Origin of the sequence: Paenimyroides ummariense, assembly GCF_900115115.1 — a bacterium.
Taxonomy (GTDB): domain Bacteria; phylum Bacteroidota; class Bacteroidia; order Flavobacteriales; family Flavobacteriaceae; genus Flavobacterium; species Flavobacterium ummariense.
Genome location: NZ_FOVI01000012.1, coordinates 57,672 through 99,507 on the forward strand (window position 1 = coordinate 57,672; position 41,836 = coordinate 99,507).

Below are 41,836 nucleotides of genomic sequence, written 5' to 3' on the forward strand. Positions count from 1 at the left end.
ACGTTTTAACGCGTCACCCACATTGGCATCTGGAAAACGCCCAACCTGATCACTTGATATAATATTGGTAATATTGGCATTGTTACGCTGTTGGTTTAACGCCTTTGCCTGCCCACGAAGAAAATCTCCTATAATTACAAGCTCTTCTAATTCTTCGGATCCTGTAAAAAGCTGAAAGTTTGCGGTTGTTGTTGCATTTGATGTAACTACTACTTCTTGCGCTGCAGTTACATAACCAATATATTCTACATATACGGTGTAAGTACCTTCTGGAAGGCTTAAAAATTCGTAACCTCCGTTTTGGTCTGATACGGTGTAGCGATTAGAATTTTCGATTTTAATTGTAGCTCCGGGTAAAGAAAACTTGTTGTCTCCATCTGTAACTTTTCCGGCAATTACCCCATTTTGAGCAAATGTCAATGCACTTACTAAAGATGCGGCTAAAATGTAAAAATTTTTCATTTTTATAGTTTTGGCTTCAAAAAATTATTTGCACAAAACTACTTATCGAACAAAATTTAAAGGTTAACTCAAGTTTATTGAAATATTAAGTAAAACCTTGTCTATATGAATGAATTGTTAAGAGATGTATAAAAAGAAACGTTACTTTAATTTGAAACCGCGCATTACTGCTGATTTTCATTGATATTCAAAAGCAAACGGTATTCTTCAAAACGATGTTCTCTAACAGGTTTTACAAAAGGTTCGGTACTAAAATACAGCAGCAAGCACGGACTAATGTTTTTGTATTTCTCTACAAATTCAAAACTTGTTAGTTCGCCATTTTTAATTCGCTGCTTTATTTTATTGTGATACGGATACATGCTTATTTTATTACAAAGGTAAATTTACGTTTATATTTTATTTTTTTAAAGAAAATGCTTTTATGATCTGTGATTATAATTTGCTGTTACATACTAAAATCTGCTTTTTTATAGTTATATTTACTAATCACTTTACTTTTTCTTTACATAAAAAGTTTATTGCAGAAAGTGATATGTTAAATGACAAGCAAAATAATTGGAGTTGGAAACTATATTCCTACACAAACCATTACTAATTTATTTTTTGACGAACATCAATTTTTAGATGAAAGTGGAAAAACATTACTACAAGACAACGCAACTATTGCCGATAAATTAAAAGAGATTACCGGTATTGAAGAACGGCGCTATGCGCAGAATAATCAGGTTACATCTGATTTAGGATTTATCGCAGCACAGGCAGCCATTGAAAATGCGGGTATCGATCCTGAAACTTTAGACTATATTATATTCGCACATAATTTTGGCGATGTTCGCTACGGAACGGTTCAGTCTGATATGGTTCCAAGCTTGGCATCGCGCGTAAAACATCTTCTACAAATAAAAAACAACTTTTGCGTTGCGTACGATATGCTATTTGGTTGTCCGGGATGGATTGAAGCCATGATTCAGGCAAATGCTTTTATTAAATCGGGTATTGCGAAACGTTGCTTGGTTATTGGCGCCGAAACGCTTTCACGTGTTGTTGATATTCACGACCGCGACAGTATGATTTATGCCGATGGTTCGGGTGCGGCGATTCTGGAAATAAGTACAGACGGTTCGGGTATAAAATCGCATCTTTCAGCATCATTCACAATGAAAGAGAAAGATTATCTGTATTTTGGAAAATCGTACAACAACCAAAGCTGCCCCGATATTAAGTTTATTAAAATGAACGGCAGAAAGATTTATGAGTTTGCACTTTTGAATGTTCCAAATGCCATGAAAAAATGCTTCGATGATAGCGGATATTCTATCGATCAATTAAAAAAGATCATTATTCATCAGGCAAACGAAAAAATGGATGAGGCAATCGTTACTCGATTTTATCAGCTTTACAACCAAACTGTTCCTAAAAACATCATGCCCATGGTTATTCATAAATTGGGAAACAGCAGCGTGGCTACTATTCCTTCACTACTCACCATGATTTTAAACAACGAATTACCTAACCACCAAATTAATAAAGACGATGTTGTTTTGTTTGCATCGGTTGGTGCAGGTATGAATATTAATGCGTTTGTGTATAAATTTTAGGTTGATCTTAAAATAAATCAATAAAAAACGGGGTATGTAATTGCTTACACACCCCGTTAAATTTTAATAAAACAGCTGTTATTTTCTTTTAACATTTACTGCCATTAATCCTTTTTGTCCGCGTTCAATATCGAATACTACTGCGTCGTTCTCACGTACATTGTCTAACAAACCTGAATTGTGTACAAAAACGTCTTCGTTACCGTTTGTTTGTGAAATAAAACCAAAACCTTTGGTTTCATTGAAAAATTTTACTGTGCCTTCGTGCATCTTTTTTATTTAAATTAATTGTTATTTTCTTATATCAATGGCTCTGTATCCTTTCGGAGTCATTTCTTTTTTATACGTTACCTTGTTGTGTTTTTCTACTGTTTGAGTAGTTTGTCCAACATGGAAAAATATGTTTTCGCCCGTTTTTTCTTCGGTAATAAAACCGTAACCCTTATCGCTTAAATAGGTTACAATTCCGGTAAAATCTGCATCCGGATCAATCGTTGTATCTTCTTGTGCCTTTTTAGCTTTTGCTAAATCGGCTTCTCTGTTTTGTAAATGCGGTGGAACTTCGGTAAAATGTCCGTTCACATCCACATAAACAATCATATCATCAAGCGTTTTTCCTTTATTGTTGTTGTCTTTACGCTCTTCGCGTCTTAACTGTTTGTCTTGTAATTTTTTACTTTTTTTCTTGTTATTTTCTTTTTTTGAAAAAGAATCTGCCATAATTTATTTTTTAATTAGATATTTTGCGAAGCTACAGGCATTGTAAAGCCTATAAGTTTCTGAATGTTTTTTAAATCTTTTTTCTCGTCTGTATCGCAGAACGAAATTGCAACACCTTCGTAACCTGCGCGCCCGGTTCTACCAATTCTGTGCACATAAGTTTCGGGCACATTGGGCAATTCGTAATTAATTACGTGTGGTAATTCGTCAATATCAATGCCTCTTGCAGCAATATCCGTAGCAATTAACACGCGGATTTTAGAACTTTTAAAATCTTCCAATGCTTTTTGTCGGGCATTTTGCGATTTATTTCCATGTATTGCCGCTGCATGAATACCCGATTTTATCAGCTTTTTAGCCAATTTATCTGCTCCGTGTTTTGTTCGTGCAAAAATCAGTGAACGATTTATGGTTTGATCGTCTAAAATGTTTATCAGCAAATTTAGTTTCTCTGCCTTTTCAACAAAATAAACCGACTGTTTTACGGTTTGTGCGGTTGATGAAACCGGTGTTACGTTTATTTCTTTTGGTTTGTTTAAGATTGATTGGGCAAACTTGCGGATTTCTTGGGGCATTGTTGCCGAAAAGAACAGGGTTTGTCTTTTTGCCGGAACTTTTGTAAGAATCTTTTTTACATCGTTCACAAATCCCATATCCAACATACGGTCGGCTTCATCAAGCACCAATATTTCAATCTGCGATAATTTAATACAACCTTGCGCAATCAAATCTAAAAGTCTACCCGGAGTTGCAATTAAAATATCAGCCCCTTTATTTAAAGCAGCTACTTGTTTTCCTTGCGGTACTCCACCAAAAATTGCCAAATGCTTTAGTTGAAGAAACGTTCCGTAGGTTTCAAAATTTTCGCTGATCTGTATTGCCAGTTCTCTTGTGGGTGTTAATATTAAGGTACGGATACCCTTTTTTTCCGCCTGATTTTGATTTAACAATTGCAATACAGGTATAGCAAATGACGCTGTTTTACCCGTTCCTGTTTGCGCACAACCAATAACGTCGTTGCCGTTTAAAATATGAGGAATTGTTTGGTATTGAATATCGGTAGCCTTAGTGTAACCGGCTTGTTCTACAGCCTTCATGATAGGCGGTATAATATTTAAATCTTTAAAATTCATGTTTTTTACCGGAATACCGGCATCTTTAATCTCTTAATATTAAGTATCAAGATGCTTTTCAAGATACATTCAACAACAAATCATCCGTTGTTAAAACGCTACTTTAAAGCTGTTACTAATTCTTTTTTGCTTTATTTACAATCCATTATAATAATGAGGTAATTTAGTTCAGTCAATTAATATTATTTGTTTAGATCTTTCTAAAAACAGAATATTTTTTGATATCAATCGATAAAAATCAAGATGATTAAATGCTGATCTGCCAACTAAATGTTCTTAAAATTAAAATGTGGCAACTGAAAAAAGCAAAACTGAGAGAGAAAAAATGGATGTTTTAGACTGTTTCAGAAGAGGCAAATACAAAAGCCTGTTAAATAATTCGTTACAAAGATACGAAAAAGTTTTGATAAATTGGTTTTTTAAGAAAAGTACTTGATTTACTAGAAAAGAATACAACCATCTAACTTGGTTTGTGTTGATTCTGCAAGGTAGTAATAATCAACTTTAACTCTAAATTCATTTAATTCGGATCCTTTTTTAAGAACCCCATTACTATCGAAGAAATTATCCACACCCGCTTTGTTGATAAATTCAATAAATATATTGGTATCTAAATTGAACTTTATCTGCTGTAATTTATTAAAAAAAACTTCACAATTAATACCTACCTCTTTCAATCGTAAAATGGTATCTGAACCATTATTTACTTTTGTAACCTGCAACATATAATCTAACTTCATGGTATTGTTATTTTTGTGAAGGTACAACATAAATACCAATAAAAGCCTATTTAAAAATAAAAGCGGGTTTTTACACCCGCCTGAATTACGATAACCGCACTCATTTTTTAAGTCAACACCTAATTTATTAACAAGAAAATCTCTATATATTATAAAGATTACGGTTCATTCTCGGCAATATATCTAGCAAAATTTATGCCAATTAATGAGTTTTATTGATAGAGATTAATTATCAAAAAAATTACACCAAAACCAAATTTATTAATCTACATTAAGTTTTTTAAAGCAAAGAGTTTCTACATTTGTGACTTCATAAGTGTTTTTTTTGGTTAATAAAAGAGGTTGCTGGTTTTTACCGCAACCTCTTTTTTTTTTAAATTAAAACGACACATTTTTAACTTTATTGCGTTTTATAAATTGATAATTTTGTAAAATGTATGCTTTAGTTGATTGTAATAATTTTTATGTAAGTTGCGAACGAATTTTTAAGCCCAACTTACGCCACCAGCCCATTGTTGTTTTAAGTAATAACGACGGCTGTGTTATTTCGCGATCTAACGAAGCTAAAAAACTCGGTATTCCTATGGCTGCGGCTGCGTTTGAATACAAAAGCAAGTTTAAGGAATTAGGTATTCACGTGTTTTCATCAAATTATGCACTATATGGAGATATGAGCAACAGAGTATATCGTATCCTTCAAAATTACACGCCCGAAGTTGAAGTATATTCTATTGATGAATGTTTTCTGCATTTCAATAATTTTTCCAATCATGCACTTGATGAATGTTGTAGAAAATTACGTGGGGAAATTCTACAAAAAACACTTCTTCCTACCTGTATCGGCATCGCTCCAACCAAGGCGTTGGCAAAAGCGGCCAATCATATCGCAAAGAAATTCCCGCAGTTAGAAGGTGTTCATTTGATCGATACCGATGAAAAACGGCTAAAAGCACTGCAATGGTTGAATATTGAAGATGTTTGGGGAATTGGCAGACGCATGTCTAAAAAACTAAAAAGCAAAGGTGTTCACAAAGCCATTCAGTTTACAGAACTTCCCGATGAATATGTAAGAAGGCAGTTTTCGGTAGTAGGACTTCGATTGAAAAAAGAATTAGAAGGAATTTCGGTTTTAGAAATGGAAGAATTGCAATCGAAAAAACATATTGCCACCACCCGATCTTTTGATACCACTTATACCGATAAGGAATATCTTACAGAACGCAATTACCACTTTTGCCGTAACCTGTGCTGCCAAACTGCGCAAACAAAAGGCAACCTGCCAGTTGGTAACTATTTTTGTTTATACCAATAGGTTTAACGAGCAACAGGAACAATATTCAAGGTCAATCAATGTGAGTATTCCCTACCCGACCAATTCTGATATTGAAATCGCCAAGTATGCCAAAAAAGGATTGGATATCATTTTTAAAGCGGGTTTCCATTACAAAAAAGCCGGCGTAATTGTGGGTGGAATTGCTCCGGAAAACGAAAAGCAGTTTAATTTGTTCGAAGAAGAACCTTTTAAACACCGCGAAATAATGGATACCATGGATAAACTGAATTCCAAATACGGAACACAGAAATTAAAATTGGGGTCGCAGGCATTAGACAAAACTTGGCAAATGCGTCAGGATCATTTAAGTCCGAATTACACCACCAAATGGAATGATATTTTAGAAGTACAATGATACAGTTTATAAAATTTGGCAGCGAATTAGAATATTTACCCATTAATACCAATGGCAAAAAATATTATGTGCAATTACGTGAAGGTGTGAATGCCGGATTTCCATCACCTGCAGAAGATTTTTTGAACGACCGTATAAGTTTAGACGAGCTGTATCTTTCTAAAATTGAATCAACTTTTGTAAACCGCGTAAAAGGCTTATCGATGTATCCTGATTATCTGGAAAATGACATTTTAATTTTACGATCAGATTACGAACCTCAGCACGGCGATGATGTAGTGGTATCAATCAATTCATCGGAATACACCTTAAAACGCTACGATAAAATAAATTCTAAATTAGTCGCATTAAACCCAGAATACACTAATTCTGTAATAATCAATGAAGATGACGAAGTAGTTATTTTAGGTGTGGTTGATGCTTTGGTTAGAAATATTAAAAAAAGGAGGTAACTTTCTACATAATTTTAATAGTTACACATCATTATTTCCAGATTACAATTTAAAAGACTGTTATTTAATTAAAAAAATTCACTATCTTTAATGATTAATCAAAGAAATTATGAAAAAAACTACTTTTTTAGCCATTATAGCACTTTTGCTTTTTAACAGTGTAAATGCACAGGTATTGTACGATGAAGATTTTGACAATTTTCAACTAGGTAATTTAAGTACTGACCTTACGGGTGCTGCACCTGGACAAGGAGGTTGGTATGTAACATCGCAAACAAATAATATAAAAGCAGAAATTATAAACGAAGCTGGACGAGGCAAAGTTATAGGCTTTGGATGGTCTAATAGTCAGCCTAGTTTTATCTCTGTAAAAATATCTCTAAAAGATATATCTTCTCTTTGGAATAGTCGACTACCCTCTAATAATATTTTTAAGATGGAATACGAGTTATATATTAAAAAAAATGATCTTCAATCTGCAGATTTTTTGTTTGGAGTAAGCACATTTGATATGTCGGGCAAATACTTGAGTCAAACTTACAGCAAAATAATAAATAAAATTTTAGTACTGGGAGGTAGCGGTTTACTTAATGGATTTAATGTTCCATACAATTATACTTGGGTAAAGGTTGAAGTATTTCATGATTATAATACATTCCAAACTTATTATCATATACCGGCTCTAAAGTTTTTATTAACGCAAAGCATGTTAAATAAAACGTTACCAGAATCAACAATAGATACTATTACGATGGGGCTTTCACTTCATAATTTTACTTATTCAAACTCCCTGGTTAAGATTGACAATTTAAAACTATCAGCCATTTCAACACTGCCAAATTTTTTAAATACAAATAGTTATATTTCTAGAAAATTCAATCTGTATCCCAACCCTGCAACAAACATTGTAAACATTACCAATAGTGAGAACATTGTTGTTAAACAAGTTGAAATTTATGATTTAGCAGGTAAATTAATCAACACCCAAAACTTTAATAACGAAGCAGAGATACAACTAAATATTGAAACATTAACAAGCGGAACTTACTTGCTGCATTTACATACAAATGAGGGTATGGCAGTTAAGAAATTAATTAAAAAATAAGACTAACCATTTTATTATAATAAATAATTAAACCAAAGAAATTATGAAAAAAACTACTTTTTTAGCTTTTACAGCACTTTTACTTTTTAATAGTATAAATGCACAAGTATTATTAAATGATAATTTTGATAATTACACATTAGGTAATTTAGGAACCGATCCTAACGGCATTATACCAGGACAAGGTGGGTGGTTAACATCGACCAATAACACTGCAATACCCAACAATAATTCTACTACTATTACAAACGAACCTTTTAGAGGCAAAGCACTTACATTAACCAATACAAAAGATAAATATATAAGTGTAAAAAAAGAGTTGAATTCACTGATAGACCAACATACAAACGGAAATAATGTGATTAAATTTGAAATTGATTATTATACTGGATCACAGTACTACACAGCTTCTGCACCTAACACTACCCCCCATACTTTCATAACTTTTACAACCAATCATAAAAGTTTATTTACACTAGCTCACCACGTAAGATCTCAAGAAGCTTATATTTATGCACTTTACCCAGAAAGTGATTCAAAACATAATGAGATTAAATTAGGCAATGGCACTTTAGGAGATCAGTTACCAGTTAACACATGGGTTACTTTTATAGTTTATTTAGATTATAACAATAAAAAGATATATTTTGAAACACCTTACTTCAATAAAGTTACTGTTGGCGATTTTTTAAGCAAAAGTACATCAACCAACTTAATAGATGATTTCAAACCTACTTCTGTTCATTTAAGCTCTACCGCAAACATAATTAACGCCTCGCAAATGGATCATAAATACGATAATATTAAAATAACGAGACTAAAAACAGTTCCTACAAATATTATCGCTTTAAGTATTAACGAACAGTTAGCACAAAGTTTTAATTTATACCCCAACCCAGCAACAAATGTGATTAACATAACTAACAGCGAAAACATCTCTGTAAAACAAGTTGAAATTTATGATATAACTGGCAAGTTAATCAACTCACAAAACTTTAATAACGAAACAGAAATACAGCTAAATATTGAAAACCTAACAAGTGGAACTTACTTATTGCATTTGCATACGAATGAAGGTGTAGCTGTAAAAAAAATGATTAAAAAGTAATCAATCTATTAAAAGGAACGTTTCTAAATTAAATGAGGTAAGAAAAAATCACCAACATTATTGCTAGTTTTGTGGTAAACTAATAACACATACAACTATGTCAACAACAAAACTTACCATTAATGACAACGGATCGGTAAAAATTGAAGGAGATTTCGAAATTGTAGATAAAAACGGAAACGCTTACGGATTGCAAGGTAGAACGGTACTATCTATCTGTCGATGCGGTTTGTCTAAAAACAAGCCTTTTTGCGACGGCGCACACAAAGGACATTTTGAACACAATGCCGTTGCATTTGACCTTCCGCCTAAAAAAGTATAAATAAACAAAAGCCTTACATTTCTGTAAGGTTTTTATTTTACTACCGTCTTTGTAGACTAACCTAAAGCCCTATAATTTTTAAGCAGTATGCTCGAACCTAAAAAGAAGCATATGCTACAAACAAAAAAGCCTTACATTTCTGTAAGGCTTTATGAATTTTGCTCCCCCTCTTGGGCTCGAACCAAGGACCCTCTGATTAACAGTCAGATGCTCTAACCAACTGAGCTAAGGAGGAAACTTAAAATATTAAAATTGTTCACTGCTTTCGCAATTTGCTCCCCCTCTTGGGCTCGAACCAAGGACCCTCTGATTAACAGTCAGATGCTCTAACCAACTGAGCTAAGGAGGAAACTTAAATTTTAAGTTTTCTATTTTGCAATAAAATTAAGGTGTTGCTTTGGCAACTTTGCTCCCCCTCTTGGGCTCGAACCAAGGACCCTCTGATTAACAGTCAGATGCTCTAACCAACTGAGCTAAGGAGGAAGGTGTGTTACCTTTATTGCGATGCAAATATAGAACGATTTTTCCTTTTTGCAAACACCTTTTTTAAAAAATCGTTATTTTTTTTACTTGCCTGTTAAGGCTTTGAATATATCGTTTCCGTTGGCGAACAACAATAAAGCAATAAGTATAACAAAACCAACTGTTTGTGCATATTCTAAGAACTTATCGCTCGGTTTTCTGCCCGAAATCATTTCGTATAATAAAAACAATACGTGACCACCGTCTAACGCAGGTATCGGCAATAAATTCATTACCCCTAACATAATCGATAAAAATGCGGTGATGCTCCAAAACATTTCCCAACTCCAAGTATTCGGAAAAACATCAAATATCGCTTTAAATCCGCCTACGCCTTTGTAAGCTCCCGTATCAGGATTTACAATCATTTTTAATTGTTTCCCGTATCCCACTAACTGATCAACACCTGTTTGTAAACCAATTGGTATCGACTCTATAAAGCTATGATGATTGGTGGTTAAAGCAAACAAACCTAATTTTTCGGCATCTTTGTTCGATATCATGGCAGGTGCCACACCAATTTTTCCGTTTTTATCAACTTTTAATGTTACGTTCTGCGCAACATCGTCTCTTTTAATTACAGCTGGTAACGTTTGATTAGCAAAAGGTTTTAAAAAGCCTTCCATTTGATCGTAATAAGTAATAGTAGTTCCGTTTATCGATACTATAAAATCACGTTCTTTTAACATCTCTTTGTTAAGCGAAGCATCATCGAATCCGGCTACAATAAAAGGCATACGCGGTACAATTAGTTTGCCGCCTTTGTCTTCTATAATTCCTTGTACAAAATCAACAGGCAGTTTAATTTCTTGCTCCACACCGTTGCGGTTCACCACCAATTCTTTAGCGGTTAGCATTTTTGCCTGTGCTTTATCAAAACGTACTAATTTTTCGCCATCAATAGATACAATTTTATCTCCCGATTGCATTCCTGCTTTTTTTAAATCATCAGATAGTACCCAAACACCGTCTTTTAAACTTTCATTTGCTACGAATCGATCACCATAATACCACGTCATGCCTATGTAAATAACAAACGCCAGTATAAAGTTTACGGTTACACCACCCAACATAATAATTAAACGCTGCCATGCCGGTTTTGAACGGAATTCCCACGGTTGCGGTTCTTGCTTCAATTGGTCGGTATCCATGCTTTCATCGATCATTCCGGCAATTTTCACATAACCGCCCAATGGCAACCAACCGATTCCGTAAACGGTTTCGCCGATCTTCTTTTTGAATAATGAGAATTTTATATCGAAGAAAAGGTAGAACTTTTCTACTCGGGTTTTAAATAATTTTGCCGGGATAAAGTGCCCCAACTCGTGCAATACAATTAATAAAGATAAACTTAATAAAAACTGCGATAACTTAACTAATACGTCCATTAATTACAATACTTTCATTTTGTGTTGCACAAATGTACTATTTTAAGGTTACTATTTGGCAAACAACAGGTTCATTTTAATTTTTTATAATTTTTTTATGATAGGTTTTCTCAGCTGTTTTAATTTCCAGCACGTACATACCACTTGCCAATTGTTCTGACGGGTACGGATTGCTGATATTTTGCGCTACCAGTTTTCCGCTTACGTTGTAAAGATTCATGGCATCGACTTTGATTTTTTGAGGAATTTCTACCTGAAAAGTTGTTTCTGTCGGGTTTGGAAACACTTTTAATTCTTCTGCCACAGGGTTTGAAACTTCTTTAAAAGTTACCTGATTGTCTTTACTAACAATATCGTTAAAAGGATTTATTTCGATACCGCTTACCGTTCCCACATTGGTATCAACAACAAACTGCTGATTGTTCTGTGTGTGCTGCAAAACTACATTTTCTGTTTGTCCGTTCTCACCTGTCAAGCGTAAAGTAACAGGCATTTCAAAAAACGATACACCTGCATGAGATGAAGTTTGAGACAATGTGATTTTTGTCTGTTTTGCCGACACAACTTCTGCATTTACCTGATACGAAGGATATCCTTCGCCATAAATCCAATCGTTAAAAAATTCGGTAAGATCTTTGCCTGATGCGGCTTCCAAATGTTGTTTTACTTGAGTAGTAACGGCATAATTATAAGCAATTGCCGGATCGTTCAAGAAATTGCGCATTCCTTGGTAAAAATCCTCATCGCCTAAAACATAGCGCAACATGTGCACCACCATAGAACCTTTATTGTAGGTTAATCGGCTGCTGAAAATTCGGTTAGAATCCAACGCTTGGGCATCGGTTAAATATACATTTCCTGCCGGTGCCGATGTAATACTGTTGATTTTTCCACCTTTCCAATTCACAAATTGATTTTGTCCATCTAAATGTTCCACAACCAAACCTGCCATGTATTCAGCAAAACCTTCGTTAATCCAGATATCTTTCCAGCTTCCGCAGGTAACCTTGTTTCCAAACCAATGATGAGCCAATTCGTGAGCGATCAATCCGCGGGAAAATCCACCCATAAAAGAAACGGTGGTATGTTCCATTCCTCCACCCCAGCCAAATTCGGCATGACCGTATTTTTCGGTATGAAAAGGATACGTTCCAAACAATTCTTCAAAAACATCCATTATTGGCAGCGTTACCCCCAACTGACTTACGCTTGAATTATAATTTTCGGGATACAGATAATTAACCACCGGAAACGTATTCGGTGTTGTGCCCGCCGTTTGATTATAAATTTGATAATCGGTAACTGCAATGGCTACTAAATACGCCGGAATTGGGAAATTGTGTTTAAAATGTGTCGTTTTTGTACCGTCGGGATTCGTAACCTGTGACTGTTCTACTCCGTTAGCAACCGAAACCATTGCCGTTGGTGCAGTAAGGTAAATATCAATAGCATCAACCTTATCGTTTAATGATTGTTTACAAGGCCACCAGTCTTTTGCTCCGAAAGGCTCAGACAATGTCCAAATTATTGGAGTGTTGTTATGGTAACTCTGTGTAAAAGCTTCATTATCGTTTGGCGGTGTACCTGCATAGGTTATCTTTACTTCGCCCTGCGTACCAGATGCTACTGCTTGCGGAAGTTGTATTACCAATTCGTTATTTGCCTGCGTAAACGTAGCCGACTGTGAACCTTGTGTTACCGCGCTAACGGTAAGTTCATGGCTTAAATCGAAAACAATGGTTTGCAAATTCTGGTTAGGAATAAACTGCGTGGTAACCGTACCGCTTATATAATATTGAGATGGATCTACATTCAGTTCCAGTTTCTGATGTTTTACATCGTAGTTAAACGTGTTAGGATTCTGTTTAAATGCCAAACGTTTTTCTGCCGCCTGTTTTTCATACAAACGGTATTCGTCTTGTGTATTAGCCGAGATCTGTGCCACCGAAGACAACGTGAACAAACCGCAAGCCAGAACAAAAAATGCTCTTTTCATAAAGATACTAATTTGCGTAAAAATACTATTATTTCTTTGAAGTTCAACCACATTGAAACCAAAGAATTATTAACGTAATAGTTACTTATTCACAAAGAATTTATGTAAATTTGCCGTTTAACAATTATTTATTTATGTTACAGATAGCTTACATTAGAGAAAATCAGGAACAAGTGGTAAAAGCCCTTGCAAAAAGAAATCTTGATGCTACTGAAATGATTCAAAAAGTTATAGACTTGGATGAACAACGCAGAGCAACACAGGTTGAATTAGACAACATCTTGGCAGAATCGAACAAGCTATCCAAAGAAATTGGTGATTTAATGCGTAACGGCGAAAAATCTAAAGCCGAAATCTTAAAAGAAAAAACAGCTAAGCTTAAAGATAAAACCGCCGATTTAAAAGAGCGTTTAAATACTTTTACAGACGAGCTTACCAACCAATTGTACCAGATACCAAATACACCTGCAGCTATTGTTCCGGAAGGAAAAACTCCTGAAGATAACCTAACGGTTTTTGAACAAGGCGAAATTCCTGTTTTGGCAGAAGGATCTTTACCTCATTGGGAACTGGCAAAAAAATACGATATCATTGATTTTGAATTAGGTGCAAAAATTACAGGTGCAGGTTTCCCAGTTTATAAAGGTAAAGGTGCCAAATTGCAACGTGCCCTAATCAGTTATTTTTTAGATAAAAACACCAATGCAGGTTACAACGAAGTTCAGGTACCACATTTAATTAACGAAGCATCTGGTTACGGTACGGGACAACTTCCTGATAAAGAAGGACAGATGTATCATGCCGTTGCAGACGATTTGTATTTGATACCAACTGCCGAAGTTCCTGTTACAAACCTTTATCGCGATGTTATTTTAAACGAAAGCGAACTACCAATTTGCAACACCGCTTACACGCCTTGTTTCCGCAGAGAAGCAGGATCATACGGCGCACATGTTCGCGGTTTAAACCGTTTACACCAGTTTGATAAGGTGGAGATTGTACGTATTGAACATCCTGAAAAATCGTACGAGGCTTTAGACGGAATGGTAGAACACGTAAAAGAAATTTTGAACGAACTAAAACTACCATACCGCATTTTGCGTTTATGTGGTGGCGATATGGGCTTTACATCTGCATTAACGTATGATTTCGAAGTATTTTCAACAGCACAAGATCGTTGGTTGGAAATTTCATCGGTTTCTTGTTTTGAAACATTTCAGGCAAACCGCTTAAAATTGCGCTTTAAAGGTAAAGACGGAAAAACGCAGTTGGCGCATACCTTAAACGGCTCATCATTAGCTTTACCCCGCGTACTGGCAGGTATTTTAGAAAATTACCAAACACCCGAAGGTATCGTGATACCCGATGTGTTAAAACCTTACTGCGGATTCGATATCATTAATTAATTTTAAATAGAAATAACAACTTTAATGTCATTTCGAATGTAGCAGAGCGAAAAGAAAATCTTTAAGATTTCAGAACAATCACTTTGCTTCACTTGAAATGACATTGGTTTTTAAATAAATCACAACAAACTATGATTATTTACAATGTTACCATAAATATAGACGAGTCTGTTCACGAACAATGGCTTAACTGGATGCAGACCAAACACATTAAAGACATGCTGAATACCGGTTGTTTTAAATCGGCACGTTTGGTAAAGGTTTTGGTTGATGAAGATATGGGCGGCGTTACCTATTCGGTGCAGTATTTTGCGGAAAATCAGGCAGCTTTAGAAGATTACAAAGAAAATCACGCACCATTATTACGCAGCGAAGGTTTGGAATTATTTGCAGATAAAATGCTTACGTTTCGTACCGATCTTGAAATCATAAGCGAGCATGAGTAATCAAGACAAAGTAAAGGCAAAAAAGCATTTGGGTCAGCACTTTTTAAACGATGAAAGTGTAGCAAAGAATATTGCCGATACACTTACCCTGAACGGTTATGATAAGGTGTTGGAAATTGGTCCGGGCATGGGCGTGCTAACAAAGTATATTTTAGAAAAACCGGTAGAAACTTTTGTGGTTGAAATTGATACCGAATCGGTTGCCTATCTGGAAAAACACTACCCAAAGTTGCACAACCACATTATTGGCGAAGATTTTTTAAAATACAATTTAAAGAAGATTTTTAATGAAGAGCCGTTTGCCATTATAGGAAACTTTCCGTACAACATTTCAACGCAGATTGTTTTCAGGGTTTTAGAAATGCGCGATCAGATACCGGAATTCTCGGGAATGTTTCAGAAAGAAGTTGCCGAACGCATTTGTGAGAAAAAAGGCAGTAAAACCTACGGAATATTGTCGGTTTTAGCACAGGCTTTTTATGATACCGAATATCTGTTTACTGTATCAGAACACGTTTTTACACCGCCGCCAAAAGTAAAATCGGGTGTAATGCGTATGATCCGCAAAGAAAATTACACTCTGCCGTGCAGCGAAAAGCTGTTTTTTACCGTAGTAAAATCGGCATTTAACCAGCGTAGAAAAACAATGCGCAACAGTTTAAAAAGTTTTATATCAGAAGAAATTAAAGACGATGCGGTTTTTAACCTTCGTCCCGAACAATTAAGTGTAGAAGAATTTATCGCACTCACTCAAAAAATAGAAGCGTATGGAATTTAAAATCAGTAAAGAATTTATCCAAGAGATCGAAGGCTTAATTGCCGAAAAAAACGAACGCGAAATACTCCGCAGGCTCGAGGATATTCACTTTGCTGATATTGCAGAACTGATGAACGAATTAGACGGCGAAGATGCAGGTTATCTTTTCCGCATCATTGAATCAGAGATCAGTTCTGAAATTCTATTGGAATTAGACGAAGAAGTTCGTGAAAAAATCTTAAACAACCTTTCTGCTAAAGAAATTGCCGAAGAGTTAGACGAAATGGATACCGATGATGCGGTGGATATTATCGCCGAACTGTCGGAAGAAATGAAAGACGAGGTAATCTCTGAATTAGAAGATTTTGAGCACGCCAAAGACATTGTGGAACTTTTGCGTTACGACGAAGATACTGCCGGCGGTTTAATGGCAAAAGAATACATTCAGGTAAACGAAAACTGGAATGTATTAACGTGTATTCAGGAAATTCGCAAACAGGCAGAAAACGTATCGCGTGTACATTCTATTTATGTGGTTGATGATGAAGACCGCTTAAAAGGTCGATTGTCGTTAAAAGATCTTATTACCTCATCTACCACCACACAAGTCAAAGAAATCTACATACCAAAGGTTGATTTTGTAAAGGTTGATACCGAAGATACCGAAGTTGCCCGCATTATGCAGAAGTACGATTTAGAGGCAATTCCCGTTGTTGATGAAACCGGACGTTTGGTTGGTAGAATTACCATTGACGATATCGTTGACGTTATTAAAGATGAAGCCGATCGTGATTACCAAATGGCTGCGGGTATCTCTTTAGACGTTGAAGCCGATGACAGCATCTGGGAACTTACAAAAGCACGTTTGCCTTGGCTTCTTTTGGCATTAATCGGGAGTTTTATTGCCGTAAATATTTCCGAAGGTTTTAGCGATGCCATGGACAAATACCAAACATTATTCTTTTTTACACCTTTGGTTGCCGCAATGGCTGGAAATGTTGGGGTACAATCATCGGCAATCGTAGTACAAGGTTTGGCAAACAACAGTTTGTCGGGCTCACTTTGGAAACGTTTGGGTAAAGAAATGTTGCTGGCACTTTTAAACAGTACCGTTTTAGCGGTTTTACTTTTATTGGCAACGCATTTTATCATGGGAACATCTTACGAAATATCGTCAACCATTGTATTGGCGTTGGTTACCGTAATGATTCTTGCCAGCTTAATTGGAACTTTTATTCCGATAATGCTTGATAAAAACGGTATAGATCCCGCTATTGCAACCGGTCCGTTCATTACCACGAGTAACGATATTTTTGGTATTTTGATCTACTTTACCATTGCTAAAATGATTTTAGGGTTTTAGCTTACAATAAAACCTCACAGGTTTTAAAAACCTGTGAGGTTTAGAATCAAAAATTATATTTACGAATTGTTTTTTGTTTATTATTGAACAACTTGTGCCTGACTTGCTTTACGTTTCCCTCTAAAAAAGAAATACAGGTTTATAAAAAGCATCAATCCTAAATAAATAGAAAATGCCCCGATTTTGTAACTCAATTTTTCAATCAACAGTTGATAACTATCGTTATACAGATTCATCTGTAAAATCATTAATGCAAATCCTATATTCAGCAGATAAAATCCTGTTTCAAACAATTTATTGGTAGCAAAGGCAATTTCTTCCCTTCCTTTAAAAATATCCAACATATAAACTTTACTGTTTTTAAAAAGCGTTTTAGATACATAGTAGGTTAAAAACAACGCTATTGGCAGATATACTGCGTAACCGATTAAAATTTTGGTAGTTTCCATAATTTACAGTTTTTAAATTAATTTTTTGATATAGTTTGTAAGTAATAAAATATTCAGGTAATGCATAAGTGCGATAATCAGGACAATAAGAGAAGTTTTTAGACTGATGATTTCAACCAGTTGAGTAAAACTCCCTATTTTTTCCCACGAAATAATGGTCATGGTGCAATAACCAATGTTCAGCAAATAATAGCCTATTAACAGCAAATGATTGATCTTTTTACACAAGTCTTCATGGTTTGGAATTAATTGCGATACAAATACATTTCCGTTCTGATAACATATCCGTCCGACTTTCACGATGATTAAAAAAGTGATCGCGAAATACAAGAAATAGGCAACAATGTTATAGTTCATGATAAAAGATTTTTAAATGCTTTTTCCAGATCATGATATTCAAACGTAAAGCCGTTTTCGGTTAAGCGTTTAGGAATTACGTTTCTACTTTTTAAGACCAGTTCCGATTCGGTTTGAATGATTTTCGCTCCGATCTTCAACATAGTTTTCGAGATAGGAATTCCAAAAGGAATACGGACAGCCTGTCTAAGCTTCCTCATAAAATCAACATTTCGTTCCGGTTTAGACGAAACAACATTAATGTTTCCTGTCAGTTTTTTATCGATTATAAAATCTATTGCCTTGGCAAAATCTAATTCATGAATCCAACTAACAAATTGTTTTCCGTTTCCGACCTTCCCTCCCAATCCTAATTGAGTCAATCTTTTTAAAGGGATAAATGCGCCGCCGTTTTTACCTAAAACAATTGAAGTTCTAACAGCCGTTTTTAGCGCTTTATCGGTTTCAACATCGTAAAAAGCCTTTTCCCAAGACTTGGCAACATTCATAGAAAAATCATCTCCAATTTCACCTGAATATTCATTCATCTGTTTGTCTTCTGAATGTCGGTAAATTGTCGCTGTAGATGAGTTGATAAAATGTTTTGGAGGATTTTTACATTTTAAAACCGCCTCGTTCAAAACTCGGGTACTATCAATACGCGAAGCAAGTATCGCAGCTTTATTTTCTGGAGTATATCTGCAATCAACCGATTTTCCTGCCAAATTTATCAGCACATCGGCGTTTTCCAATACACTTTCCCAACCCGTAAGCGAGTTCGCGTTCCAATGAACATATTGTATATTATTTTTCCGTTCTGATTTTCCACGCGTAAGCACTATAAGTTCTTGATATGATTCTTTGAAAAAATCTATTAAGACGGTTCCTAAAAAACCGGTTCCTGCTGCAATAACCATTTTTTTCATATCAAAAGTTTTTATTGTGATAGTTCATTATTTGGATGACTATAAATTAGTATAGATAAATACACTGCCAAACAAGGTGGTATGATGTAAAAAATGTATATAAAACCATCATTATTAGAATCAGAAAAGACAACCATAAGCCCTACTAAGAAGTATAAAACAACTGCTATTATATATGATTTATAGTGGATATTCTTTGGAAATCGTATCATAAGAAAGAGTCCTAATATCACTTGTACAAAACCAGTAAACATGGTTGAAAGTAATGCAAAAATTGAGAATCCACCTTGAACTACAAGATCTATCAAAAAAAGTGCAAACGGAGTTCCAATCGCTATGGTATTTATTATTTTTATCGCTTTCATAATTTATATTATTTTAAAATTTCAGAAATATTTGAAAGTTTTATTTAAAAAATTTGATTGATCTTACTTCATTATTTTAACCACCAGCTTTGCCAGCCAATTGTCTTTATATTCGGTTACCTTGTCCAACACGTTATCAGCCTTCAATACAAAATCGTATAATTTGCCGGTTTGCTCCACAAAGTGCTTTTCTTCTTCTGATTTATTCGTTTTAATGGTAGAAACTTCTTTCAATACCTTTAAAGCCGGTTTAATTTCACGTTTGCTACGCTCTTTCGCAATTTTGACTGCCAATTCGTCTAAATCTTTCTCTGCAATAAAAAACTCTTTTCGTTCACCCGGTTTGTGTTCTTTGTAAACAATTCCCCAATCCATTAAAGCTCTTAAATTCATAGAAGCATTTCCGCGTGAAATCTGTAATTCTTCCATAATTTCTTCCATAGAAACTGCTTCGGTAGAAATCATTAACAACGCATGAATCTGTGCCATGGTTTTATTAATGCCCCATTGCGAACCTAAAGCTCCCCACGATTGTACAAATTTATTTTTTGCTTCTTTGAATTCCATAGATCAAATATAAAACAAAGTTTTTAAACTTTCAAAAAAAAATGAAAGTTTATTTAAAAATATTTTAAATCGATCTAATGAAAATTTTTATCTAATTTAGTTTGATAAAATAAAGGATTGAATACTTAATGAAAATATTACACCTTGATAAAAATCATCCGTTGCTAATTGAACAGTTAACAGTTGCGGGATTTGAAAACGATGAAAACTACTACGCTCCAAAAGACGCCATTGAACAAATAATCCATCAGTATGACGGTATTGTTTTACGCAGCCGGTTTAAGATTGATCGTGCTTTTTTAGATGCCGCTACAAACCTAAAATTCATAGGTAGAGTTGGTGCCGGTTTGGAAAATATCGATTGCGAATATGCCGAACAAAAAGGCATTAAACTGATTGCTGCTCCCGAAGGAAATAAAACCGCCGTTGCCGAGCATGCTTTGGGAATGCTTTTAAATCTTATGAATAAATTATCGTATGCGGACAAGGAAGTTCGCAGCGGCATTTGGAAGCGCGAAGAAAACCGAGGCATTGAGATTGAAGGAAAAACCATCGGAATTATTGGTTATGGCAATATGGGAAAAGCGTTTGCACAACGTTTGAAAGGCTTTAACTGCAAGGTAATTTGTTACGATATTAAACCACACATGGGCGATGCAAACGCACAACAAGTTTCGTTAGATTATTTGCAACTGCACAGCGACATTGTGAGTTTACACACGCCTGAAACTCCCGAAACGCATCATTATGTAAACAAGAATTTGATCAATGGTTTTGCAAAATCGTTTTGGTTGATCAATACCGCACGTGGTAAATCGGTTTGTACAGATGATTTGGTAGATGCTTTAAAATCGGGCAAAATTAAAGGTGCCGGTTTGGATGTATTGGAATACGAAAAATCATCGTTCGAAAATATGTTTTCTGACAATGAACTTCCCGATGCCTTTAGATACCTGATTACTGCCGAAAACGTTCTGCTATCACCACACATTGCCGGCTGGACCATTGAAAGTAAAGAAAAACTGGCACAGGTTATTGTTGATAAAATTATTGCTATATTTAACAAAAATAATAACCTAATTGTAATGGAAAATCAAAATTCAGAAGAAAGAAAAGAAGAACAATGGCATACAGGTCGTACGCAATCTAATTTTAATCAACAGCAAAATCAGTATAACGACCAGCAAAACTATTATCAGCAACAAAATCAGTACCAGCAATCGCCTCCTTACTTACAAGAGGCGAATAGCAAGAAAATATTAGCCGGAATTTTAGCTATTATTTTAGGACATTTAGGTATTCACAAGTTTGTTTTAGGATACAATACCGAAGGTATTATTCTACTTGTGTTAGGATTAGTTGGATATGTTACAGCGTGTTTTCTCATTGGATATTTTATTTTGGCTGCAACTACGATCATTGGTTTGGTTGAAGGAATTATCTACCTGACCAAATCTGATATTGATTTTTACAATACGTATATCAGAAACAGAAAACCTTGGTTTTAATAAACAGAAAAGCGAGCAAATGCTCGCTTTTTTTATTCTCTTCTTCCCATATAAATCATTAAATAGTACAACAGTGTTCCTATTGATGATAAAGCTGCTACAACATACGTGCGAGCTGCCCATTTTAATGAATCTGACGCTCCGGCATACTCTTCTCTTGTAACCATGTTTTTGGTTTCCAACCATTTTAATGCGCGGTTACTTGCATCGTACTCTACCGGTAAGGTAACAATTGAAAACACCGTAGTTAATGCAAACAATACAATCCCGATAAGTAATAACTGCGGAAAAGTGTTTAGCAATAAAATACCACCAATTAATGTGATCGAAATAAAGCGTGATGCAATGTTAACAACAGGCACCAATTTAGAACGCATAGTTAACCAACTGTAAGCGGTTGCATGCTGTACGGCGTGACCAACTTCATGTGCAGCTACCGCGGCAGCGGCCGCATTACGCTGATTGTACACTGCTTCACTTAAATTCACCGTTTTATCTGCCGGGTTGTAATGATCGGTTAATCTACCCGGAGTAGAAATTACTTTTACATCGTAAATTCCGTGGTCGTGCAGCATTTTAGTTGCAATTTCTGCACCGCTCATTCCGTTTCTTAAATGAATTTTTGAATACTTTTCGAATTTATTTTTTAGCTGCCAACCCACTAACCAGCTGGCAAGCATAATGATTCCCATTAATAATAATCCCATAATTCTATTTTTTAATGTATGCGTATTGTTTTATATTAAGACTCAATCAAACTTTAAGCCAAACAATTACATCGCTTCAAAATCTGTCAAAATGACAAAAGGAGCCTTCCGACTCCTTTTTATCTATCAATATAAACTGTATTATTTCAAAGTTTTCTTAACCTCAACTTCTTGGAATCCTTCAATAATATCGTATTCCTTAATATCGTTGTAGTTTTTAATCTGGATACCACAATCGTATCCTTTAGAAACCTCTTTTACATCATCTTTAAAACGTTTTAACGCATCAAGAACACCTGTGTAAATTACAACGCCTTCACGAATTAAGCGGATTTTAGAGTTACGGAAGATTTTACCATCGGTAACCATACATCCTGCAATTGTTCCCACTTTAGATATTTTGAATGTTTGACGAATTTCTGCTGTTCCGGTGATTTCTTCTTTCAATTCCGGTGACAACATTCCTTCCATTGCATCTTTAATATCATCGATTGCGTCGTAAATGATCGAGTATGTTTTGATATCGATTTCTTCTTTATCTGCAATTGTTTTGGCATTACCCATTGGACGTACGTTGAAACCGATAATGATCGCATCAGAAGCCGAAGCTAACAATACATCAGATTCGGTAATTGCACCTACCCCTTTGTGGATAATGTTGATTTGAATTTCGTCTGTTGATAATTTAGAGAACGAGTCTGATAACGCTTCTACCGATCCATCTACGTCTCCTTTTAAAATGATATTTAACTCTTTAAATTCCCCTAAAGCAATACGGCGACCAATTTCTGCCAATGTGATGTGACGTTGCGCACGTACCGATTGCTCACGGATTAACTGTGTACGTTTAGCTGCGATTGCTTTTGCTTCACGCTCGTCTTCGAATACATTGAACTTGTCACCTGCTGTTGGCGCGCCGTCTAATCCTAAGATTGAAATAGGACGAGAAGGACCTGCTTCTTTAACAGCTTTTCCGCGTTCATCGTGCATTGCTTTAATTTTACCATGGTTTTTACCTGCTAACAAGTAATCGCCAATTTTCAATGTTCCGCTTTGAACCAAGATTGTTGATACATATCCGCGACCTTTATCCAAGAACGCTTCTACAACAGTACCTACCGCCGGTTTGTTAGGGTTTGCTTTCAACTCTAACATCTCTGCTTCTAACAATACTTTTTCTAACAATTCCGGTACACCTTGACCAAATTTTGCCGAAATATCTTGTGACTGATACGTTCCACCCCATTCTTCAACAAGGAAGTTCATAGCTGCCAGTTTCTCTTTAATTTTTTCAGGATTTGCCGTTGGCTTATCTACCTTATTAATTGCGAAAATAATTGGTACTCCCGCTGCTTGCGCGTGCGAAATTGCCTCTTTTGTTTGTGGCATAATGTCGTCATCGGCAGCAACTACGATAATTGCAATATCGGTAACCTGAGCTCCACGTGCACGCATTGCGGTAAACGCCTCGTGACCCGGTGTATCTAAAAACGTAATTTTCTGACCACTTTCTAAAGTTACTCCGTAAGCACCAATGTGCTGCGTGATTCCACCCGATTCACCTGCAATTACGTTTGCTTTACGAACATAATCTAATAACGATGTTTTACCGTGATCTACGTGACCCATTACCGTTACAATTGGCGCGCGAGGTTGTAAATCTTCCGGTGCATCAACTTCTTCTACCATCGATTCTTCGATATCGGCAGTTGTAAATTGTACTTCGTAACCAAATTCGTCTGCAACAATTGTTAATGTTTCAGCATCTAAACGCTGGTTCATGGTTACCATGATACCTAACGACATACATGTTCCGATTACTTGCGTAATTGGCACGTTCATCATAGTAGCAACCTCACCAACTGTTACGAATTCGGTAACTTTTAATATTTTTAAATCATCGTCTGCACGTGCTTCTTCTTCTTTTTTACGGTGAAGTTCACGTTTGTCTTTACGATATTTTGCAGCTTTTGATTTGTTTTGTTTTCCTTGTAAACGCTCTAACGTTTCTTTGATTTGGTTTTTTACTTCCTCATCTGTAGGCTCAACTTTTACAACCGGTTGGTTTCTGTTTCCAAAATTTTTGTTACCACCTGCATTGTTGCGGTTGTTAGGGAATTTAGAATTTCCGCCTTGACCACCACGGTTTCCACCTTGCTGACCCGGACGGTTTTGACCACCTTGACCTGGCGTACCTGGTTTATTGGCGTTATTACCTTGTTGCCCTGCTGCACCCGGTGTACCTGGTTTTTCTATACGCTTGCGTTTGTTTTTGTTGTTCGCCGCGTTATTTGCACCACCCGGTTTTGCACCGTCTTTTTTAGGATCTTCTTTTTTCTTTTTAGGTTTGTTGAATTGAGATAAATCAATTTTTTGACCTGTAAAAGTAGTTCCAGAAAGTTTTTGGTACTGCGTTTTTATGATTTCAGATTCTTGACCTTCTTCTGTAGAAGTTCCTTCAGCTTTTGCTTCGGTTGATTCAGCAGCCTTTTGAACCGGTTTTTCTGTTTCTGCCGGCTTTTCAGCCGGTGCTTCTTTAGCTACGCGCTGTTCCGGTTTTTCAACCTGTGGTTTTTCTTCTGTTTTTTCTACTTTTTCAGCCTTAGCCGGTTCTGTATTTTTGTTTGATACATTAACAGGATCTTTTGTATCGTCTGAAGAATTTTTAGAATCGGCAGCCGGTGCTTTTTTAGAATTTGCATCTAAATCAATCTTACCAACTGTTTTTATAGAAGACACTTTAGCCGCTTTAGCTTTTATAACTTCTTGCTCGCGTTTTGCTTCTTCTTCTTTTTTGCGTTGCTCTTCCTCTTCTTTCTTACGTTTTTCCTCTTCTCTTTTACGCTTGTCTTCTTCTTCTTTTTTGCGTTTTTCTTCCTGCTCACGTTCTAAACGTAATTCTTCTTTTTCTTTCTTTTTTTCTTCGCTCACTTCTTTCGAAGCTTCTTTCTTCCCTTTATCCGCCGAAAACTGTTTATTTAACGCAGCATATTCTGCGTCGGAAATTTTTGCGTTCGGAGAGGCTTCAATTTCAAACCCCTTGGTCTTCAAAAATTCCACGGCTCTATCGAGAGAAATATTTAATTCTCTTAAAACTTTGTTTATTCTTATTATTCTATTTTCAGACATACGATCCTTTTAGTATATTTTTGTGCGTTGTGTTGTTGTTGTAGTGTTTAATTAGTCTTCAAATTCAGCATTTAAAATGTTTAAAACATCTTCTACCGTTTCTTCTTCTAAATCTGTTCTTCGAACCAATTCGCTTACACTGTGTTTTAATACGCTTTTTGCAGTATCTAAACCAATTTTTACAAATTCATCGATTACCCACGCATCGATTTCATCTGAGAACTCGCGCAACTCAACGTCGTCTTCTTCTAAAACCTGTGTTCCTTCTCTTATCACGTCTATTTCGTAACCAGTTAGCAAGCTTGCCAATTTAATGTTTTGACCACCTTTACCAATTGCTTTTGAAACTTCGCTGATATCTAACAAAACATTTGCACGCTTTGTTGTTTCGTTTATTGATATATTGTTTATTCTCGCTGGGCTTAATGCACGTTGAATGTATAATTCTGCATTGTTTGTGTAGCTGATCACGTCGATGTTTTCATTTCCTAATTCGCGAACAATTCCGTGTATACGAGATCCTTTTACACCTACACATGCACCAACTGCATCGATATTTTCGTTGTAACTATCAACAGCTACTTTTGCTTTTTCGCCAGGAATGCGCACTACTTTGTGAATGGTAATGATGCCGTCTGCGATTTCCGGAATTTCTTGTTCGAATAATTTCTCTAAGAACAATTCCGATGTTCTGCTCATGATGATTTGCGGCTTGTTACCTTTCAATTCAACACTTTCGATAATTCCTTTAACCGTTTCGCCTTTTTTGAAATAATCTGATGGGATTTGTTTCTCTTTAGGTAAAATGATTTCTTTATTGTTTTCATCGATCAATATAACCGCTTTCGGGCGCACGTGGCTAACTTCGGCAGCATACACTTCGTTCACCATATCTTTAAACTGCTTGTAAAGATTGGTACTGTCGTGCTCTTGAATTTTTGTGATTAGGTTTTGACGTAATGCCAATATTGCACGACGACCCAATTGGAACAATTTAACTTCTTCAGAAACTTCTTCGCCTACTTCAAAATCTGGTTCAATTTTTTGTGCTTCTTTTAATGATATTTCAGAATTTTCGTCTTCTACCTCACCATCGGCAACAACAATTCTGTTTCTCCAGATCTCCATATCTCCTTTATCAGGATTAATGATGATGTCGAAATTATCGTCTGACCCAAATCTTTTTTTCAATGCATTTCTAAAAACATCTTCTAAAATTGCCATAAGGGTAACTCTGTCAATATGTTTAAAATCTTTAAATTCAGAGAACGAATCAATTAATGCAATATTATCCATGAAATTATCTGTATTTTTTTAAAATGATATAACTACAACTGCTTTTTTGATGCTAATGTACGGAATTTCAGCGTTTTTAACAACGGTTTCTTTGCCTTTGCCTATTTTTTTAGGCTCGCGTGCTTTCCATTCTAATTTTATAGCTTCTTCGTTGGCATCAATCAACTTGGCTTCTATTTTATTGTCGTCATCGGTTGTAACTTCAATAGTTCTACCAATGTTTTTTCTATACTGGCGTGGAAATTTTAAAGGTGCTGTTGCCCCTGCCGAAGCTACTTCTAACGAAAAATCTTGCTCTTCACGATCTAAATTATGTTCAATACTGCGACTTACATCGATACAATCCTGCAAATTCACACCGTTATCGCCATCAATAACCACAGAAATTTTATAATCGGCCGAAATAGAAAAATCTATCAAAAAAAGTTCCGGATGTTCTGCCAAACCTTCTTCTAATAAATCTTTAACTTTACTTTTAAAATCCATCTTTTGTATAAAAAGAGGGGACAATTATGTCCCCTCATTATTTAGTTTAACAATAAATAACTTTGCAAATATACAAATTTTATTTAAGTAATTGATTTTTTTGGTTATTTATGAATATTATAAGTATATTTATAAAATTAACACAAACATTTACTAACCTAATAAACTATACAAGATGAAAAAGATTTTAGTACCTACTGATTTCTCTGAACAAGCAAACATTGCCTTAAAAGCTGCTGCTGGTATTGCAAGAAAATCGAGCGCTGAAATTATTTTATTACATATAATTGATTTGCCGCATGAAGCTATGGATATGATTCAGCCTGGTTACGATGTGCCTGAAATTATGTTTTTTAAAGAACATGCCGAAGCTAAATTAACGCAAACATCGTTGTCTGAAGAACTAAGCGGCTTAAATGTTTCGCAAATTTTAAAGTTGGGACGTACTTTTGACGAGGTTACCGAAGTGGCAAAAGCCAACAATATCGATTTGATTGTAATGGGATCGCACGGCGCCAGCGGTTTTAAAGAATTGTTTATAGGATCGAACACCGAAAAAGTAATCCGTACATCGAATATTCCGGTATTGGCAATTAAAGGAAACGAAACCGAAGTAAACTTTGACAAGGTTGTTTTTGCAAACGATTTTACCGAAGAAACCGCACAAGGTTTCCAAAAAATTGTTGATTTCTTAAAGTTGAACGGTTCTACTCCGCACTTTTTAATGGTAAATACGCCGAACAATTTTAAGCCAACGCATGTTGCCGAAGAATTGGCGCACGCATTTTTAAAGCAATTTAATTTAGATGATTACGAATTTTCTATCTACAACGATTTAGATATTGAAAAAGGAATTTTAAATTTTGCAGAACGTGTGAACGCCGATTTAATTGCAATGGGAACCCACGGTAGAAAAGGCTTTGCCCGATTATTGAACGGAAGTATCAGCGAAGATTTAATGAACCATTCGCCAAGATCTATTATTACTTTTAAGTTATAGCATAAAAAATCGCCTTTAGGGCGATTTTTTATTTCTTGATTATCTTTTCTATTTTCTGAACTATTCCCTTATCATTCAAAATAGTTAAGAAATAAACTCCGTTTAGTAAATCATTTGTATCGATTGAAATTACTTTTGCCGATAAATGTTCTACTGCCTTAACTTGTTTTCCAGTTATATCGTAAAAGATAAATTTACAATTCATCTCCGGAACCGATTCTAAATTAATATTTAAACTATTTTCAACCGGATTTGGAAACAGTGTTACCTTACTAAACTGTTTGGTTGTTACAGAAAGTTTTGAACTGTAAAAGTATGCTTCATCGCCGTCTTCATTGATTATCTTTAATTGTTTGGTTGATGAATTTACAGTAGTTACTTCGTACTGAAATACTGTATTAGGTTGATTTACTTGAAAAACATCGTAAAACTTCAATAAGTAATCAGAATTATCATTACCTAATTGACGATTACAATCGTTCATTGCCAAACAAACCATATCGTCAACCTTAAATTCATTGTTAGGTAGGAAATTAATACCCTGCAAAGTGCAACTTGTACAAAAATACAGATAAATAGCCCCTGCATTGAACAAAAACTCACTGCTATTAACCTGCCAATTTGCACGTTCTTGATTTATAGGTGCTAAATGTTCAACACCACTTAACACCACTTTGTGAACGTACCATTCATTGTTCATTAAATCAACTTGTTGAGTTTGTGCGAAACTGCTAACAAACATCGCAACACTTAAAATTAAAGGATAAAGTAACTTTTTTATCATGGTATATTTTTTTTTGAATTATGATAAATGTACAAAAAAAGGCTGAACTTTCGTTCAACCTTTTAAATCCCAATATTTTATATTATTTCATTTTCTGCAACCAATTGCGCATTGAAACGTCTTCATTAATGATATTTCTTAATTCAGTAATAGAAACACGATCTTGCTGCATGGTATCGCGGTGACGAATGGTTACGGTTTTATCTTCTAATGTTTGGTGGTCAACCGTGATACAAAACGGCGTTCCCAATGCATCTTGGCGGCGGTAACGGCGACCAACTGCATCTTTTTCATCGTAAGCTACATTAAAATCCCATTTCAACTCTTCAATAATTTCGCGGGCAACTTCCGGTAATCCGTCTTTTTTAACCAATGGTAAAACCGCTGCTTTTGTTGGCGCTAAAACACTTGGTAATTTTAAAACGGTACGTGTTGATCCATCTTCCAAGGTTTCTTCTTGCAATGCTTTTGAGAAAACCGATAAAAACATACGATCCAACCCTACCGACGTTTCTACAACATACGGCACGTAAGATGAATTTGTTTCGTTATCGAAAAACTGCAGTTTTTTACCTGAATGTTGTTCGTGTGCTTTTAAATCGAAATCGGTACGCGAGTGAATTCCTTCTAATTCTTTAAATCCGAACGGAAAATTAAATTCAATATCTGCTGCTGCGTTAGCATAATGCGCTAATTTTTCGTGGTCGTGAAAACGATAATTTTCTTTTCCTAAACCTAACGACAAATGCCATTTTAAACGCGTTTCTTTCCAATATTCGTAATAGGTCATTTCTTCGCCCGGTTTTACAAAAAACTGCATTTCCATTTGTTCGAACTCGCGCATACGGAAAATAAACTGACGTGCAACAATCTCGTTACGGAACGCTTTACCAGTTTGTGCAATACCAAACGGAATTTTCATACGTCCGGTTTTTTGAACGTTTAAAAAGTTTACGAAAATTCCTTGTGCAGTTTCCGGTCGTAAATAAAGATCCATCGCCGTATCTGCAGATGCTCCTAATTTTGTTCCGAACATTAAATTGAACTGGCGAACATCGGTCCAGTTTTTAGAACCTGTTTCCGGATCGGCAATGCCCAATTCTTCAATCAAGGCTTTTACATCTTCTAAATTACCCGAATCTAAACCGGATGCCATTCGTTCTAAAATCTCTTTCTTTTTTGAAAGATATTCTACAACGCGCGGATTGGTTGTGATAAATTCTTCTTCGTTAAAAGCATCGCCAAAACGACCTTTTGCTTTTTCGATTTCTTTTTGAGCCTTTTGCCATAATTTCTCGCAGTAATCTTCGATCAAAACATCGGCTCTATATCTTTTTTTAGAATCTTTATTGTCAATTAACGGATCATTAAAAGCATCAACGTGCCCCGAAGCCTTCCATGTGGTTGGATGCATAAAGATCGCCGCATCGATCCCTACAATATTCTCGTGCATTTGTACCATTGATTTCCACCAGTACTCACGAATATTCTTTTTTAATTCTACTCCGTTTTGCGCATAATCGTAAACAGCGCTTAAACCATCGTAAATTTCGCTCGATGGAAAAATATATCCATACTCTTTTGCATGCGAAATTACATTTTTAAAAATGTCGTCTTGTTTTGCCATAGTGCAAAAATACTAAAATTGCAGTTTGTTAAAATTTGTAAAACAAATAGTTGAACAATATTGTTTTTTATTGTATATTAACGCAAAGGTACATAAAACTTGTTGGTAATGTGGGCAATTATCGATGTTTTTGATTTATTTTATCCGCACCTTTGTTATGGTTGCGATGAAGTTTTGCACGGGAGAAATGATATGCTGTGCAGCAATTGTTTGATTGGTTTGGATTTTATTCCACCAGCTGTAGATAACGATACCGAAATGAAACGGCGTTTTTACGGCAAGCTTTTGGTGGAACATTGTTTGGCAACTTTGTATTTTTCTGAAGAAAGTATCGTTCAGAAATTACTCCACGAACTTAAGTATAAAAATCAGCAGCAGATTTCTACCTTTTTTGCTACGCTTACTTTACAACATTTAAAAAATCATGCTGTTTTTAGCTGGGTTGATTTCATTGTTTGTATCCCGTTGCATAAGTCAAAAGAGAAAAAACGTGGTTACAATCAGTTAGATGGTTTTGGGAACGAATTAAGCAAACATCTGAACATTCCGTTTTATAAAGATTATCTTATTAAAACATCGAAAACCAAAACACAAACCAAGAAAAGTATGTGGCAACGCGCCGAAAGTAAAACTGAGTTTATTGTGAACGAAAAATATCAACATCTAAAAAACAAAAACATTTTGCTGATTGATGATGTTATGACTACGGGTTCTACTTTAGAAATTGCGGGTAAGTGTATCTTAAAAAATTCCACCCACAAAATAAGCATATTAACTATGGCATATACACGCTGAAAAAATCAAATAAAAATAGTTACTTTGCAAGGTAAATTTAAGTTGATGAGATTTTTAAGATATTTTAGTTTTTTCTTGATACTGACTTTGGTGCTTTTTACCAATTGTGCGAAACGCGGAACCATTACCGGGGGATTGAAAGATACTTTGGCTCCCGTGATTTTATCGACCAATCCGGAAAATTTCAGTACGCATTTCAACGAAAAAACCATTCAGATAAATTTTGATGAATATGTTAAGCTGAACAAGGTAAACCAGCAACTGATTATTTCGCCGCCAATGGATACGCAGCCCGAGATTACACCAATGGGCTATCCGAGTAAATTTATAAAAATCAAGATTTTTGATACGCTTAAAGCGAATACGACCTACAGTTTTAATTTTGGAGAAAGTATTCAGGATAATAATGAGGGAAATCCGTACACGAACTACAAATATGTTTTTTCTACGGGAGATTACATCGATTCATTAAAACTGACCACAAATTTTGAAGATGCTTACAGTAAAAAATCAAGCGGTACGGTAAATTTACTTTTGTATGAAACCGCAGGATTTAACGATTCTACCATTTACAAGAAAAAACCGTTGTATGTAGCAAGTGCAAAAGACAGCGTTTCTAATGCCGATCTGGAAAATTTGAAAAGCGGCACTTATTACCTTGTTGCCTTGCAAGAAAAGAACAGTAATTATAAGTTCGATCCAAAATCAGATAAAATAGGTTTTCACCCAACACCAATCACCTTACCAACCGACAGTGTTTTTCGTCTGAAATTATTTAGCGAAACCAAACAGACCACAGCTTACCGACCATCAATGGTGAGCCAAAACAAATGGCTGGCAGCTTACGAAGGCGATACCAAAAATTTAAAAGTAACTGCGTTGGGGAACAATAAATCAATTGCATCGCGCATTCAGAAAGTTCCCGGAAAAGATTCTATTTATATTTTTACTCCAACGGATAAGTACGATTCGCTTCAGTTTAAATTTAAAACCCCAGATTACGAGAAAATTCATACTGTAAACCAACGAACTTTAAAACAAATTGATACATTACAGGTTAAATTTACCAAAAGCGGATCTATTCAGTTTAGAGATACCATTTCGTTCAGTACAAACACGCCTTTTAAAACAATTTCTAACGATCTAATTCAGGTAATTGGGAAAGATTCGCTTCAAATTCCGTTCACTATTAAAACCGATTCGTTAAACAATTTGGTAAAAATTTTGTTTGATAAGGTGGAAGATGAAAAATACACCGTGTTTTTAAAACCCAACAGCGTAACCGATTTTTATGATAACGCCTTAAAAACCGAAATGATACAACGTTTTCAAACAGGTAAATTAACGGATTACGGAAACATTTCGTTTACACTTTCGGGAACGGTAAACTATCCTATCATCTTTGAGCTGTTGACTAAAGATGAAAAACTGTACGATTACTTATACATAACCGAAGAAAGTTCTATAGAATTCCGAGCCATTGAACCCGATAAATATTTCATTAGGATTATTGAAGATGCCAACGGCAATAAAAAATGGGACACCGGAAGTTATCTGGAAAAACGCCAACCCGAAAAGGTGGTTAACTTTTTAAAAGAATTTGACATAAGAGCCAACTGGGAATTAAACGAAACATTGGTTATGCCATAAAAAAACACCGCAGTTGCGGTGTTTTTTGTTCTATTAAAATTAGTTTAATACCTTGTCATGGCAGCAAAACCGTTAAATTTAGTCAAGCTTTCTTTTGGAAGAAAAACCACATCGCCACCAAAATCCATATTTAAATCAATGAGTTCGTCATAAATATCATCGATCATTTCGGTAGAATTGTTTGTATCTTCTGAAACATAAACAACTGTATCATTCTTGATCACTGCGGGCTGAAACAAATTTTCTTCAACAAACAATGTTTGTACCCTTCCGTGCTTTATGGCATGAAATATTTCGGTAGTATCGCTTATAAATTTATTTGCCGAAACAGCAGTCTGCAAATCGGTTTTTCGATCGTTGTTTTGTTTTCTTTTTAAATTTTGAACCAATTCCCAAGCATCAGCAACAATGGCATGATCGCTTTCTGTTTGTCTGCTTCGGCTTAAAAATTCAGGAAAGAAGTTACCTGGTTTATCGACAATTCTTACATAATCATGATAGTTTTGCTCATCGGTTGAAATTAAAATAGGCAACGGATTATCTTTGTGTACTTTATTCACTACTTTATCAACCTGATTGAAAAATTCAGAGGTTAAATTTCTTATTCTACCAGCGTCTGAAGGCTCGGCTTTAAAGGAAGTTTGCGAAAGTTGGTTTTGAAACGGAAAAGGAAATCCGCATTCTTTTACAACTTTATCGTTTGAAGCTTCTATTAATCGGGCTTCGTCTTTGTTTAAAACCAACACATAATAGTTTGTTTGGTTGTGCAAGCCCCTAATTAAATCGCGCATTGCAAACCTGTTTCCAACCACCACACGATCTTCAACCGATATAGGAAGTCTTACAAATTCTGACACATTTTCGTTTACAAACAATATCAAACTTTCTAAATTGTGCCGATGGTTGATTGTTGCGGCTAAATCGTGGATTTTAGCAGTTAGCTTTTCTGCTGTTTTTTGTTGACAAACAGCCAGCAATTTAGTTTCTGCCTCTTTAATTAAATTTTTTAGTTGAATGGCATCTTTTTCGTTATCGGGCAATGTTCTGTGCGTATTAAGAATAATAGTTACACAATTTTCGGCTCTAACGTTCTTTAGTTCTTTCAATTTAGTTTCCATAGGCTTATAATTTTTACATTCAACCTAAAGTTACAAAATCCTGTTTTAAGCTCACATTAGAATTCTATTAGAATATTGATTTTCAATTTTATATGAATACAAATAAGCTTTTATTTTAGTTCGAAATCGTCGGCATCGTTTAAAAAAGCAAATTTTTGCCGGGCAGTTTGTAATGGATTTTTTTCAAGATCTGTTATGTAAATCTGTTCATCAATAAGTGGTTTAACAATATGTTTCCCCATAAAATCGATTACTTGTGAATGCCCTGAATATTCTACTCCATTCGGATCAATTCCGCAGCGGTTTACAGCTACAACGTAACTCATATTTTCAATAGCGCGTGCTTTTAGCAAAGCATTCCAAGCATCAATCCTTCGATCGGGCCATGAAGCTACATAAATCAGTACATCGTAATTCTGATTTACAATTCGCGAATAAACCGGAAAACGTAAATCATAACAAACCAATAGACAAATATTCCAGCCTTTATACGAAACAATTAATTTTTCATTACCGGGTTTGTAAATCTTTTCTTCGCCGGCTAATGTAAACAAATGGCGTTTATTGTAGGTTTGGTAAGATCCATCGGGAAAAACAAAAAACAAGCGGTTATAATAGTTATTTTCTTCTTTTACAACCCAACTTCCGGTAATGGCAGTTTGTTTATCTAAAGCTAATTTTTGAATGATTTGCAATGTATCGCCTTGCTCTTCTTCGGCAACTATTTCGGGATTCATGGTAAAACCGGTGGTAAACATTTCGGGCAAAACAACCAAATTTATGGCATCAGGTAAATTCAATATTTTATCTTGAATATATTCTAAATTTGCTTGCTTATCTTCCCAAAGGGTATCGAACTGTATTAATGCTGTTTTCATACTTAAATATACAGATTTATTGTGATTTTAAGCATAAGTATCTTATTAAACACAAAAAATCCGAACATAAGTCCGGATTTATATTAAATATTTTATATCTGATTATTTTATTGAAGCAGATAAGTATTCACGGTTCATACGTGCAATGTTTTCTAAAGAAATTCCTTTAGGACATTCTACTTCACAAGCTCCGGTGTTAGTACAGTTACCAAAACCTTCGTTATCCATAGCTTCAACCATATTTAATACACGTTCTGTAGCTTCAACGCGACCTTGTGGTAACAAAGCAAACTGAGAAACTTTTGCAGATACGAACAACATAGCCGACGAGTTTTTACAAGTTGCCACACAAGCACCACAACCAATACATGTAGCAGCATCAAATGCTTTATCTGCATTGTCTTTACGAATTGGTAATGCGTTAGCGTCTTGTGTATTTCCTGATGTATTTACTGATACGAAACCACCTGCATGCTGAATACGGTCAAAAGATCCGCGGTCAACCACTAAATCTTTAATTACAGGGAATGCTTTTGCACGGAATGGCTCAATATAAATGGTATCGCCGTCTTTAAACTTACGCATGTGTAACTGGCAAGTTGTAATACCGCGGTCTGGTCCATGCGCTTCACCATTAATAAATAAAGAACACATACCACAAATACCTTCACGACAATCGTGATCGAATGCTACGGGATCATCTCCTTTTTCAACTAATTCGTTATTTAAAACGTCTAACATTTCAAGGAATGACATATCAGGTTCAATACCGCCGATTTTATAATCGACCATTTGACCTTTATCTTTTGCGTTTTTTTGACGCCAAATTTTTAATGTAAGATTCATCTTATCTAGTTTTTAAAGTCTTAAAGTCGAATGTTAAAAGTCGGACATTATGACTTTTGACAGGTGACTTTCGACTAAATTACTTATAACTACGAGTTACCATTTTAATGTTTTCATATACTAAAGGCTCTTTGTGAAGAACTGCTTCACGAGGATTTCCTTTGTATTCCCAAGCTGCAACGTAAGAGAAGTTTGCATCATCGCGCTCTGCTTCACCTTCTGCCGACTGATGTTCTTCACGGAAGTGTCCACCACAAGATTCTTCGCGGTGTAACGCATCTTTTGCAAACAATTCACCTAATTCCAAGAAATCGGCAACGCGTAATGCTTTTTCTAATTCTTGGTTGAATGAATCTGCAGTACCTAAGACTTTTACGTTTTTGTAGAAATCTTCACGTAAGGCTGCAATTTCGTCCATAGCTTCGTTTAAACCTTTTTCGTTACGAGCCATACCTACTTTGTTCCACATGATTTTTCCTAGTTTTTTGTGGAAGTAATCAACCGAATGTGTTCCTTTATTGTTCATGAAATGATCAATCATAGAACGTACATTGTTTTCTGCTTCTACAAATTCAGGTAAATCGGTAGAAATTTTTCCAGTACGGATATCATCTGCCAAATAATCACCAATGGTGTAAGGCAATACAAAGTATCCGTCTGCTAAACCTTGCATTAAAGCCGAAGCTCCTAAACGGTTAGCACCGTGATCAGAGAAGTTTGCCTCACCAATACAGTAACATCCTTCAACAGTTGTCATTAAGTTGTAATCAACCCAAACACCACCCATTGTATAGTGAACTGCAGGGTAAATCATCATTGGCGTTTTGTACGGATCCTCGTCTACAATTTTGTAGTACATCTGGAATAAGTTTCCGTACTTATTTTCAACCACTTTCTGTCCTAAATCGTAAACCAATTTCGGATCATTTTCATCTAAATGATGAATACGCGCTTGTTCTTTACCATAACGCTCAATAGCTGCTGCGAAATCCAAATAAACCGCTTCACCCGTTGCATTTACACCGAAACCGGCATCACAACGCTCTTTAGCCGCACGCGACGCAACGTCACGAGGTACCAAGTTACCAAATGATGGGTAACGACGCTCTAAGTAATAATCTCTATCTTCTTCAGCTAAATCGGTAGGTTTCTTTTTACCTTCGCGAATTGCTTGTGCATCTTCTAATTTTTTAGGAACCCAGATACGACCATCGTTACGTAATGATTCTGACATCAACGTTAATTTTGACTGATGATCACCTGTAACCGGGATACATGTTGGGTGAATCTGCGTGTAACAAGGGTTTGCAAAGTACGCGCCACGTTTGTGTGCTTTCCAAGCTGCTGTTACGTTAGATCCCATTGCGTTGGTTGAAAGAAAGAAAACGTTTCCGTAACCACCTGTTGCAATAACTACTGCGTGTGCAGAGTGACGCTCGATTTCGCCAGTAACCAAGTTACGAGCAATAATTCCACGTGCTTTACCATTCACGATTACTAAATCTAACATCTCGTGACGGTTGTACATTTTAATTTTTCCACGACCAATTTGGCGGTTCATTGCAGAGTAAGCTCCTAACAATAATTGCTGACCTGTTTGACCTTTAGCGTAGAATGTACGCGAAACCTGTGTTCCACCAAACGAACGGTTATCTAACAAACCACCGTACTCACGTGCTAATGGCACACCTTGCGCCACACACTGGTCGATAATGTTTACAGAAACCTCTGCCAAACGGTGAACGTTCGCTTCACGTGCGCGGTAATCGCCCCCTTTTACTGTATCGTAAAATAAACGGTAGATAGAGTCGCCATCACCTGCATAATTTTTAGCTGCGTTGATACCACCTTGTGCTGCAATTGAGTGTGCACGACGTGGAGAATCTTGGTAACAAAATGCTTTTACGCTGTAACCTAATTCTGCCAATGTAGCTGCTGCCGAACCACCTGCTAAACCTGTACCAACGATAATTACATCGATATTTCTTTTGTTAGCCGGGTTAACTAATTTAATATGATCTTTATAATCGGTCCACTTTGATGAAATAGAACCTTGAGGAATTTTATTATCTAATGCCATAATCAATCTTCTTTATAGATTATTTAATGAAGTGAATGTAAATTGGAATAATTGCAAATAAAAGCGGTACTGCAATTGCAAATAATTTACCTAATCCGTTAATTAATCCGTTGTATTTAGGGTTATTAGCACCTAACGACTGGAATGCACTTGCAAAACCATGCATTAAGTGAAATGCTAATACACACATTGAAAACACATAGAAAATTGTAAAAATTAATCCGTACTGTGGATCTTTAAAAAATTCTATAGTGATTTTGTATAAATCTTTATATCCTTCGGCTACTTTAACATCTGTACCTTTTGTGTAAAATTCTTTGTTATTACGCACATCTAATTCGCCCTCTACTTTATCAAAGTAAATTGTTTTACCTTCTTGGTCTATCATATAAACCATACCGCCAGTAGTAGTATTAATACCTTGTGCTTTTAAATCCATACCAGGCATTGGCTGGATATTAACTTCTTGTTGTTGTAACGGCATGTGCGAAAAGTGCATTTTTGCCCAGAAGTTTACCATGTGTGTAGCAATAAAAACAAGTAATAAGGTTCCTAAAACCGCCATGTTTCTTGATTGCCACGTGCTATTTGCTGCTGCATTGTTTTTTACATATCCTATTGGGCGCGCTTTTTTGTTTTGAATGGTTAACATGATACCATCGACCGCGTGGAATAAGATTGAAAAATACGTTAGGTAAGATAGAATTTTTACCGCCGGATTTGATGTCATGAAGTACGCATATTGATTGAACTGTAAATCGGTTCCGAAAATCAATTGCAAGTTACCTGCTAAGTGACCTACCAAAAACAAGCATAAAAATAACCCCGTAAGTGCCATCCAGTATTTTTTACCGATTGACGACTTTAATAGTGCAGATTTTGCCATAATGTAATGTTACTAGTTTTTCTTCTTAAAAAATCACACAAAAATACAGCTAATTATAAAAACAAAAAAAATGTTAATTGGTTTATTTTGTTATTTATAATCAGTTTAAACAAATTGTCGTTTTTACAGCAAATGTGCCTTTAAGTCAAATTATTCGTAACTTTTTGGCATATCAGCATCAACCACAATGATATAGCTTGCCTTTTTTAAATGTTCTTTTTCCAGCTTATTTACATTGGCTTGTTCAACAACACTTATGGTTTGTATTTTTAAATTTCTATCGTATTTATTTACATACCAAGCAATTCCTTCAAAATTATCGCTATGGTACGATCCGTTTAAATGCAGAAAAATGCTGTTTGGTTGTAATTCGGTCACTAAAAAATGAGCCATTGTAGCATCTTTAATAGCTTGCGATTTTGGAAAATTTTCGTTTGCATGGTTGCTATCTTTAAACATTTCCATCATTTTTACATAACCCGGCAGGTTTTTATCATAAGGAAAAGGCAAAGGTGCAATCCACGATTTTTCTTGTATTGACAAAGTATCCAAAGCCTCTACTCCTTTTTTGTAAACCAAACTTGCATAACGGCGCGGAACATTCGTTGCAACATAATTAATATTGTTTTCTTTAGCGAAATTCAACAACGGCTTGTAATCGGTTTTATAGTTGTTCCAAAGACGCGCTTCTTTTTCAAATTCCTTTTCATCAAGCTTTCCTTTTACATAATTCTGTAAGATTTCTGCCTGATCACGCTCAAACATTTCTGCTCCAATAATTAATTTTTTAGAGTTATCGGTATGTAAACTTTTTGCGACTTTTACCTGAAAATAATGTGCTATGGAATTATTGTGTAATTCGCCAAATAAGACAACATCGGCTTTTTGAAGACTTTTGCTCATTTTTTCAAACGATACTTCTTTTCCCTCCGAAGTAAATATTTTGTAAGGTTGAACTTGGGCTGAAACAATCGAAACCGTTAGCAAGAATAAAGCTGTAAGAAATTTCATAAAACTTTTAGTATTTTTTAAATTGATGAAATAGAATAAGTATGTAAATTTGATAAAATCAAAGTATTTAAAGTTCAAAACTATGAAATATCATCAAATAGACCGAAATCTTTTTATAAAAAACCGTAAAAAGTTTGTTGGTCAAATGGCTCCACAAAGTTTAGCCGTATTTAATTCAAACGACATTTATCCGGTTTCTGCCGATTCTACTTTACCTTTTGCACAACATCGCGATATTTTTTATTTATCGGGTGTAGATCAAGAAGAATCTATCTTGGTTATTTTTCCTGATGCTTTTGAAGAAAAACACCGCGAAGTTTTGTTTTTACGCGAAACCAACGAACATATTGCTATTTGGGAAGGCGAAAAACTGACAAAAGAACGTGCTTTTGAAGTTTCGGGAATTAAAACGGTTTATTGGCTTTCTGATTTCCCTACGATTTTTAGAAAAATGATGGTTGAAGCGGAAAATGTTTATATCAATAATAACGAACATTACCGCGCTTCGGTTGAAACAGAAACACGCGAAGATCGATTCATTAAAAAAATGAAAAATGATTTTCCTGGACATCAATATTTAAGATCAAACCCAATATTACAGCGTTTGCGTTCGGTAAAAGAACCTCAGGAAATTGCTTTGATTCAGCAGGCTTGCGATATTACCGAGAAAAGTTTCCGAAGAATTTTAGGTTTTGTAAAGCCTGGCGTTTGGGAATACGAAATTGAAGCAGAGTTTGCACACGAGTTTTTACGTAACCGATCGAAAGGTTTTGCGTACACGCCAATTATTGCATCTGGCAACAATGCGAATGTGTTGCATTATATTGAAAATAACCAACAATGTAAAGACGGCGATTTGATTTTGTTTGATGTTGCGGCAGAATATGCTAATTACGCATCTGATTTATCAAGAACGATTCCTGTTGGTGGTCGTTACACAGCACGTCAGCGCGAGGTTTACGATGCGGTTTTACGTTGTAAAAAAGCAGCTGAAACCTTATTGGTTGCCGGAAATAACTGGTACGATTACCACAAAGAAATGGGTAAGATTTATACGTCGGAATTACTTGGTTTAGGTTTATTGGACAAAGCCGATGTTCAAAACGAAAACCCAGACTGGCCGGCTTATAAAAAGTACATGATGCACGGAACATCACACCACATGGGATTAGACACGCACGATTACGGAATTTTAACTGATAATTTTGTTGAAGGAATGGTGTTTACAAACGAACCTGGTTTTTATATTCCTGCCGAAGGATTCGGAATTCGTTTAGAAGACGATTACGTAATTCAAAACCAAGGATTACCATTGAATTTAATGAAAAACATTCCGTTGGAAGCTACCGAAATTGAAGATTTAATGAATAGATAGTGTTTAAGCTCTAAGTTATAAACCAAACTCCGACAGAGTTCAGAACTCTGTCGGAGTTTTATTTTACCTTTTTAAGAACTGTGAATTCTTTGCCAATCTTTTCGGTTCGAAACTTACAATCATAAACGTTATTTAAAAAATAAAATTTATCCGTAAAACCAATTCGAACTATTTTTTCTTGATGTTCTTCATTTTCAAAATTAAGAATAATACTATCTGTCTTAATTTCCCATGTTCCTTCACGAACCACACTATCAACTACACCCTTCTTTTCTTTGTAAAGAACAAATCGCTGTTTAAAATCTTCTTTCAAATACAAAACTCTTTTTCTCTCATCATTAAAAAAAGCTGCCTTTAATTTATTCCGTTTAAGTAATAGAATTTTTTCAGGTCGAGAAATTTTTTCTAATTGATATGTTCCTATAAAAGAAGTAGAATTATCTGAACTTATATTAGAAACAAAAAGCCAAGAATAAAGTTGAAAACACCCAAATAGTAATATAACGATAAAAATAGTGAGTAATATTTTTTTGATCATTGAAATATTTTTAATAAACAACGTAAATTCGATTAAGTTTTGTTTACTTTTCGTCACTTCGAGTGATTTTCCGTAGAGAATCGAAGGAAAATTGTATCGAGAAGTTTTTTAATTATTTAGTTCTCGATACTTCGTCGGGCTCAGTAACCACAAGCTCCTTTAGATTTGTATTTACAAAAATAAGTAAATTTATCATAAAGAGAAAAGTGTTTAAGTAAACTATTACCCGCTCAGAGAAAAACTCATAGTTCGATTTAGACTTAAACACTT

At 35.4% G+C, this 41,836-nt stretch carries 42 protein-coding genes, 3 tRNA genes and 1 pseudogene (1 of these 46 running past the window's edge); 17 read left to right on the forward strand and 29 right to left on the reverse strand.

What is annotated here, in order from left to right; genetic code table 11:
- Positions 1 to 462: the beginning of a TonB-dependent receptor gene (locus BM253_RS10075; protein ID WP_091523276.1), read on the reverse strand. It extends 2,337 nt beyond the left edge of the window; only the first 462 of its 2,799 coding nucleotides appear in the window; it begins with the start codon at positions 460 to 462; its stop codon lies off the left edge, out of view.
- A 164-nt stretch (positions 463 to 626) separates the two neighbouring features.
- Positions 627 to 824, reverse strand: coding sequence for a hypothetical protein (locus tag BM253_RS10080; protein ID WP_091523279.1), 198 nt, complete (start codon positions 822 to 824; stop codon positions 627 to 629).
- Positions 825 to 1,004: 180 nt separating this feature from the next.
- On the opposite strand from BM253_RS10080, the gene BM253_RS10085 reads away from it, so the two are divergent.
- Positions 1,005 to 2,063 carry a 3-oxoacyl-ACP synthase III family protein gene (locus tag BM253_RS10085; RefSeq protein ID WP_091523282.1) on the forward strand — a complete coding sequence of 353 codons (1,059 nt, stop codon included), beginning with the start codon at positions 1,005 to 1,007 and terminating at the stop codon, positions 2,061 to 2,063.
- Between the two features lie 78 nt (positions 2,064 to 2,141).
- On the opposite strand, the gene BM253_RS10090 is transcribed toward BM253_RS10085, so the two are convergent.
- From BM253_RS10090 to BM253_RS10105, 4 genes are all read right to left on the reverse strand, one after another.
- Positions 2,142 to 2,333 carry a cold-shock protein gene (locus tag BM253_RS10090; RefSeq protein WP_091523286.1) on the reverse strand — a complete coding sequence of 64 codons (192 nt, stop codon included), beginning with the start codon at positions 2,331 to 2,333 and terminating at the stop codon, positions 2,142 to 2,144.
- 21 nt (positions 2,334 to 2,354) lie between these two features.
- Positions 2,355 to 2,783, reverse strand: coding sequence for a cold shock domain-containing protein (locus tag BM253_RS10095; protein WP_091523289.1), 429 nt, complete (start codon positions 2,781 to 2,783; stop codon positions 2,355 to 2,357).
- A gap of 14 nt (positions 2,784 to 2,797) precedes the next feature.
- Entirely contained in the window at positions 2,798 to 3,916 is a 1,119-nt protein-coding gene (locus tag BM253_RS10100) for a DEAD/DEAH box helicase (RefSeq protein WP_091523291.1), read from the reverse strand.
- A 440-nt stretch (positions 3,917 to 4,356) separates the two neighbouring features.
- Entirely contained in the window at positions 4,357 to 4,656 is a 300-nt protein-coding gene (locus tag BM253_RS10105; RefSeq protein ID WP_143095616.1) for a hypothetical protein, read from the reverse strand.
- A 433-nt stretch (positions 4,657 to 5,089) separates the two neighbouring features.
- Here BM253_RS10105 and BM253_RS10110 point away from each other — a divergent pair, with 433 nt between their 5' ends.
- From BM253_RS10110 to BM253_RS10130, 6 genes are all read left to right on the forward strand, one after another.
- Positions 5,090 to 5,968: a Y-family DNA polymerase gene (locus tag BM253_RS10110; protein WP_317040949.1), complete on the forward strand. Its 879-nt coding sequence runs from the start codon at positions 5,090 to 5,092 to the stop codon at positions 5,966 to 5,968.
- Positions 5,913 to 6,344 carry a DUF4113 domain-containing protein gene (locus BM253_RS17615; RefSeq protein ID WP_317040951.1) on the forward strand — a complete coding sequence of 144 codons (432 nt, stop codon included), beginning with the start codon at positions 5,913 to 5,915 and terminating at the stop codon, positions 6,342 to 6,344. Before BM253_RS10110 ends, BM253_RS17615 begins: the two co-directional genes overlap by 56 nt.
- Positions 6,341 to 6,796 carry a LexA family protein gene (locus BM253_RS10115; RefSeq protein ID WP_091523298.1) on the forward strand — a complete coding sequence of 152 codons (456 nt, stop codon included), beginning with the start codon at positions 6,341 to 6,343 and terminating at the stop codon, positions 6,794 to 6,796. The genes BM253_RS17615 and BM253_RS10115 overlap by 4 nt, the downstream gene beginning before the upstream one ends.
- 109 nt (positions 6,797 to 6,905) lie before the next feature.
- The gene (locus BM253_RS10120) at positions 6,906 to 7,901 is read left to right on the forward strand and encodes a T9SS type A sorting domain-containing protein (RefSeq protein ID WP_091523301.1); all 996 of its coding nucleotides are present in this window, start codon (positions 6,906 to 6,908) and stop codon (positions 7,899 to 7,901) included.
- A 43-nt stretch (positions 7,902 to 7,944) separates the two neighbouring features.
- A complete protein-coding gene (locus BM253_RS10125; protein ID WP_091523305.1) occupies positions 7,945 to 9,009 on the forward strand; it encodes a T9SS type A sorting domain-containing protein in 1,065 nt (354 codons plus the stop codon).
- Between the two features lie 97 nt (positions 9,010 to 9,106).
- Positions 9,107 to 9,331 (forward strand): CDGSH iron-sulfur domain-containing protein, encoded by a 225-nt coding sequence (locus BM253_RS10130; protein ID WP_091523308.1) that lies wholly within the window; start codon positions 9,107 to 9,109, stop codon positions 9,329 to 9,331.
- Between the two features lie 161 nt (positions 9,332 to 9,492).
- On the opposite strand, the gene BM253_RS10135 is transcribed toward BM253_RS10130, so the two are convergent.
- The 5 genes from BM253_RS10135 to BM253_RS10155 form a co-directional block, all read right to left on the reverse strand.
- A tRNA-Asn gene (locus BM253_RS10135) sits at positions 9,493 to 9,566 on the reverse strand.
- Positions 9,567 to 9,606: 40 nt separating this feature from the next.
- Positions 9,607 to 9,680 (reverse strand) — tRNA-Asn (locus BM253_RS10140).
- A 60-nt stretch (positions 9,681 to 9,740) separates the two neighbouring features.
- Positions 9,741 to 9,814, reverse strand: a tRNA-Asn gene (locus tag BM253_RS10145).
- Positions 9,815 to 9,897: 83 nt separating this feature from the next.
- Positions 9,898 to 11,241 carry an RIP metalloprotease RseP gene (gene rseP / locus BM253_RS10150; RefSeq protein ID WP_091523311.1) on the reverse strand — a complete coding sequence of 448 codons (1,344 nt, stop codon included), beginning with the start codon at positions 11,239 to 11,241 and terminating at the stop codon, positions 9,898 to 9,900.
- Between the two features lie 76 nt (positions 11,242 to 11,317).
- Positions 11,318 to 13,237 carry a M1 family metallopeptidase gene (locus tag BM253_RS10155; protein WP_091523314.1) on the reverse strand — a complete coding sequence of 640 codons (1,920 nt, stop codon included), beginning with the start codon at positions 13,235 to 13,237 and terminating at the stop codon, positions 11,318 to 11,320.
- 134 nt (positions 13,238 to 13,371) lie between these two features.
- Here BM253_RS10155 and serS point away from each other — a divergent pair, with 134 nt between their 5' ends.
- The 4 genes from serS (at position 13,372) to mgtE (ending at position 17,209) form a co-directional block, all read left to right on the forward strand.
- Complete coding sequence (serS, locus tag BM253_RS10160) at positions 13,372 to 14,643, forward strand: serine--tRNA ligase (RefSeq protein ID WP_091523316.1); 1,272 nt, start codon at positions 13,372 to 13,374, stop codon at positions 14,641 to 14,643.
- A gap of 131 nt (positions 14,644 to 14,774) precedes the next feature.
- Entirely contained in the window at positions 14,775 to 15,089 is a 315-nt protein-coding gene (locus BM253_RS10165; protein WP_091523320.1) for a DUF4286 family protein, read from the forward strand.
- Positions 15,082 to 15,867 carry a 16S rRNA (adenine(1518)-N(6)/adenine(1519)-N(6))-dimethyltransferase RsmA gene (rsmA, locus tag BM253_RS10170; RefSeq protein ID WP_091523323.1) on the forward strand — a complete coding sequence of 262 codons (786 nt, stop codon included), beginning with the start codon at positions 15,082 to 15,084 and terminating at the stop codon, positions 15,865 to 15,867. The genes BM253_RS10165 and rsmA overlap by 8 nt, the downstream gene beginning before the upstream one ends.
- Positions 15,857 to 17,209, forward strand: a complete 1,353-nt coding sequence (mgtE, locus tag BM253_RS10175) for a magnesium transporter (RefSeq protein ID WP_091523326.1) — start codon at positions 15,857 to 15,859, stop codon at positions 17,207 to 17,209. The genes rsmA and mgtE overlap by 11 nt, the downstream gene beginning before the upstream one ends.
- An 80-nt stretch (positions 17,210 to 17,289) precedes the next feature.
- On the opposite strand, the gene BM253_RS10180 is transcribed toward mgtE, so the two are convergent.
- The 5 genes from BM253_RS10180 to BM253_RS10200 all read right to left on the reverse strand — a co-directional run bounded on the left by BM253_RS10180 (position 17,290) and on the right by BM253_RS10200 (position 19,852).
- Positions 17,290 to 17,658: a hypothetical protein gene (locus BM253_RS10180; protein ID WP_091523329.1), complete on the reverse strand. Its 369-nt coding sequence runs from the start codon at positions 17,656 to 17,658 to the stop codon at positions 17,290 to 17,292.
- A gap of 12 nt (positions 17,659 to 17,670) precedes the next feature.
- The gene (locus BM253_RS10185) at positions 17,671 to 18,015 is read right to left on the reverse strand and encodes a hypothetical protein (protein ID WP_091523333.1); all 345 of its coding nucleotides are present in this window, start codon (positions 18,013 to 18,015) and stop codon (positions 17,671 to 17,673) included.
- Positions 18,012 to 18,920 (reverse strand): TIGR01777 family oxidoreductase, encoded by a 909-nt coding sequence (locus tag BM253_RS10190; protein WP_091523336.1) that lies wholly within the window; start codon positions 18,918 to 18,920, stop codon positions 18,012 to 18,014. The genes BM253_RS10185 and BM253_RS10190 overlap by 4 nt, the downstream gene beginning before the upstream one ends.
- Positions 18,921 to 18,931: 11 nt before the next feature.
- The gene (locus BM253_RS10195; RefSeq protein WP_091523340.1) at positions 18,932 to 19,285 is read right to left on the reverse strand and encodes a hypothetical protein; all 354 of its coding nucleotides are present in this window, start codon (positions 19,283 to 19,285) and stop codon (positions 18,932 to 18,934) included.
- Between the two features lie 63 nt (positions 19,286 to 19,348).
- Positions 19,349 to 19,852, reverse strand: a complete 504-nt coding sequence (locus BM253_RS10200; protein ID WP_091523345.1) for a GbsR/MarR family transcriptional regulator — start codon at positions 19,850 to 19,852, stop codon at positions 19,349 to 19,351.
- A 128-nt stretch (positions 19,853 to 19,980) separates the two neighbouring features.
- Between BM253_RS10200 and BM253_RS10205 the strand changes: the two are divergent.
- Together BM253_RS10205 and BM253_RS17500 are read left to right on the forward strand one after the other, a co-directional pair.
- Positions 19,981 to 20,913, forward strand: a pseudogene (locus tag BM253_RS10205) (2-hydroxyacid dehydrogenase); the annotation flags it as partial.
- Between the two features lie 24 nt (positions 20,914 to 20,937).
- Positions 20,938 to 21,360: a TM2 domain-containing protein gene (locus BM253_RS17500; RefSeq protein ID WP_245758486.1), complete on the forward strand. Its 423-nt coding sequence runs from the start codon at positions 20,938 to 20,940 to the stop codon at positions 21,358 to 21,360.
- Between the two features lie 32 nt (positions 21,361 to 21,392).
- Here the strand turns inward: BM253_RS17500 and BM253_RS10210 are convergent, their stop codons facing one another.
- The 4 genes from BM253_RS10210 to rimP form a co-directional block, all read right to left on the reverse strand.
- Positions 21,393 to 22,067 carry a zinc metallopeptidase gene (locus BM253_RS10210; RefSeq protein ID WP_091523351.1) on the reverse strand — a complete coding sequence of 225 codons (675 nt, stop codon included), beginning with the start codon at positions 22,065 to 22,067 and terminating at the stop codon, positions 21,393 to 21,395.
- Positions 22,068 to 22,208: 141 nt separating this feature from the next.
- Complete coding sequence (gene infB / locus BM253_RS10215; protein WP_091523355.1) at positions 22,209 to 25,196, reverse strand: translation initiation factor IF-2; 2,988 nt, start codon at positions 25,194 to 25,196, stop codon at positions 22,209 to 22,211.
- A 51-nt stretch (positions 25,197 to 25,247) separates the two neighbouring features.
- Entirely contained in the window at positions 25,248 to 26,492 is a 1,245-nt protein-coding gene (gene nusA, locus BM253_RS10220) for a transcription termination factor NusA (RefSeq protein ID WP_091523358.1), read from the reverse strand.
- Between the two features lie 18 nt (positions 26,493 to 26,510).
- Positions 26,511 to 26,978: a ribosome assembly cofactor RimP gene (gene rimP / locus BM253_RS10225; RefSeq protein WP_091523362.1), complete on the reverse strand. Its 468-nt coding sequence runs from the start codon at positions 26,976 to 26,978 to the stop codon at positions 26,511 to 26,513.
- Between the two features lie 175 nt (positions 26,979 to 27,153).
- Between rimP and BM253_RS10230 the strand changes: the two genes are divergently transcribed.
- Positions 27,154 to 27,978, forward strand: a complete 825-nt coding sequence (locus BM253_RS10230) for a universal stress protein (RefSeq protein ID WP_091523364.1) — start codon at positions 27,154 to 27,156, stop codon at positions 27,976 to 27,978.
- Between the two features lie 28 nt (positions 27,979 to 28,006).
- On the opposite strand, the gene BM253_RS10235 is transcribed toward BM253_RS10230, so the two are convergent.
- Positions 28,007 to 28,762: a T9SS type A sorting domain-containing protein gene (locus BM253_RS10235; RefSeq protein WP_091523373.1), complete on the reverse strand. Its 756-nt coding sequence runs from the start codon at positions 28,760 to 28,762 to the stop codon at positions 28,007 to 28,009.
- Positions 28,763 to 28,844: 82 nt separating this feature from the next.
- Entirely contained in the window at positions 28,845 to 30,389 is a 1,545-nt protein-coding gene (locus tag BM253_RS10240) for a glycine--tRNA ligase (RefSeq protein WP_091523376.1), read from the reverse strand.
- A gap of 108 nt (positions 30,390 to 30,497) precedes the next feature.
- Between BM253_RS10240 and BM253_RS10245 the strand changes: the two genes are divergently transcribed.
- Both BM253_RS10245 and BM253_RS10250 read left to right on the forward strand, forming a co-directional pair.
- Positions 30,498 to 31,184: a ComF family protein gene (locus tag BM253_RS10245; protein ID WP_143095617.1), complete on the forward strand. Its 687-nt coding sequence runs from the start codon at positions 30,498 to 30,500 to the stop codon at positions 31,182 to 31,184.
- Positions 31,185 to 31,229: 45 nt separating this feature from the next.
- Entirely contained in the window at positions 31,230 to 32,834 is a 1,605-nt protein-coding gene (locus BM253_RS10250; protein ID WP_091523384.1) for an Ig-like domain-containing protein, read from the forward strand.
- Between the two features lie 44 nt (positions 32,835 to 32,878).
- On the opposite strand, the gene BM253_RS10255 is transcribed toward BM253_RS10250, so the two are convergent.
- The 6 genes from BM253_RS10255 to BM253_RS10280 all read right to left on the reverse strand — a co-directional run bounded on the left by BM253_RS10255 (position 32,879) and on the right by BM253_RS10280 (position 39,653).
- Complete coding sequence (locus tag BM253_RS10255; protein WP_091523386.1) at positions 32,879 to 33,952, reverse strand: AOC03_06830 family ribosome hibernation factor; 1,074 nt, start codon at positions 33,950 to 33,952, stop codon at positions 32,879 to 32,881.
- Between the two features lie 110 nt (positions 33,953 to 34,062).
- The gene (locus tag BM253_RS10260; RefSeq protein WP_091523390.1) at positions 34,063 to 34,830 is read right to left on the reverse strand and encodes a nitrilase family protein; all 768 of its coding nucleotides are present in this window, start codon (positions 34,828 to 34,830) and stop codon (positions 34,063 to 34,065) included.
- Positions 34,831 to 34,932: 102 nt separating this feature from the next.
- Entirely contained in the window at positions 34,933 to 35,676 is a 744-nt protein-coding gene (locus tag BM253_RS10265; protein WP_091523394.1) for a succinate dehydrogenase/fumarate reductase iron-sulfur subunit, read from the reverse strand.
- A 79-nt stretch (positions 35,677 to 35,755) separates the two neighbouring features.
- The gene (locus BM253_RS10270) at positions 35,756 to 37,756 is read right to left on the reverse strand and encodes a fumarate reductase/succinate dehydrogenase flavoprotein subunit (RefSeq protein WP_091523398.1); all 2,001 of its coding nucleotides are present in this window, start codon (positions 37,754 to 37,756) and stop codon (positions 35,756 to 35,758) included.
- A 19-nt stretch (positions 37,757 to 37,775) separates the two neighbouring features.
- Entirely contained in the window at positions 37,776 to 38,642 is an 867-nt protein-coding gene (locus tag BM253_RS10275; protein ID WP_091523402.1) for a succinate dehydrogenase cytochrome b subunit, read from the reverse strand.
- 150 nt (positions 38,643 to 38,792) lie between these two features.
- On the reverse strand, positions 38,793 to 39,653 hold the full coding sequence (locus BM253_RS10280) for a ChaN family lipoprotein (protein WP_091523406.1): 861 nt from the start codon (positions 39,651 to 39,653) through the stop codon (positions 38,793 to 38,795).
- Positions 39,654 to 39,735: 82 nt separating this feature from the next.
- Between BM253_RS10280 and BM253_RS10285 the strand changes: the two genes are divergently transcribed.
- On the forward strand, positions 39,736 to 41,028 hold the full coding sequence (locus tag BM253_RS10285) for an aminopeptidase P family protein (protein WP_091523409.1): 1,293 nt from the start codon (positions 39,736 to 39,738) through the stop codon (positions 41,026 to 41,028).
- A gap of 58 nt (positions 41,029 to 41,086) precedes the next feature.
- Here BM253_RS10285 and BM253_RS10290 read toward each other — a convergent pair whose 3' ends face one another.
- Positions 41,087 to 41,566, reverse strand: a complete 480-nt coding sequence (locus BM253_RS10290) for a lipocalin family protein (protein WP_091523411.1) — start codon at positions 41,564 to 41,566, stop codon at positions 41,087 to 41,089.
- Positions 41,567 to 41,836 lie beyond the last annotated feature (270 nt).

Excerpts from the sequence above, each read along its gene's own strand:
- BM253_RS10080 (WP_091523279.1), bottom strand. The coding sequence starts at position 824 with ATGTATCCGTATCACAATAAAATAAAGCAGCGAATTAAAAATGGCGAA.
- BM253_RS10085 (WP_091523282.1), top strand. The coding sequence starts at position 1,005 with ATGACAAGCAAAATAATTGGAGTTGGAAACTATATTCCTACACAAACC.
- BM253_RS10090 (WP_091523286.1), bottom strand. The coding sequence starts at position 2,333 with ATGCACGAAGGCACAGTAAAATTTTTCAATGAAACCAAAGGTTTTGGT.
- BM253_RS10095 (WP_091523289.1), bottom strand. The coding sequence starts at position 2,783 with ATGGCAGATTCTTTTTCAAAAAAAGAAAATAACAAGAAAAAAAGTAAA.
- BM253_RS10100 (WP_091523291.1), bottom strand. The coding sequence starts at position 3,916 with ATGAATTTTAAAGATTTAAATATTATACCGCCTATCATGAAGGCTGTA.
- BM253_RS10105 (WP_143095616.1), bottom strand. The coding sequence starts at position 4,656 with ATGAAGTTAGATTATATGTTGCAGGTTACAAAAGTAAATAATGGTTCA.
- BM253_RS10110 (WP_317040949.1), top strand. The coding sequence starts at position 5,090 with ATGTATGCTTTAGTTGATTGTAATAATTTTTATGTAAGTTGCGAACGA.
- BM253_RS10115 (WP_091523298.1), top strand. The coding sequence starts at position 6,341 with ATGATACAGTTTATAAAATTTGGCAGCGAATTAGAATATTTACCCATT.
- BM253_RS10120 (WP_091523301.1), top strand. The coding sequence starts at position 6,906 with ATGAAAAAAACTACTTTTTTAGCCATTATAGCACTTTTGCTTTTTAAC.
- BM253_RS10125 (WP_091523305.1), top strand. The coding sequence starts at position 7,945 with ATGAAAAAAACTACTTTTTTAGCTTTTACAGCACTTTTACTTTTTAAT.
- BM253_RS10130 (WP_091523308.1), top strand. The coding sequence starts at position 9,107 with ATGTCAACAACAAAACTTACCATTAATGACAACGGATCGGTAAAAATT.
- rseP (WP_091523311.1), bottom strand. The coding sequence starts at position 11,241 with ATGGACGTATTAGTTAAGTTATCGCAGTTTTTATTAAGTTTATCTTTA.
- BM253_RS10155 (WP_091523314.1), bottom strand. The coding sequence starts at position 13,237 with ATGAAAAGAGCATTTTTTGTTCTGGCTTGCGGTTTGTTCACGTTGTCT.
- serS (WP_091523316.1), top strand. The coding sequence starts at position 13,372 with ATGTTACAGATAGCTTACATTAGAGAAAATCAGGAACAAGTGGTAAAA.
- BM253_RS10165 (WP_091523320.1), top strand. The coding sequence starts at position 14,775 with ATGATTATTTACAATGTTACCATAAATATAGACGAGTCTGTTCACGAA.
- rsmA (WP_091523323.1), top strand. The coding sequence starts at position 15,082 with ATGAGTAATCAAGACAAAGTAAAGGCAAAAAAGCATTTGGGTCAGCAC.
- mgtE (WP_091523326.1), top strand. The coding sequence starts at position 15,857 with ATGGAATTTAAAATCAGTAAAGAATTTATCCAAGAGATCGAAGGCTTA.
- BM253_RS10180 (WP_091523329.1), bottom strand. The coding sequence starts at position 17,658 with ATGGAAACTACCAAAATTTTAATCGGTTACGCAGTATATCTGCCAATA.
- BM253_RS10185 (WP_091523333.1), bottom strand. The coding sequence starts at position 18,015 with ATGAACTATAACATTGTTGCCTATTTCTTGTATTTCGCGATCACTTTT.
- BM253_RS10190 (WP_091523336.1), bottom strand. The coding sequence starts at position 18,920 with ATGAAAAAAATGGTTATTGCAGCAGGAACCGGTTTTTTAGGAACCGTC.
- BM253_RS10195 (WP_091523340.1), bottom strand. The coding sequence starts at position 19,285 with ATGAAAGCGATAAAAATAATAAATACCATAGCGATTGGAACTCCGTTT.
- BM253_RS10200 (WP_091523345.1), bottom strand. The coding sequence starts at position 19,852 with ATGGAATTCAAAGAAGCAAAAAATAAATTTGTACAATCGTGGGGAGCT.
- BM253_RS17500 (WP_245758486.1), top strand. The coding sequence starts at position 20,938 with ATGGAAAATCAAAATTCAGAAGAAAGAAAAGAAGAACAATGGCATACA.
- BM253_RS10210 (WP_091523351.1), bottom strand. The coding sequence starts at position 22,067 with ATGGGATTATTATTAATGGGAATCATTATGCTTGCCAGCTGGTTAGTG.
- infB (WP_091523355.1), bottom strand. The coding sequence starts at position 25,196 with ATGTCTGAAAATAGAATAATAAGAATAAACAAAGTTTTAAGAGAATTA.
- nusA (WP_091523358.1), bottom strand. The coding sequence starts at position 26,492 with ATGGATAATATTGCATTAATTGATTCGTTCTCTGAATTTAAAGATTTT.
- rimP (WP_091523362.1), bottom strand. The coding sequence starts at position 26,978 with ATGGATTTTAAAAGTAAAGTTAAAGATTTATTAGAAGAAGGTTTGGCA.
- BM253_RS10230 (WP_091523364.1), top strand. The coding sequence starts at position 27,154 with ATGAAAAAGATTTTAGTACCTACTGATTTCTCTGAACAAGCAAACATT.
- BM253_RS10235 (WP_091523373.1), bottom strand. The coding sequence starts at position 28,762 with ATGATAAAAAAGTTACTTTATCCTTTAATTTTAAGTGTTGCGATGTTT.
- BM253_RS10240 (WP_091523376.1), bottom strand. The coding sequence starts at position 30,389 with ATGGCAAAACAAGACGACATTTTTAAAAATGTAATTTCGCATGCAAAA.
- BM253_RS10245 (WP_143095617.1), top strand. The coding sequence starts at position 30,498 with ATGTGGGCAATTATCGATGTTTTTGATTTATTTTATCCGCACCTTTGT.
- BM253_RS10250 (WP_091523384.1), top strand. The coding sequence starts at position 31,230 with ATGAGATTTTTAAGATATTTTAGTTTTTTCTTGATACTGACTTTGGTG.
- BM253_RS10255 (WP_091523386.1), bottom strand. The coding sequence starts at position 33,952 with ATGGAAACTAAATTGAAAGAACTAAAGAACGTTAGAGCCGAAAATTGT.
- BM253_RS10260 (WP_091523390.1), bottom strand. The coding sequence starts at position 34,830 with ATGAAAACAGCATTAATACAGTTCGATACCCTTTGGGAAGATAAGCAA.
- BM253_RS10265 (WP_091523394.1), bottom strand. The coding sequence starts at position 35,676 with ATGAATCTTACATTAAAAATTTGGCGTCAAAAAAACGCAAAAGATAAA.
- BM253_RS10270 (WP_091523398.1), bottom strand. The coding sequence starts at position 37,756 with ATGGCATTAGATAATAAAATTCCTCAAGGTTCTATTTCATCAAAGTGG.
- BM253_RS10275 (WP_091523402.1), bottom strand. The coding sequence starts at position 38,642 with ATGGCAAAATCTGCACTATTAAAGTCGTCAATCGGTAAAAAATACTGG.
- BM253_RS10280 (WP_091523406.1), bottom strand. The coding sequence starts at position 39,653 with ATGAAATTTCTTACAGCTTTATTCTTGCTAACGGTTTCGATTGTTTCA.
- BM253_RS10285 (WP_091523409.1), top strand. The coding sequence starts at position 39,736 with ATGAAATATCATCAAATAGACCGAAATCTTTTTATAAAAAACCGTAAA.
- BM253_RS10290 (WP_091523411.1), bottom strand. The coding sequence starts at position 41,566 with ATGATCAAAAAAATATTACTCACTATTTTTATCGTTATATTACTATTT.